The organism is Allocellulophaga tsushimaensis (assembly GCF_055383085.1).
Genome location: NZ_AP039451.1, coordinates 1,211,101 through 1,268,771, shown reverse-complemented (window position 1 = coordinate 1,268,771; position 57,671 = coordinate 1,211,101). Strand labels below are relative to the sequence as shown.

At 34.3% G+C, this 57,671-nt stretch carries 35 protein-coding genes and 1 tRNA gene (2 of these 36 only partly in view); 12 read left to right on the top strand and 24 right to left on the bottom strand.

Going from position 1 to position 57,671, the window contains the following annotated elements; genetic code table 11:
* The 4 genes from ACZ451_RS05550 to ACZ451_RS05535 all read left to right on the top strand — a co-directional run.
* Positions 1-22,932, top strand: partial view of a T9SS type B sorting domain-containing protein gene (locus ACZ451_RS05550; protein ID WP_464216105.1) — the 3' portion only. 6,525 nt of this gene lie to the left of the window's left edge; 22,932 of the gene's 29,457 nt are visible here — the last part of the coding sequence; its start codon lies off the left edge, out of view; the stop codon is at positions 22,930-22,932.
* 17 nt (positions 22,933-22,949) lie between these two features.
* Positions 22,950-23,906, top strand: coding sequence for a PorP/SprF family type IX secretion system membrane protein (locus tag ACZ451_RS05545; RefSeq protein WP_464216104.1), 957 nt, complete (start codon positions 22,950-22,952; stop codon positions 23,904-23,906).
* Positions 23,907-24,072: 166 nt separating this feature from the next.
* Entirely contained in the window at positions 24,073-24,429 is a 357-nt protein-coding gene (gene folB / locus ACZ451_RS05540; RefSeq protein WP_464216103.1) for a dihydroneopterin aldolase, read from the top strand.
* A 217-nt stretch (positions 24,430-24,646) separates the two neighbouring features.
* Positions 24,647-24,717 (top strand) — tRNA-Cys (locus ACZ451_RS05535).
* A gap of 42 nt (positions 24,718-24,759) precedes the next feature.
* Here the strand turns inward: ACZ451_RS05535 and ACZ451_RS05530 are convergent.
* The 3 genes from ACZ451_RS05530 to rnr form a co-directional block, all read right to left on the bottom strand.
* A complete protein-coding gene (locus tag ACZ451_RS05530) occupies positions 24,760-25,425 on the bottom strand; it encodes a LysE family translocator (protein ID WP_464216102.1) in 666 nt (221 codons plus the stop codon).
* A 134-nt stretch (positions 25,426-25,559) separates the two neighbouring features.
* Positions 25,560-26,240: a head GIN domain-containing protein gene (locus ACZ451_RS05525; protein WP_464216101.1), complete on the bottom strand. Its 681-nt coding sequence runs from the start codon at positions 26,238-26,240 to the stop codon at positions 25,560-25,562.
* A gap of 97 nt (positions 26,241-26,337) precedes the next feature.
* Positions 26,338-28,530, bottom strand: coding sequence for a ribonuclease R (rnr, locus tag ACZ451_RS05520; protein WP_464216100.1), 2,193 nt, complete (start codon positions 28,528-28,530; stop codon positions 26,338-26,340).
* Positions 28,531-29,244: 714 nt separating this feature from the next.
* On the opposite strand from rnr, the gene ACZ451_RS05515 reads away from it, so the two are divergent.
* Positions 29,245-29,676, top strand: coding sequence for an RpiB/LacA/LacB family sugar-phosphate isomerase (locus tag ACZ451_RS05515; RefSeq protein WP_464216099.1), 432 nt, complete (start codon positions 29,245-29,247; stop codon positions 29,674-29,676).
* Between the two features lie 64 nt (positions 29,677-29,740).
* Positions 29,741-30,184, top strand: a complete 444-nt coding sequence (locus tag ACZ451_RS05510) for a GNAT family N-acetyltransferase (protein WP_464216098.1) — start codon at positions 29,741-29,743, stop codon at positions 30,182-30,184.
* 33 nt (positions 30,185-30,217) lie between these two features.
* Here ACZ451_RS05510 and ACZ451_RS05505 read toward each other — a convergent pair whose 3' ends face one another.
* The 17 genes from ACZ451_RS05505 to ACZ451_RS05425 all read right to left on the bottom strand — a co-directional run bounded on the left by ACZ451_RS05505 (position 30,218) and on the right by ACZ451_RS05425 (position 44,073).
* Positions 30,218-31,009, bottom strand: a complete 792-nt coding sequence (locus tag ACZ451_RS05505; RefSeq protein WP_464216097.1) for a hypothetical protein — start codon at positions 31,007-31,009, stop codon at positions 30,218-30,220.
* 3 nt (positions 31,010-31,012) lie between these two features.
* A complete protein-coding gene (locus ACZ451_RS05500) occupies positions 31,013-32,041 on the bottom strand; it encodes a Rieske 2Fe-2S domain-containing protein (protein ID WP_464216096.1) in 1,029 nt (342 codons plus the stop codon).
* Complete coding sequence (locus ACZ451_RS05495; protein WP_464216095.1) at positions 32,032-32,442, bottom strand: hypothetical protein; 411 nt, start codon at positions 32,440-32,442, stop codon at positions 32,032-32,034. The genes ACZ451_RS05500 and ACZ451_RS05495 overlap by 10 nt, the downstream gene beginning before the upstream one ends.
* Before the next feature lies 1 nt (position 32,443).
* Complete coding sequence (locus ACZ451_RS05490) at positions 32,444-32,653, bottom strand: hypothetical protein (protein WP_464216094.1); 210 nt, start codon at positions 32,651-32,653, stop codon at positions 32,444-32,446.
* Position 32,654: 1 nt separating this feature from the next.
* A complete protein-coding gene (locus ACZ451_RS05485; protein ID WP_464216093.1) occupies positions 32,655-34,604 on the bottom strand; it encodes a thiamine pyrophosphate-binding protein in 1,950 nt (649 codons plus the stop codon).
* A gap of 51 nt (positions 34,605-34,655) precedes the next feature.
* Positions 34,656-35,402, bottom strand: a complete 747-nt coding sequence (locus ACZ451_RS05480) for a hypothetical protein (RefSeq protein WP_464216092.1) — start codon at positions 35,400-35,402, stop codon at positions 34,656-34,658.
* 3 nt (positions 35,403-35,405) lie between these two features.
* The gene (locus ACZ451_RS05475; protein ID WP_464216091.1) at positions 35,406-37,022 is read right to left on the bottom strand and encodes a glutamate synthase-related protein; all 1,617 of its coding nucleotides are present in this window, start codon (positions 37,020-37,022) and stop codon (positions 35,406-35,408) included.
* 272 nt (positions 37,023-37,294) lie between these two features.
* Positions 37,295-37,684, bottom strand: coding sequence for a hypothetical protein (locus tag ACZ451_RS05470; RefSeq protein WP_464216090.1), 390 nt, complete (start codon positions 37,682-37,684; stop codon positions 37,295-37,297).
* Between the two features lie 159 nt (positions 37,685-37,843).
* Entirely contained in the window at positions 37,844-38,767 is a 924-nt protein-coding gene (locus ACZ451_RS05465; RefSeq protein WP_464216089.1) for a TolB family protein, read from the bottom strand.
* Between the two features lie 12 nt (positions 38,768-38,779).
* Positions 38,780-39,169, bottom strand: a complete 390-nt coding sequence (locus ACZ451_RS05460; RefSeq protein WP_464216088.1) for a hypothetical protein — start codon at positions 39,167-39,169, stop codon at positions 38,780-38,782.
* Positions 39,170-39,413: 244 nt separating this feature from the next.
* Entirely contained in the window at positions 39,414-39,761 is a 348-nt protein-coding gene (locus ACZ451_RS05455) for a hypothetical protein (RefSeq protein WP_464216087.1), read from the bottom strand.
* A 335-nt stretch (positions 39,762-40,096) separates the two neighbouring features.
* Positions 40,097-40,891 carry a DUF1963 domain-containing protein gene (locus ACZ451_RS05450; protein ID WP_464216086.1) on the bottom strand — a complete coding sequence of 265 codons (795 nt, stop codon included), beginning with the start codon at positions 40,889-40,891 and terminating at the stop codon, positions 40,097-40,099.
* A gap of 56 nt (positions 40,892-40,947) precedes the next feature.
* Positions 40,948-41,436 (bottom strand): hypothetical protein, encoded by a 489-nt coding sequence (locus tag ACZ451_RS05445; protein ID WP_464216085.1) that lies wholly within the window; start codon positions 41,434-41,436, stop codon positions 40,948-40,950.
* Positions 41,437-41,528: 92 nt separating this feature from the next.
* Positions 41,529-42,188 (bottom strand): hypothetical protein, encoded by a 660-nt coding sequence (locus ACZ451_RS05440; protein WP_464216084.1) that lies wholly within the window; start codon positions 42,186-42,188, stop codon positions 41,529-41,531.
* A 21-nt stretch (positions 42,189-42,209) separates the two neighbouring features.
* Positions 42,210-42,689 carry a hypothetical protein gene (locus ACZ451_RS05435; RefSeq protein ID WP_464216083.1) on the bottom strand — a complete coding sequence of 160 codons (480 nt, stop codon included), beginning with the start codon at positions 42,687-42,689 and terminating at the stop codon, positions 42,210-42,212.
* Between the two features lie 154 nt (positions 42,690-42,843).
* Positions 42,844-43,395 carry a hypothetical protein gene (locus tag ACZ451_RS05430; RefSeq protein ID WP_464216082.1) on the bottom strand — a complete coding sequence of 184 codons (552 nt, stop codon included), beginning with the start codon at positions 43,393-43,395 and terminating at the stop codon, positions 42,844-42,846.
* Between the two features lie 207 nt (positions 43,396-43,602).
* Complete coding sequence (locus tag ACZ451_RS05425; RefSeq protein ID WP_464216081.1) at positions 43,603-44,073, bottom strand: hypothetical protein; 471 nt, start codon at positions 44,071-44,073, stop codon at positions 43,603-43,605.
* Between the two features lie 261 nt (positions 44,074-44,334).
* Here ACZ451_RS05425 and ACZ451_RS05420 point away from each other — a divergent pair, with 261 nt between their 5' ends.
* Positions 44,335-45,390 (top strand): IS110 family RNA-guided transposase, encoded by a 1,056-nt coding sequence (locus ACZ451_RS05420; protein WP_464214865.1) that lies wholly within the window; start codon positions 44,335-44,337, stop codon positions 45,388-45,390.
* A gap of 369 nt (positions 45,391-45,759) precedes the next feature.
* Here the strand turns inward: ACZ451_RS05420 and ACZ451_RS05415 are convergent, their stop codons facing one another.
* From ACZ451_RS05415 to ACZ451_RS05400, 4 genes are all read right to left on the bottom strand, one after another.
* Positions 45,760-46,671: a hypothetical protein gene (locus tag ACZ451_RS05415; protein WP_464216080.1), complete on the bottom strand. Its 912-nt coding sequence runs from the start codon at positions 46,669-46,671 to the stop codon at positions 45,760-45,762.
* A 239-nt stretch (positions 46,672-46,910) separates the two neighbouring features.
* Entirely contained in the window at positions 46,911-47,597 is a 687-nt protein-coding gene (locus tag ACZ451_RS05410) for a hypothetical protein (protein WP_464216079.1), read from the bottom strand.
* A 116-nt stretch (positions 47,598-47,713) separates the two neighbouring features.
* Positions 47,714-49,384: a glycoside hydrolase family 5 protein gene (locus tag ACZ451_RS05405; protein ID WP_464216078.1), complete on the bottom strand. Its 1,671-nt coding sequence runs from the start codon at positions 49,382-49,384 to the stop codon at positions 47,714-47,716.
* 166 nt (positions 49,385-49,550) lie between these two features.
* Positions 49,551-52,775 carry a ligand-binding sensor domain-containing protein gene (locus ACZ451_RS05400; protein ID WP_464216077.1) on the bottom strand — a complete coding sequence of 1,075 codons (3,225 nt, stop codon included), beginning with the start codon at positions 52,773-52,775 and terminating at the stop codon, positions 49,551-49,553.
* Positions 52,776-52,954: 179 nt separating this feature from the next.
* On the opposite strand from ACZ451_RS05400, the gene ACZ451_RS05395 reads away from it, so the two are divergent.
* From ACZ451_RS05395 to ACZ451_RS05375, 5 genes are all read left to right on the top strand, one after another.
* Complete coding sequence (locus ACZ451_RS05395) at positions 52,955-54,142, top strand: C40 family peptidase (RefSeq protein ID WP_464216076.1); 1,188 nt, start codon at positions 52,955-52,957, stop codon at positions 54,140-54,142.
* Between the two features lies 1 nt (position 54,143).
* A complete protein-coding gene (locus ACZ451_RS05390; RefSeq protein WP_464216075.1) occupies positions 54,144-54,755 on the top strand; it encodes a hypothetical protein in 612 nt (203 codons plus the stop codon).
* Positions 54,756-55,217: 462 nt separating this feature from the next.
* A complete protein-coding gene (locus tag ACZ451_RS05385) occupies positions 55,218-55,469 on the top strand; it encodes a hypothetical protein (RefSeq protein WP_464216074.1) in 252 nt (83 codons plus the stop codon).
* Positions 55,470-55,822: 353 nt separating this feature from the next.
* Positions 55,823-56,260 (top strand): helix-turn-helix domain-containing protein, encoded by a 438-nt coding sequence (locus ACZ451_RS05380; RefSeq protein WP_464216073.1) that lies wholly within the window; start codon positions 55,823-55,825, stop codon positions 56,258-56,260.
* 474 nt (positions 56,261-56,734) lie between these two features.
* On the top strand, positions 56,735-57,671 hold the 5' end (the start) of the coding sequence (locus tag ACZ451_RS05375) for a peptidase domain-containing ABC transporter (RefSeq protein ID WP_464216899.1). It continues 1,271 nt past the right edge of the window; 937 of the gene's 2,208 nt are visible here — the first part of the coding sequence; it begins with the start codon at positions 56,735-56,737; the stop codon falls past the right edge of the window.

The window sequence follows — 57,671 nt, the reverse complement described above, 5'->3', positions numbered from 1 at the left end:
ACTGGAGCGGCAGCTAGCAATCCTGTAACGGTTAATAGTTTAGCTGATGGAGCCAATACGATCATCGTTAGAGATATCGCAGATGATGCTTGTGAGATTACACTCAATCAAACCCTTACACAACCTACTCAAATTACGGTAACTGGGTCGGTAACGGCACCTGATACCTGTACTACAGATGCAACCATTTCTGCCGTAGCTAATGGAGGTACTCCAACATACACATACCAACTAATCAATAACACTACTTCTGCTATAGTTGCTGGATATGACTTTGCAACTAATGGTAGTAATACGGACTTCACTGGGATCCCTGCTGGAGACTATATCATTCAAGTAAGAGATAGTAACTATACGCCTGCTAATAATTGTGAGGCGAGCTCTACCGTAATTACCGTAGATCCGCCTACTACACTAACTTTCACGGCAACAGCTACGCCTTGTTACTCTGGTAACAATGATGCTTCGATAACCGTAAACGTTACTGGAGGTAATGGTGGTTTACTTTTTAGTATCAATGGAGCCCCTTTTGTTGCGCCAACACCTACAACTAGCAATACTTATACCTTTAACAACTTAAGTGCTGGTACGTTTACCATTGATGTACAAGATCAATTCGGATGTACTGCTACACAACAATCTATTACCATTAATCCTGAATTAAGCCTCTCTGCTACAGCTGAGCCTATAAGCGCTTGTAACCCTTCTACTGATGTAACAATTTCTGCTACTGGTGGTGATACAAACTATGTATACGCTATCGTTAATGATGGGGTAACTCCTGTAGATGCTGACTTTGGAGCTGCTAATGTAATTGCTATCGCTACTGCTGGTGACTATGACGTATACGTTCGTGATAATAATGGAAATGCTGGGTTCTGTTTTGAAATCTTTGACTTAAACATATCTCAAGATGCGCCTATCGTAATTGCAGAGGTCATTACGGATGTAAACTGCTTTGGTCAAAATAACGGGGCGATTACTCTAAACGTTACGGGTGGGGAAGCGCCTTACCAATACAGTATTGATAACGGTACTACTTACCAAACTACTAATAGCTTCCCTAACTTAAGTGCGGGAACTTATCCTATTAGTGTTTTAGATAATAACAACTGTCAACAAACAACTAGCCTTACGATTAATCAACCGGATCTAATTGTAGCGGAAGCAGCTGTAACAACTCCATATACATGTACTACTGATGCAATCATTACCGTAGGTGGTGTAACACCTACTGTTGGTGGATCAGGAGACTATCAATATAGCTTAAATGGTGGTCCATGGACGGCCTCTACAACGGGAGGAACTACTTTCACTGGCCTTAATGATGGTACTTTTACCGTAAGCGTAAGAGATGCTAATGCTATTGATTGTATTATTAGCCTTACTCCGATTACTATTGATCCACTACCTATTGAACCTACGCTAAACTTTAGTGTAGCTTATAACTGTGATGGCTCTGGAAACGTAACGGTAACTCCGCTTGATCCTACATATACTTATAGCATTGATGGAACTAATTTTGTCGCTACCAATACCTTTAATGATGTCCCTGTTGGAAATCATACCATTACCGTAAATTATGGTAGCAACTGTACAACTACTATTCCTGTGGTGGTTGATCCTGGTAATCAATTAACAACAGTTATCACTGGATTCTCTAATCCTACCTGTTTTGGTGTCGCTGATGGAACTATAACTTTTACAGTTAACAACCCTAGTAACGCAAATAACGAATTTAGATACTCTACCGATGCAGGTGCTACTTTTATCTCTGTAACTGGAGCGGCAGCTAGCAATCCTGTAACGGTTAATAGTTTAGCTGATGGAGCCAATACGATCATCGTTAGAGATATCGCAGATGATGCTTGTGAGATTACACTCAATCAAACCCTTACACAACCTACTCAAATTACGGTAACTGGGTCGGTAACGGCACCTGATACCTGTACTACAGATGCAACCATTTCTGCCGTAGCTAATGGAGGTACTCCAACATACACATACCAACTAATCAATAACACTACTTCTGCTATAGTTGCTGGATATGACTTTGCAACTAATGGTAGTAATACGGACTTCACTGGGATCCCTGCTGGAGACTATATCATTCAAGTAAGAGATAGTAACTATACGCCTGCTAATAATTGTGAGGCGAGCTCTACCGTAATTACCGTAGATCCGCCTACTACACTAACTTTCACGGCAACAGCTACGCCTTGTTACTCTGGTAACAATGATGCTTCGATAACCGTAAACGTTACTGGAGGTAATGGTGGTTTACTTTTTAGTATCAATGGAGCCCCTTTTGTTGCGCCAACACCTACAACTAGCAATACTTATACCTTTAACAACTTAAGTGCTGGTACGTTTACCATTGATGTACAAGATCAATTCGGATGTACTGCTACACAACAATCTATTACCATTAATCCTGAATTAAGCCTCTCTGCTACAGCTGAGCCTATAAGCGCTTGTAACCCTTCTACTGATGTAACAATTTCTGCTACTGGTGGTGATACAAACTATGTATACGCTATCGTTAATGATGGGGTAACTCCTGTAGATGCTGACTTTGGAGCTGCTAATGTAATTGCTATCGCTACTGCTGGTGACTATGACGTATACGTTCGTGATAATAATGGAAATGCTGGGTTCTGTTTTGAAATCTTTGACTTAAACATATCTCAAGATGCGCCTATCGTAATTGCAGAGGTCATTACGGATGTAAACTGCTTTGGTCAAAATAACGGGGCGATTACTCTAAACGTTACGGGTGGGGAAGCGCCTTACCAATACAGTATTGATAACGGTACTACTTACCAAACTACTAATAGCTTCCCTAACTTAAGTGCGGGAACTTATCCTATTAGTGTTTTAGATAATAACAACTGTCAACAAACAACTAGCCTTACGATTAATCAACCGGATCTAATTGTAGCGGAAGCAGCTGTAACAACTCCATATACATGTACTACTGATGCAATCATTACCGTAGGTGGTGTAACACCTACTGTTGGTGGATCAGGAGACTATCAATATAGCTTAAATGGTGGTCCATGGACGGCCTCTACAACGGGAGGAACTACTTTCACTGGCCTTAATGATGGTACTTTTACCGTAAGCGTAAGAGATGCTAATGCTATTGATTGTATTATTAGCCTTACTCCGATTACTATTGATCCACTACCTATTGAACCTACGCTAAACTTTAGTGTAGCTTATAACTGTGATGGCTCTGGAAACGTAACGGTAACTCCGCTTGATCCTACATATACTTATAGCATTGATGGAACTAATTTTGTCGCTACCAATACCTTTAATGATGTCCCTGTTGGAAATCATACCATTACCGTAAATTATGGTAGCAACTGTACAACTACTATTCCTGTGGTGGTTGATCCTGGTAATCAATTAACAACAGTTATCACTGGATTCTCTAATCCTACCTGTTTTGGTGTCGCTGATGGAACTATAACTTTTACAGTTAACAACCCTAGTAACGCAAATAACGAATTTAGATACTCTACCGATGCAGGTGCTACTTTTATCTCTGTAACTGGAGCGGCAGCTAGCAATCCTGTAACGGTTAATAGTTTAGCTGATGGAGCCAATACGATCATCGTTAGAGATATCGCAGATGATGCTTGTGAGATTACACTCAATCAAACCCTTACACAACCTACTCAAATTACGGTAACTGGGTCGGTAACGGCACCTGATACCTGTACTACAGATGCAACCATTTCTGCCGTAGCTAATGGAGGTACTCCAACATACACATACCAACTAATCAATAACACTACTTCTGCTATAGTTGCTGGATATGACTTTGCAACTAATGGTAGTAATACGGACTTCACTGGGATCCCTGCTGGAGACTATATCATTCAAGTAAGAGATAGTAACTATACGCCTGCTAATAATTGTGAGGCGAGCTCTACCGTAATTACCGTAGATCCGCCTACTACACTAACTTTCACGGCAACAGCTACGCCTTGTTACTCTGGTAACAATGATGCTTCGATAACCGTAAACGTTACTGGAGGTAATGGTGGTTTACTTTTTAGTATCAATGGAGCCCCTTTTGTTGCGCCAACACCTACAACTAGCAATACTTATACCTTTAACAACTTAAGTGCTGGTACGTTTACCATTGATGTACAAGATCAATTCGGATGTACTGCTACACAACAATCTATTACCATTAATCCTGAATTAAGCCTCTCTGCTACAGCTGAGCCTATAAGCGCTTGTAACCCTTCTACTGATGTAACAATTTCTGCTACTGGTGGTGATACAAACTATGTATACGCTATCGTTAATGATGGGGTAACTCCTGTAGATGCTGACTTTGGAGCTGCTAATGTAATTGCTATCGCTACTGCTGGTGACTATGACGTATACGTTCGTGATAATAATGGAAATGCTGGGTTCTGTTTTGAAATCTTTGACTTAAACATATCTCAAGATGCGCCTATCGTAATTGCAGAGGTCATTACGGATGTAAACTGCTTTGGTCAAAATAACGGGGCGATTACTCTAAACGTTACGGGTGGGGAAGCGCCTTACCAATACAGTATTGATAACGGTACTACTTACCAAACTACTAATAGCTTCCCTAACTTAAGTGCGGGAACTTATCCTATTAGTGTTTTAGATAATAACAACTGTCAACAAACAACTAGCCTTACGATTAATCAACCGGATCTAATTGTAGCGGAAGCAGCTGTAACAACTCCATATACATGTACTACTGATGCAATCATTACCGTAGGTGGTGTAACACCTACTGTTGGTGGATCAGGAGACTATCAATATAGCTTAAATGGTGGTCCATGGACGGCCTCTACAACGGGAGGAACTACTTTCACTGGCCTTAATGATGGTACTTTTACCGTAAGCGTAAGAGATGCTAATGCTATTGATTGTATTATTAGCCTTACTCCGATTACTATTGATCCACTACCTATTGAACCTACGCTAAACTTTAGTGTAGCTTATAACTGTGATGGCTCTGGAAACGTAACGGTAACTCCGCTTGATCCTACATATACTTATAGCATTGATGGAACTAATTTTGTCGCTACCAATACCTTTAATGATGTCCCTGTTGGAAATCATACCATTACCGTAAATTATGGTAGCAACTGTACAACTACTATTCCTGTGGTGGTTGATCCTGGTAATCAATTAACAACAGTTATCACTGGATTCTCTAATCCTACCTGTTTTGGTGTCGCTGATGGAACTATAACTTTTACAGTTAACAACCCTAGTAACGCAAATAACGAATTTAGATACTCTACCGATGCAGGTGCTACTTTTATCTCTGTAACTGGAGCGGCAGCTAGCAATCCTGTAACGGTTAATAGTTTAGCTGATGGAGCCAATACGATCATCGTTAGAGATATCGCAGATGATGCTTGTGAGATTACACTCAATCAAACCCTTACACAACCTACTCAAATTACGGTAACTGGGTCGGTAACGGCACCTGATACCTGTACTACAGATGCAACCATTTCTGCCGTAGCTAATGGAGGTACTCCAACATACACATACCAACTAATCAATAACACTACTTCTGCTATAGTTGCTGGATATGACTTTGCAACTAATGGTAGTAATACGGACTTCACTGGGATCCCTGCTGGAGACTATATCATTCAAGTAAGAGATAGTAACTATACGCCTGCTAATAATTGTGAGGCGAGCTCTACCGTAATTACCGTAGATCCGCCTACTACACTAACTTTCACGGCAACAGCTACGCCTTGTTACTCTGGTAACAATGATGCTTCGATAACCGTAAACGTTACTGGAGGTAATGGTGGTTTACTTTTTAGTATCAATGGAGCCCCTTTTGTTGCGCCAACACCTACAACTAGCAATACTTATACCTTTAACAACTTAAGTGCTGGTACGTTTACCATTGATGTACAAGATCAATTCGGATGTACTGCTACACAACAATCTATTACCATTAATCCTGAATTAAGCCTCTCTGCTACAGCTGAGCCTATAAGCGCTTGTAACCCTTCTACTGATGTAACAATTTCTGCTACTGGTGGTGATACAAACTATGTATACGCTATCGTTAATGATGGGGTAACTCCTGTAGATGCTGACTTTGGAGCTGCTAATGTAATTGCTATCGCTACTGCTGGTGACTATGACGTATACGTTCGTGATAATAATGGAAATGCTGGGTTCTGTTTTGAAATCTTTGACTTAAACATATCTCAAGATGCGCCTATCGTAATTGCAGAGGTCATTACGGATGTAAACTGCTTTGGTCAAAATAACGGGGCGATTACTCTAAACGTTACGGGTGGGGAAGCGCCTTACCAATACAGTATTGATAACGGTACTACTTACCAAACTACTAATAGCTTCCCTAACTTAAGTGCGGGAACTTATCCTATTAGTGTTTTAGATAATAACAACTGTCAACAAACAACTAGCCTTACGATTAATCAACCGGATCTAATTGTAGCGGAAGCAGCTGTAACAACTCCATATACATGTACTACTGATGCAATCATTACCGTAGGTGGTGTAACACCTACTGTTGGTGGATCAGGAGACTATCAATATAGCTTAAATGGTGGTCCATGGACGGCCTCTACAACGGGAGGAACTACTTTCACTGGCCTTAATGATGGTACTTTTACCGTAAGCGTAAGAGATGCTAATGCTATTGATTGTATTATTAGCCTTACTCCGATTACTATTGATCCACTACCTATTGAACCTACGCTAAACTTTAGTGTAGCTTATAACTGTGATGGCTCTGGAAACGTAACGGTAACTCCGCTTGATCCTACATATACTTATAGCATTGATGGAACTAATTTTGTCGCTACCAATACCTTTAATGATGTCCCTGTTGGAAATCATACCATTACCGTAAATTATGGTAGCAACTGTACAACTACTATTCCTGTGGTGGTTGATCCTGGTAATCAATTAACAACAGTTATCACTGGATTCTCTAATCCTACCTGTTTTGGTGTCGCTGATGGAACTATAACTTTTACAGTTAACAACCCTAGTAACGCAAATAACGAATTTAGATACTCTACCGATGCAGGTGCTACTTTTATCTCTGTAACTGGAGCGGCAGCTAGCAATCCTGTAACGGTTAATAGTTTAGCTGATGGAGCCAATACGATCATCGTTAGAGATATCGCAGATGATGCTTGTGAGATTACACTCAATCAAACCCTTACACAACCTACTCAAATTACGGTAACTGGGTCGGTAACGGCACCTGATACCTGTACTACAGATGCAACCATTTCTGCCGTAGCTAATGGAGGTACTCCAACATACACATACCAACTAATCAATAACACTACTTCTGCTATAGTTGCTGGATATGACTTTGCAACTAATGGTAGTAATACGGACTTCACTGGGATCCCTGCTGGAGACTATATCATTCAAGTAAGAGATAGTAACTATACGCCTGCTAATAATTGTGAGGCGAGCTCTACCGTAATTACCGTAGATCCGCCTACTACACTAACTTTCACGGCAACAGCTACGCCTTGTTACTCTGGTAACAATGATGCTTCGATAACCGTAAACGTTACTGGAGGTAATGGTGGTTTACTTTTTAGTATCAATGGAGCCCCTTTTGTTGCGCCAACACCTACAACTAGCAATACTTATACCTTTAACAACTTAAGTGCTGGTACATTCACTATCGATGTACAAGATCAATTTGGATGTACTGCTACACAACAATCTATTACCATTAATGATCAATTGTTAGCTACTGCTCGCTTAATTTCAGATTTAACATGTTTAGCAGATGCTAGCATAGAAGTTAATGCAACTGGTGGCTCTGGTTCTTATATTTACGAATTTAGTACTTCGGCTACTGGTCCATTCAGTGCCACAGGGTTTACAGGAAACATATTTACAACAAATACTGCTGGTACATACTATTTTAGAACTACAGATACAACTATGCCGACTGCTTGTTCTAACGTTACAGGTCCTATTACTATAACACCTGCTGTGAACCCAGTTATAACTAGTATAGTTGCAACTAATTTAACTTGTAATGGTGATAATTCTGGAGCACTTGATATAGTTATAGATACTACTGTTGGTCTTGCTCCATATACTATTAATGTATTGAATACTACTACTGGTTTTGATTATGGTACGCAAACGACTGGTTTAGCTGCTGGAAACTATACCGTAAGAGTAACAGATGCAAAAGGGTGTTTTATAGAAGATACTACACCAGTTATTACACAACCTGATGTAATAAACTATACTGTAAATAGTGTTCCTATTATGTGTACTGCTTCTGGAATTGATCAAGGATCAATTACAATTTCTGGTATAACAGGAGGAACAGCAGAATACACCTATACCTTATCTGCAAATAATGGTATTGCTCCACAAATACATAACACAACACCAACTACAAGAAACCATACTTTTGATATTTTATCTTTCGGTATATATAGAGTTGATGTAACAGATAGTAGAGGTTGTGCTGCATTTTCTACCGAAATTATTTCGTCACCACCAGACGATTTAGATATTGATGTAAGTGCGCTTACTTCAGATTGTACTACTGGTGGTAGTGCTACTGTTCAAGTAACAACTACCATTTTAGGAACGGATTATGAGTTTGGTCTTTTTGATCTTCCTGGGTTACCTTATTCTAGTAATTTTATGCCTCCAACAGTACCTGGTGGAGACGAAATTACATTCACTGGTTTAACACCAGGTCTTACCTATACTTTTGTAGTTCGTGATAATACAACTGGCTGTTATTATTTTGAAACGGCTACTGCACCAGTAACTACAAACTCTGCAATGATGCTAAGTTCTATTGTAGAAGAAAATGTAACTTGTACAGGTAACGCAGATGGTAATGTAACTTTTACTTTTGATGGATATGACGCTACTGCTACCCAAGTAGAATATGATATTTTAAATGCTCTTACCAATACTTCTACTGGTATTACAGCAATTGTAACTATAGGAGGTGCTTCATCTATAACTGTTAGCAATGCAGGTCCATTAGCTCCAGGTGACTATGTAATTTTGTTACGAGAAGTTGATGGCTCAAATACTGGTTGTGCTATTTCTAGTGCTAATTTTACGATACGTGAATCTGTTCAATTATTAGATGTTGATGTAAGTATTACAAGAAATGATAATTGTCAGACAGATGCAGGTATTATAACTGCAAATGGAAGATTTGGTACTGCTCCATATGAGTATATATTTTTACTTAATGGTGCTACAGCTCCTACTGTAGCAAGTTTAAGTTGGTCAAGCACAAATACATTTAGTGCTGAAGGAGGAACTTATGATGTTTATATTAAAGATGCAAATAACTGTATTCAAAGTGAAATAGCAGTAATTTTACCAACCGATCCAGATCCACAAATATCTGTATCTATAGTAGATTTATGTGTTGCAGAAGGAGATTATGAGGTATTAGTAACTTTAGATCAGGCAAGCAGTACACCTTATGCTATTAGTGTTAATGGTGCTGCATTCCAAAATATTACATTTAATGGAAGCAATCAATATACTATTACTGGCTTAAGTTCTAGTGCATCTCCACAAACTGTAACCCTAAGAGATTTAAATGGTTGTGGTGAAACAGAAAACTTTACCATTAATCCAAAAATACAGGGATCAGCAACAATTACTGAATTATTGGGCTGTGTAACTAATAATGCTGAAATAACAGTAACTGCTACAAGTGGTTCTGGTAATTATGAATATGAGATAACAGGACCTAACGCTGGAGCTAGTCAGGCTAGAACTGCACTTCCGTCTCCTGCAAACTCTGTTGCATTCATGAACGCTGATACTGCTGGAGCTTACACCGTTTCTATTTATGACGTTACTACTGGTTGTCCTCCTATTATTTTTAACTTAACTGTAGACCCTCCTGTAATCCCTCTACCAAGTATTGATGGATTTACTAACGTAACTTGTTTTGGTGATAATGATGGAACAATTAGTGTTAGTGTAACTGATAACGGTGTAGGACCATATACCTTCCAAATTACAGATCAGGATGGTACGCCGGTAGCTATCAACCCAACTACTAGTACTAATACTACTGCTGTGTTTGATAACCTTGCCAATACAACTTCTGCTAACGGATACACCATTACCGTAACCGCTGCGAACAGTTGTTTTGCTACCATTACACAAACTATTAGCCAACCTGCTGCTATCGATATACCTGTAGCCGCTATTGCTACAGCACAATACGATTGTACGACTGGAAATACTAGAAACAATGCAACCATTACTATTGATCCGACTCAAGTAACGGGTGGATCTGGTAACTATGTAAGATTTGTATTCTTTAGAAACGGGGTATCGGTTCAAGATGGTACGAATCCTGTTTACACTGATACGGACCTTACCGCTGGAAACTATACCATATTTGTTTATGATGATCAAGGGTGTGTAAACGCTACTGCGGCTACTACTACTGTTAATGCCTTTGATGCATTAACTAGTGCTACTGCTGTCATCTCTGCCGAGATTACTTGTACTCCTGGTAATGATGGAGAAATTACTATTAATACGACCTCTACTACTGGAAATACTGCCCTATTAGAATACAGTATTAATAATGGAGTGTCTTACCAAGCCTCTAATGTGTTTGCAGGACTTTCTGCAGGTACGCATAACTTCCTTGTAAGACATACCGTTACCAGATGTATTGTAAGTGCTTCGCAAACTATTGCCGATCCGAATACTTTTGTCGTGAGTATTGTAAATACTACGGATATTGTGTGTTTCGGTACTGCTACTGGTACTGTGGAATTTGATGTAACTAATACAAATGCTGCTTATACCAATGGATATGACTGGGAGATCTTTAATGATAATAATACACCAACTAACTTTGCGGATGATACCTCTGTCGCTACTGGTAATGAGTTAGACTATACCTTTAATACTTTACCAGCTGGTTCTTACTATGTAAGCATCACGCAAGATAATGTGCCAACTTGTAACAACAGAAGACCTTTCACTATTGGTGGACCTAGTGCAGCTATTGCTGCTGGTACTACTGCCGTAACTCCTATTACTTGTGTGCCTGGTATGGATGGTGCTATAGAAATTATTGGACTTACTGGTGGTGCTGGTGGGTTTAGATACTACATTGATACTCTAGCTAACCCTACTCCTAATGATCCTGCTTCTTATACAAGCAATATCAGAGAAACGGGACTAGACGTAGGTACATACTTTATCAGTGTGATTGATGCGAACGGGTGTGTATTTAATTTACCTAATGTTACCCTTAGTTTACCTACTCCTATTGCGGCTAGCATTAGAACTAATGTAGAGAACTGTGATAACTTTGAAGGACAAATTGAGGTATTTAATGTAACTGGAGGGCAAACTACGCCTACTCCTGTAATATATAACTATCAATTACAACGTTCTGATATTATTGCTACTCCGGTATTTACGGATCTTAGAGCTATACAAACTTCACCTATTTTTGATAACTTAGGGGAAGGTCTATATCAAATCATTGTATCGGATCAGTGGGGTTGTACTTTTACAACAACGACTCAAGCGCTATTTAACGAAATTGTGCCTACCGCTACTGTCGTGAAAACTATTGATTGTAATACAACAAACCCTGGTGGGGAAATAACTATTACGCAAACGGGTGGTGATACTACTGCTCCTTTTAACTATAGCGTAACTTTCCCTGTTAGTGGAACGGTAGTCAACAATACTACTGGGGTATTTAATACCCTTACCGAAATAGGTGAGTATGTATTTACTATAACTCAAGGGGCTTGTAGCCAAACCACTAGAGAATCACTGGATGCGCCTGTAATCCCTCTACCAAGTATTGATGGATTTACTAACGTAGCTTGTTTTGGTGATAATGATGGAACAATTAGTGTTAGTGTAACTGATAACGGTGTAGGACCATATACCTTCCAAATTACAGATCAGGATGGTACGCCGGTAGCTATCAACCCAACCACTAGTACTAATACTACTGCTGTGTTTGATAACCTTGCCAATACAACTTCTGCTAACGGATACACCATTACCGTAACCGCTGCGAACAGTTGTTTTGCTACCATTACACAAACTATTAGTCAGCCTGCTGCTATCGATATACCTGTAGCCGCTATTGCTACAGCACAATACGATTGTACGACTGGAAATACTAGAAACAATGCAACCATTACTATTGATCCGACTCAAGTAACGGGTGGATCTGGTAACTATGTAAGATTTGTATTCTTTAGAAATGGGGTATCGGTTCAAGATGGTACGAATCCTGTTTACACTGATACGGACCTTACTGCTGGAAACTATACCATATTTGTTTATGATGATCAAGGGTGTGTAAACGCTACTGCGGCTACTACTACTATTAATGCCTTTGATGCATTAACTAGTGCTACTGCTGTCATCTCTGCTGAGATTACTTGTAACCCAGGTAATGATGGAGAAATTACTATTAATACGACCTCTACTACTGGAAATACGGCCCTATTAGAATATAGTATTAATAATGGAGTGTCTTACCAAGCCTCTAATGTGTTTGCAGGACTTTCTGCAGGTACGCATAACTTCCTTGTAAGACATACCGTTACCAGATGTATTGTAAGTGCTTCGCAAACTATTGCCGATCCGAATACTTTTGTCGTGAGTATTGTAAATACTACGGATATTGTGTGTTTCGGTACTGCTACTGGTACTGTGGAATTTGATGTAACTAATACAAATGCTGCTTATACCAATGGATATGACTGGGAGATCTTTAATGATAATAATACCCCAACTAACTTTGCGGATGATACCTCTGTCGCTACTGGTAATGAGTTAGACTATACCTTTAATACTTTACCAGCTGGTTCTTACTATGTAAGCATCACGCAAGATAATGTGCCAACTTGTAACAACAGAAGACCTTTCACTATTGGTGGACCTAGTGCAGCTATTGCTGCTGGTACTACTGCCGTAACTCCTATTACTTGTGTGCCTGGTATGGATGGTGCTATAGAAATTATTGGACTTACTGGTGGTGCTGGTGGGTTTAGATACTACATTGATACTCTAGCTAACCCTACTCCTAATGATCCTGCTTCTTATACAAGCAATATCAGAGAAACGGGACTAGACGTAGGTACATACTTTATCAGTGTGATTGATGCGAACGGGTGTGTATTTAATTTACCTAATGTTACCCTTAGTTTACCTACTCCTATTGCGGCTAGCATTAGAACTAATGTAGAGAACTGTGATAACTTTGAAGGACAAATTGAGGTATTTAATGTAACTGGAGGGCAAACTACGCCTACTCCTGTAATATATAACTATCAATTACAACGTTCTGATATTATTGCTACTCCGGTATTTACAGATCTTAGAGCTATACAAACTTCACCTATTTTTGATAACTTAGGGGAAGGCCTATATCAAATCATTGTATCGGATCAGTGGGGTTGTACTTTTACAACTACGACTCAAGCGCTATTTAACGAAATTGTGCCTACCGCTACTGTCGTGAAAACTATTGATTGTAATACAACAAACCCTGGTGGGGAAATAACTATTACGCAAACGGGTGGTGATACTACTGCTCCTTTTAACTATAGCGTAACTTTCCCTGTTAGTGGAACGGTAGTCAACAATACTACTGGGGTATTTAATACCCTTACCGAAATAGGTGAGTATGTATTTACCATAACTCAAGGGGCTTGTAGCCAAACCACTAGAGAATCACTGGATGCGCCTGTAATCCCTGTACCAAGTATTGATGGATTTACTAACGTAACTTGTTTTGGTGATAATGATGGAACAATTAGTGTTAGTGTAACTGATAACGGTGTAGGACCATATACCTTCCAAATTACAGATCAGGATGGTACGCCGGTAGCTATCAACCCAACTACTAGTACTAATACTACTGCTGTGTTTGATAACCTTGCCAATACAACTTCTGCTAACGGATACACCATTACCGTAACCGCTGCGAACAGTTGTTTTGCTACCATTACACAAACTATTAGCCAACCTGCTGCTATCGATATACCTGTAGCCGCTATTGCTACAGCACAATACGATTGTACGACTGGAAATACTAGAAACAATGCAACCATTACTATTGATCCGACTCAAGTAACGGGTGGATCTGGTAACTATGTAAGATTTGTATTCTTTAGAAACGGGGTATCGGTTCAAGATGGTACGAATCCTGTTTACACTGATACGGACCTTACCGCTGGAAACTATACCATATTTGTTTATGATGATCAAGGGTGTGTAAACGCTACTGCGGCTACTACTACTGTTAATGCCTTTGATGCATTAACTAGTGCTACTGCTGTCATCTCTGCCGAGATTACTTGTACTCCTGGTAATGATGGAGAAATTACTATTAATACGACCTCTACTACTGGAAATACTGCCCTATTAGAATACAGTATTAATAATGGAGTGTCTTACCAAGCCTCTAATGTGTTTGCAGGACTTTCTGCAGGTACGCATAACTTCCTTGTAAGACATACCGTTACCAGATGTATTGTAAGTGCTTCGCAAACTATTGCCGATCCGAATACTTTTGTCGTGAGTATTGTAAATACTACGGATATTGTGTGTTTCGGTACTGCTACTGGTACTGTGGAATTTGATGTAACTAATACAAATGCTGCTTATACCAATGGATATGACTGGGAGATCTTTAATGATAATAATACCCCAACTAACTTTGCGGATGATACCTCTGTCGCTACTGGTAATGAGTTAGACTATACCTTTAATACTTTACCAGCTGGTTCTTACTATGTAAGCATCACGCAAGATAATGTGCCAACTTGTAACAACAGAAGACCTTTCACTATTGGTGGACCTAGTGCAGCTATTGCTGCTGGTACTACTGCCGTAACTCCTATTACTTGTGTGCCTGGTATGGATGGTGCTATAGAAATTATTGGACTTACTGGTGGTGCTGGTGGGTTTAGATACTACATTGATACTCTAGCTAACCCTACTCCTAATGATCCTGCTTCTTATACAAGCAATATCAGAGAAACGGGACTAGACGTAGGTACATACTTTATCAGTGTGATTGATGCGAACGGGTGTGTATTTAATTTACCTAATGTTACCCTTAGTTTACCTACTCCTATTGCGGCTAGCATTAGAACTAATGTAGAGAACTGTGATAACTTTGAAGGACAAATTGAAGTATTTAATGTAACTGGAGGGCAAACTACGCCTACTCCTGTAATATATAACTATCAATTACAACGTTCTGATATTATTGCTACTCCGGTATTTACGGATCTTAGAGCTATACAAACTTCACCTATTTTTGATAACTTAGGGGAAGGTCTATATCAAATCATTGTATCGGATCAGTGGGGTTGTACTTTTACAACAACGACTCAAGCGCTATTTAACGAAATTGTGCCTACCGCTACTGTCGTGAAAACTATTGATTGTAATACAACAAACCCTGGTGGGGAAATAACTATTACGCAAACGGGTGGTGATACTACTGCTCCTTTTAACTATAGCGTAACTTTCCCTGTTAGTGGAACGGTAGTCAACAATACTACTGGGGTATTTAATACCCTTACCGAAATAGGTGAGTATGTATTTACTATAACTCAAGGGGCTTGTAGCCAAACCACTAGAGAATCACTGGATGCGCCTGTAATCCCTCTACCAAGTATTGATGGATTTACTAACGTAGCTTGTTTTGGTGATAATGATGGAACAATTAGTGTTAGTGTAACTGATAACGGTGTAGGACCATATACCTTCCAAATTACAGATCAGGATGGTACGCCGGTAGCTATCAACCCAACCACTAGTACTAATACTACTGCTGTGTTTGATAACCTTGCCAATACAACTTCTGCTAACGGATACACCATTACCGTAACCGCTGCGAACAGTTGTTTTGCTACCATTACACAAACTATTAGTCAGCCTGCTGCTATCGATATACCTGTAGCCGCTATTGCTACAGCACAATACGATTGTACGACTGGAAATACTAGAAACAATGCAACCATTACTATTGATCCGACTCAAGTAACGGGTGGATCTGGTAACTATGTAAGATTTGTATTCTTTAGAAATGGGGTATCGGTTCAAGATGGTACGAATCCTGTTTACACTGATACGGACCTTACTGCTGGAAACTATACCATATTTGTTTATGATGATCAAGGGTGTGTAAACGCTACTGCGGCTACTACTACTATTAATGCCTTTGATGCATTAACTAGTGCTACTGCTGTCATCTCTGCCGAGATTACTTGTACTCCTGGTAATGATGGAGAAATTACTATTAATACGACCTCTACTACTGGAAATACTGCCCTATTAGAATACAGTATTAATAATGGAGTGTCTTACCAAGCCTCTAATGTGTTTGCAGGACTTTCTGCAGGTACGCATAACTTCCTTGTAAGACATACCGTTACCGGATGTATTGTAAGTGCTTCGCAAACTATTGCCGATCCGAATACTTTTGTCGTGAGTATTGTAAATACTACGGATATTGTGTGTTTCGGTACTGCTACTGGTACTGTGGAATTTGATGTAACTAATACAAATGCTGCTTATACCAATGGATATGACTGGGAGATCTTTAATGATAATAATACCCCAACTAACTTTGCGGATGATACCTCTGTCGCTACTGGTAATGAGTTAGACTATACCTTTAATACTTTACCAGCTGGTTCTTACTATGTAAGCATCACGCAAGATAATGTGCCAACTTGTAACAACAGAAGACCTTTCACTATTGGTGGACCTAGTGCAGCTATTGCTGCTGGTACTACTGCCGTAACTCCTATTACTTGTGTGCCTGGTATGGATGGTGCTATAGAAATTATTGGACTTACTGGTGGTGCTGGTGGGTTTAGATACTACATTGATACTCTAGCTAACCCTACTCCTAATGATCCTGCTTCTTATACAAGCAATATCAGAGAAACGGGACTAGACGTAGGTACATACTTTATCAGTGTGATTGATGCGAACGGGTGTGTATTTAATTTACCTAATGTTACCCTTAGTTTACCTACTCCTATTGCGGCTAGCATTAGAACTAATGTAGAGAACTGTGATAACTTTGAAGGACAAATTGAGGTATTTAATGTAACTGGAGGGCAAACTACGCCTACTCCTGTAATATATAACTATCAATTACAACGTTCTGATATTATTGCTACTCCGGTATTTACAGATCTTAGAGCTATACAAACTTCACCTATTTTTGATAACTTAGGGGAAGGCCTATATCAAATCATTGTATCGGATCAGTGGGGTTGTACTTTTACAACTACGACTCAAGCGCTATTTAACGAAATTGTGCCTACCGCTACTGTCGTGAAAACTATTGATTGTAATACAACAAACCCTGGTGGGGAAATAACTATTACGCAAACGGGTGGTGATACTACTGCTCCTTTTAACTATAGCGTAACTTTCCCTGTTAGTGGAACGGTAGTCAACAATACTACTGGGGTATTTAATACCCTTACCGAAATAGGTGAGTATGTATTTACCATAACTCAAGGGGCTTGTAGCCAAACCACTAGAGAATCACTGGATGCGCCTGTAATCCCTGTACCAAGTATTGATGGATTTACTAACGTAGCTTGTTTTGGTGATAATGATGGAACAATTAGTGTTAGTGTAACTGATAACGGTGTAGGACCATATACCTTCCAAATTACAGATCAGGATGGTACGCCGGTAGCTATCAACCCAACCACTAGTACTAATACTACTGCTGTGTTTGATAACCTTGCCAATACAACTTCTGCTAACGGATACACCATTACCGTAACCGCTGCGAACAGTTGTTTTGCTACCATTACACAAACTATTAGTCAGCCTGCTGCTATCGATATACCTGTAGCCGCTATTGCTACAGCACAATACGATTGTACGACTGGAAATACTAGAAACAATGCAACCATTACTATTGATCCGACTCAAGTAACGGGTGGATCTGGTAACTATGTAAGATTTGTATTCTTTAGAAATGGGGTATCGGTTCAAGATGGTACGAATCCTGTTTACACTGATACGGACCTTACTGCTGGAAACTATACCATATTTGTTTATGATGATCAAGGGTGTGTAAACGCTACTGCGGCTACTACTACTATTAATGCCTTTGATGCATTAACTAGTGCTACTGCTGTCATCTCTGCCGAGATTACTTGTACTCCTGGTAATGATGGAGAAATTACTATTAATACGACCTCTACTACTGGAAATACTGCCCTATTAGAATACAGTATTAATAATGGAGTGTCTTACCAAGCCTCTAATGTGTTTGCAGGACTTTCTGCAGGTACGCATAACTTCCTTGTAAGACATACCGTTACCGGATGTATTGTAAGTGCTTCGCAAACTATTGCCGATCCGAATACTTTTGTCGTGAGTATTGTAAATACTACGGATATTGTGTGTTTCGGTACTGCTACTGGTACTGTGGAATTTGATGTAACTAATACAAATGCTGCTTATACCAATGGATATGACTGGGAGATCTTTAATGATAATAATACCCCAACTAACTTTGCGGATGATACCTCTGTCGCTACTGGTAATGAGTTAGACTATACCTTTAATACTTTACCAGCTGGTTCTTACTATGTAAGCATCACGCAAGATAATGTGCCAACTTGTAACAACAGAAGACCTTTCACTATTGGTGGACCTAGTGCAGCTATTGCTGCTGGTACTACTGCCGTAACTCCTATTACTTGTGTGCCTGGTATGGATGGTGCTATAGAAATTATTGGACTTACTGGTGGTGCTGGTGGGTTTAGATACTACATTGATACTCTAGCTAACCCTACTCCTAATGATCCTGCTTCTTATACAAGCAATATCAGAGAAACGGGACTAGACGTAGGTACATACTTTATCAGTGTGATTGATGCGAACGGGTGTGTATTTAATTTACCTAATGTTACCCTTAGTTTACCTACTCCTATTGCGGCTAGCATTAGAACTAATGTAGAGAACTGTGATAACTTTGAAGGACAAATTGAAGTATTTAATGTAACTGGAGGGCAAACTACGCCTACTCCTGTAATATATAACTATCAATTACAACGTTCTGATATTATTGCTACTCCGGTATTTACAGATCTTAGAGCTATACAAACTTCACCTATTTTTGATAACTTAGGGGAAGGCCTATATCAAATCATTGTATCGGATCAGTGGGGTTGTACTTTTACAACTACGACTCAAGCGCTATTTAACGAAATTGTGCCTACCGCTACTGTCGTGAAAACTATTGATTGTAATACAACAAACCCTGGTGGGGAAATAACTATTACGCAAACGGGTGGTGATACTACTGCTCCTTTTAACTATAGCGTAACTTTCCCTGTTAGTGGAACGGTAGTCAACAATACTACTGGGGTATTTAATACCCTTACCGAAATAGGTGAGTATGTATTTACCATAACTCAAGGGGCTTGTAGCCAAACCACTAGAGAATCACTGGATGCGCCTGTAATCCCTGTACCAAGTATTGATGGATTTACTAACGTAACTTGTTTTGGTGATAATGATGGAACAATTAGTGTTAGTGTAACTGATAACGGTGTAGGACCATATACCTTCCAAATTACAGATCAGGATGGTACGCCGGTAGCTATCAACCCAACTACTAGTACTAATACTACTGCTGTGTTTGATAACCTTGCAAATACAACGTCTGCTAACGGATACACCATTACCGTAACCGCTGCGAACAGTTGTTTTGCTACCATTACACAAACTATTAGCCAACCTGCTGCTATTGTAAACGTTGGTACACCAACTCCTGTAGCCTTTGGTTGTACTAGCGGAAATACCACAGTATTCCCTACAATAGCTATTACAAATGTAACGGGTGGATCTGGTAACTATGTAAGATATGTATTTGTTAGAGATGGTAACCCTGTTCAAGACGGCGCTAACAATACGTATACAGAAACAGACCTTACAGGTGGTAACTATACCATAACTGTGTATGATGATATGGGTTGTAATAATTTTACAACTACTACTATTGCCCCATTTGTAGGTATTAGTGATCCAATAGTTACGGTTAATAATGCCATTACTTGTCTTTCTAATGAAGATATTAGTGTAGGCGTTACAGTAACACCAGCATCAGCTACTCCTAATTTAGAATATACAATTGCAGGAGCTAATATTGCATTTACTAGTATAACAAATGGCACAGGAAACTTTAATGGGTTAGTTGTTGGAAATTATATTATTACGGTAACTAATTTAGATACAAACTGTTCCGTAACAACAACACATGAAGTTTCTGATCCAAATACTATTGAAATAGTAGCTACAAAACTTTCTGATGAACTTTGTTTAAATGATACTACAGTAGATGGTAGTTTCAGTATCGCTATCAACAATTATACAGGTACTTATGACTATCAAGTATTTGATGGTAACGACATGCCATTAGTGGGCGCTGGTTTCAGTGGAAGTAGTGATACAAACACATCATTAACAATTTCTAATCTTGCTGGTGGTAGTTATTATATTAGAATAATAGAAACAGATCCTACTAGTACACTATGTACTGATACTTCTAATGTAGTAGTTATTAATGCGCCTAATACGCCTATCACCGCTGTTGTTAGAGAAGAGCAAAATGTTAGTTGTACTAATGATATGGGAGCAATTTTTGTAGACCCATCTGGAGGTAATTCACCATATAATATTACTATTACAGATGGTGCTAGCCAAACTTTTACACAAAATAATGTGGAAGCATTTATTTTCAACAGTTTATCTGCTGGTACATTTACTATAACAATAACAGATGCCAATAATTGTGAGTATACAGATACTCAGGTATTAATAGCTCCTGTACCACTTGCAGCAACGATATCTGCTGATATAACATTAGTATGTTATGGTGATGACGATGGTGTGGTTACAGCAACAATCACTAGTGGTGGTTTAGGTACTTTAATGTATCAATTAAATGTTCATGATGCTTCTGGTCTTACTAATGATATTGTACAAACTTCTGTAGCACAAACCTCTGATACATTCTCTGGTTTATTCTCTGGAAGGTATAGCATTACAGTAACAGATCCTTTAACAGGATGTGAAACAACTACACCAATAGCTCGTATTTCTGATCCTATTGAAGTATTTGGATCATTAACTGTAGAACAGACACTTAGCTGTCAAAATGATTTAGAGCTATTATTAACTGCTAATGGTGGTACAGCTCCATATTCATTTAGTACTACAGAAAATGGAACATATACTCCATTTAATAATGGTAATACACATTTATTCAACAATTTACCTTCTGGTAATGCTGGAGCTGGAACATACAGATTCTTTGTTAGAGATAGCTTTGACTGTACCTCTATTTTATCAAATGAAATAAATGTTGATCCAGTAGCACCTTTAATTATAAATCTTGATACTTCTGCTGCGACCGTAAATTGTAATGGTGATAACTCAGCAATATTAATTGCAAGAGCAGAAGGAGGCTTAGGAAATTATCAATATGAATTATTAAATGATCCACTAAGCATTACTGCTCTACAAAGTAACACAGACGGTATCTTTAGAGATTTAATTGCTGGTGATTATTATGTAAGAGTAACTAGTGGAGATTGTATTGAAGCGACTTCAGTAATTACAATTACTGAGCCTACTCCTATACAGTTATTAGAGTCAGCTATGTTTCCTCAAATTATATGTGCTGGAAGCAATACGGGTGGTATTAATGTAGAATTGACAGGTGGTGTACCACCATATCAGTATGCAATTTCTCCAAACTTAGCTCAATTCTCTGATGTGAGTGATTTTACAAATCTTGCGCCTGGTACCTATACCATAATTGCACAAGATAGTAATGGATGTTTTGATACTAGAGATTATGAAATTAGAGCGGCAGATCCAATTGTGCCAATAGGTACAACGGTAGGAGAAACTTGTCTTGGTAGTAATGATGGTACTATAGATTTAAGCATTACAGGTGGTATTGCACCTTACAGTACAAGATTAGAAAATACATCGTATGAATTAAATAGAGTATCTTATGATAATCTTGCTCCTGGTACCTATACTGTATACGTTATTGATGATTTAGGTTGTGAGGTTGACATTGAAGTTGACATTGCTCCTGGAGTAAATATCAATGCGACGGTACAAGCAGTTTATGAATGTTCAGGAAACAGTGTTCCTTCAAATTCTATTTCGATAACGCTAGAAGACCCTAGTGTAGCCAACCAAGTAATCTATCAGTTAGATGATGAAAATTCTACTGCTAGGTTAGATCCAAACTTTGAAAATATGACCCCTGGTGATCATGACTTAATTATATCATTAAATGGTTGCGTAAATAGAGTTCCATTTAGAATAGAAGAATTTGAACCATTAACAATAGCATTAGATAATAATGAAGTAAACCTAGTTAATGCAACTGTTACTGGTGGTGATGGAAATTATACATACTATTTTGATAGTGTAGATAATGGTGATGATAATAATAGATTTATTACAGCTGATGGTACGTATACCGTAACTGTAGTAGATGGAAACGGTTGTGAAGCTGTTGCAAATATTACGGTTGAATTTATAGATATTGAAATCCCTAACTTCTTTACCCCAAATGGAGATATGGATAACGATTTATGGCAACCTAATAACGCAGAAGGCTTCCCTAATATACTAACTATCATTTTTGATCGTTATGGTAGAGAAGTATATCGTATTACACCAAATAGTGGTGGATGGGATGGATTCTACCAGAAAACCGAGATGCCCACCGGTGATTACTGGTACGTGATTAAATTACAAGGAGAAGAAGATCAGCGAGAGTTTGTTGGACATTTTACCTTGTACAGATAATAATATAAAACCTACTTATGAAAAAAATAGTAATAACCTCGCTATTCTTTGTCCTTACTTTTTGGGTAAAAGGACAAGAGCTAAACTCACCTCAGCTCTCACAATATTTAGCCGATAATCCATTTGTATTATCACCTACTTATGCGGGTATTGGAGATCATGTAAAAATAAGGATGAATGGATTAGCTCAGTGGGTAGGTATAAAAGATGCACCTCGTACACAATCGCTTGCTGTAGACGCAAGAGTAGGTAATAAGTCTGGTATAGGTCTATTTTTATACAATGATAAAAATGGGTTTACCAAACAACAAGGAGCTAGACTTTCTTTTGCACACCACTTAACTTTAGATAGATATGATGATGAGTTTTTATCTTTTGGAATATCCTATAACTTTAATCAGTTTAAAATAGATACCGATGAATTTGATATATTAAACTTTCCAGATAATGGACAGATTACGAATATACAAACAGCAAATCATAATTTTGATATTGGTTTAATGTACCGTATAAAGAAATTTTATATTAGTGCAAATGCTTCTAATTTATTGGGTAAAGATCCTCAAAATTTAAACTTTGATGTCTCAGAACCTAACGAATTACGTAATTACTATGTTTATACTGGATATAGAATTAAGAAAAATAAACGTAGTAGTTTTGAATTAGAACCGTCCTTGCTGTTTAAACTATTTGAAAGTGATGGAAGATCTGAAACAGATTTAAACATTAAATTAAGATGGTATCAATATGAAGATTACTATTATACAGGTATTAACTATAGATTCTTAAACGATCAGGTTGGAAAACCATTATACATCGCTCCATTTTTTGGACTAAAAAAGAATAATTTTTACTTTGGATATTCATACCAAATAATACTTAACGAAATTTTAGGCTACAGTACAGGTACTCATGTAGTAACTGTAGGAGTAGATTTATTTCAAGGTGTTAGTAATTGTAGATGTACCTACTAAATACAATTCTTAAATAAAATTACCCCTTCCTCATATAAGAGTAGAAGGGGTTTTTCTTTTAGGAAAAGAAAAGCTTAATTTTAAAATAATACGTCACCTTCTACTCTTAGAATTAATATAGGGTTTAGGATTGGATTTAATTAATTCAATATATTAAATTCGCAGAATGGGAAAAGTAAAAGTTTCTAATATTAGAGTATACGCATATCATGGATGTCTTAAAGAAGAAAGTATTATTGGTAGCGATTATAGCGTAGATGTAGAAGTTACTGCTGATCTTAAAAAAGCTGCTAATTCTGATAATTTAAATGATACTGTAGATTATGTGCTTATCAACCATATTGTTAAAAAAGAAATGGCCATCCGTTCAGAATTATTAGAACATGTAGCCAAACGCATCATAAATCGTATTTTTTTAAATTGTGAAATAGTTACTGAAGCTGAAGTAATAGTTTCCAAGTTAAACCCGCCTATTGGAGGGGATGTAGAAAAAGTTTCAATAATTATACAATTAAAACGGTAATTAACATATTTCTATTTTAAATAATACAATCTACATATAACATAAAAGGAGATTATATTCAAAATGGATAAACAGAATCTCACAAAGATTTATAAAGCAATTCTAATCTGCTCATTGACATTAAGAAAAGCATTGAAAAAATAATTATTTTTTCTCTTTTATAATAGGTTTACATTTTACAAACTTAAAAAAAGTAGTACATTTGTTGCCTTATATTGGCATCGTGGCCGAGTGGCTAGGCAGAGCTCTGCAAAAGCTTGTACAGCGGTTCGAATCCGCTCGATGCCTCTAAAAAAACCTTTATCTTTAATTGATAAAGGTTTTTCTTTTTTATTCTCTAATTAAATCAATTCCATCTTGGATATTTAATTGATCTTTTGGTAAAAAACCTTTTATAATTAATACAATACCACAGATGACAAGAATAATTCCTAATAGTTTTTTTACCAGATAAATACGTTTTTGAGTAAGTTTAGAACGCAATTGTTTTGCAGCAATCATTTTAAAAATATCTGTAATAAAATAGGCTCCAATCATAGTCACAAAAAATACGATAATACGATTAGCGTTATTTTCTAAACTTGGCCCTACCACTATAATTATTCCAAGCCAAAATACTAAAACACCGATATTAATAAAATTAAGCAAAAAGCCTTTTATAAAAAGACTTATATAATCTCCTTTTGTTGCTTTTACAGTAGTAATTTCTGTCTTCATTTCTTTTTTAATAAATGTAATTATACCATACACTAATAAAATTACGCCTCCAAAAACATAAAGGCCAGGCTGATTACTTAAATTTTCTAAGAGTTGAAAACTACTAAAATAGGCTATTGTAATAAAAATAATATCTGCAATAATAACACCTAGATCTAAAGCCAAAGCTGCTCTAAAACCTTTAGTAGCACTGGTTTCTAAAAGCACAAAAAAAACAGGCCCAATCATAAAACTTAATAAAAAGCCTAATGGTATCGCTGCCTGTACATCTTCTAACATAAATCTTAAAAATTAATATGGTCTAAACTTATAAAATTTTTAATGATATACTAAAGTTCATTTCTAAAATCTAAGATTTAATTATTTAGAGCTAGTTTATAATATATTATAGTTACTTATAAAATTATTTATAATTACATCCTTGTCACTTTTCCTCCAAAAACAGTTTTTTCATCCATTTTTGCTGGATCTCCATAGACTAAAACTTCACCACCTGCTTTTACACTAGCTTTTACATAATCTATAGCATATATTTCTGCTTTAGAACCTGCATTTACATTTACAGTAGTAAAACTAGTTTTAAAATTTTTTCCTTGGTAAATTCCTCCAGTATTAATAATAATATCTTGGTTATCAGAAAAGCCTTTTGTTTTTATAACACCTCCTGTTACTGTTTTTATTAATAATTGCTCTACTTGAGCATTTATCTCTAGTTCTCCACCTTCTTGTGCTTTTAATTCTAATATATTTTGTTCAATTACATTTTCATTGGATATATGTGCATCCTCATTTACATCAATTACTACTAAATCTTCGGTATAATATAATGTTATAAATGTTCTATAACCACTGAAGATTTTATTAATCTTCATTCTTAATTTTAGCACGCCTTTATTATTAACAATAGCTACGCTTTTTGTATTTACTCCAGTAATTATTGCTCTATTAACATCAGACTTAATCAATTTTATAGAAAGCCCATCAAAACCTTTTATAGTTGTAAAAGGTTGTAATTCTTTAATCACTTTTTCTTCTTGCGACTGTACATTCACAGAAATAAAAAGCACTAAAATAAATACATATAATTGTTTCATTTTTTAGTTTTTAGGTTAAGCGTTCTATAAATAAATTTTTACTTATAAAATCTCAATTCTATTCACTAGTAAATAAATTATTTGATATAATATAAAGTTAGTTCTCTACTTTATTTATTAGTGAAAAATCTAAATGTCTTTTAACTAAGTCGGTATTTTTTACCATCACTACAACTTCATCTCCTAATCTGTATACATTTTTGGTTTTTTCACCTATAATAGCATACTCTTTTTCATCAAAATTATAATAATCTCCTCTAATATCGCTAATTCTTACCATACCTTCGCATTTATTTTCTATAATTTCTACATAAATGCCCCATTCTGTAACTCCAGAAATTACACCAACAAATTCTTTGTCTTGATGGTCTTGCATAAATTTAATCTGCATATACTTAATAGAATCTCTTTCTGCATTAGCTGCAAGCCCTTCCATATTGGAAGAGTGCTTACATTTTTCTTCATATGCTTCTGCATTTGCAGTTTTTCCGCCATCTAAATAATGCTGTAATAAACGGTGTACCATAACATCTGGATACCTACGTATTGGCGACGTAAAATGACTATAATATTCAAATGCTAATCCGTAATGCCCAATATTATCGGTAGTATAAACTGCTTTACTCATACTTCGTATCGCAAGGGTATCTACCATATTTTGTTCTCCCTTACCCTTTACATCTTCTAATAACTTGTTTAAAGAAGCACTAATTGTATTTTTATCTCTAAAGTCTAGCTTATGCCCAAAACGAGAAACAATGCCATGTAAGGCTATTAATTTTTCTTCATTAGGCTCATCATGTATTCGATATACAAATGTTTTTTCTGGTTTTTGTTTCCCTATAAATTCTGCTACTTTTTTATTTGCTAATAACATAAATTCTTCTATTAGTTTATTAGCATCTTTAGATTCCTTAAAATAGACACTTTCTGGTTCTGCTTTGTCGTTTAAATGAAAACGAACCTCTACTTTATCAAAAGAAATAGCACCATCATTCATTCTTCTAGAACGCATAATTTTTGCTAATTCATCTAATTTTAAAGTCGCATTTACCACATCATTACTAACACTATATTCTCCTTCTCTAATCGATATTTCCTTTGGTATAGTAGCTGATCCTGTCTCTATAATATGTTGTGCCTCTTCGTAAGCAAAGCGTTCATTAGAATTGATAACCGTTCTTCCAAACCACTGGTTTTTTATATTCGCATTTTTATCTATTTCAAAAATGGCAGAAAAAGTATACTTTTCTTCATGCGGTCTTAAAGAGCATGCATTATTAGATAAAATCTCTGGTAACATAGGAACCACTCTATCCACTAAATAAACAGATGTTGCTCTTTGATACGCTTCATCATCCATTACAGTATCTGGTGTTAAATAATGAGATACATCAGCAATATGCACTCCTATTTCATAATTTCCATTTTCTAAAACTTCAAAAGACAAAGCATCATCAAAATCTTTAGCATCTTTAGGATCTATGGTAAAGGTTAGCGTATCTCGCATATCTCTACGCTTTGCTATTTCTTCTGGTTTTATAGTAGTATCTAATAGGTTTGCATACTGTTCTACTTCTACAGGAAACTCATATGGCAAACCATATTCTGCTAAAATTGAGTGTATTTCTGTATTATGTTCTCCTGGTTTTCCTAATATTTGAGTAATTTTTCCTATTGGGGAAGATTCACCATCTGGCCAACCTGTAAATTCAACAATTACTTTATCTCCATCTTCTGCTTTACCAATGTCATTTTTAGAAACAAAAATATCTTTATACATTCTAAAATCTGATGGTCTTATAAAAGCAAAACCTTTTTGCATATCTACAATACCTACAAAAGCTGTTTTATTACGTGTTACAACTTTTGTAATTTCTCCTTCTAACTTTTTACCTTTTCTTCTGGGATAAATATATACCTCTACAGTATCTTTATGAAACGCTTTTTTTAATTTATTAAATGGTATAAAAACATCATCATCTATACCTTCTACAATAATATAAGCATTACCTCTACCTGTTAAATCTACAGTACCAGTATGGTAGGTTTTTGTAGTTTTAATTGCTTTATATTTTCCTGGACTTTCTTCTACAATTCTTCTTTTTTCTTTTAATTGTACTAATTTTTTAATTAAGGTGTTTCTATCGTTAGCATTTTCAACACCTATTTTAGCTGCTATTTGCTTGTAATTAAAACTTTTTTTGGGCTCTTTTTCTAAAACTGTAAAGATACCTTTGGTCATTTCATTTTTTCTATTGTTATCTGACCGTCTTTTTTTCTTCGACATTAATTCTTTTTATTTTGTGGGAAATTACAAATTATAATCCATTACAAATAAGTTGTCTTATAAACTCATAAAATCTTAATCTTGTTTTAACTCGATAATCGAGATTTAAATACTTTGAGGTTCACCTCATCATTCTAATTTATTTTTCAATTAAAAACCATATTGGTTTTCTTTAAAGTTGTTTACTTATAAACAAGTATATTATTTATATATTTTTCTTTTTCTATTAATTTAAAAAAATGGTGATTATTATAGTATGTTAATAATAGCAATAACTAAAAGCAGAAATACTTGTTTTGAACATAATATTGTTTTTGTTTACAATTTATACAACAAGTTTTTAGTTCAATATCAGGATATTAAATAGCTTATTAACGTATCTTAATAAGTATTATAAACATGAATTGTTTAATAACTAAATACAAATTTAGTGTTAATTTCTAAGAATACCTGTTTAATATCTTTATCGTATTCTTTTAGAAATTTTTCAGTTTTGTATCATTTCGTTTTGTAAAGCAATTTTTGGAGAGAAAAACAAAATTTATTTAATACTTTTTTTGAGTAGTTTATTAACAATTTATATAAAATACTAATATGCTAAGTAACAGTATTTTTGCTTAAATTCTAATTAATTGTTGTTAACAAGCCAAAATGTGTTGTGAAACTACAGGTATTTGTACATTTGTAGTGTTAACTAAAGTAAAAACCATAATTATGAAAATTGCAATAGGAAATGACCATGCTGGTACAGATTATAAATTAGCTATTGTAGGTTTATTAAAATCTTTACAGATAGAAGTAATTAACCATGGTACAGATGGTAGTGATAGCGTAGATTATCCAGATTTTGTACATCCTGTTGCTAAAGATGTTGAAGATAATACGGTAGCTTTTGGAATTATTATATGTGGTAGTGGAAATGGTGCTTCTATTACCGCTAATAAACATCAAAAAGTACGTTCTGCTTTATGTTGGACAAAAGAAATTGTTGCCTTAGCAAGGCAACATAATGATGCTAATATATTAAGTTTACCTGCACGTTTTATTTCTTTACCACAAGCTTTAGAAATGGTAAAAACATTTTTAAATACCAATTTTGAAGGTGGTAGACATGAGCGAAGAGTAGAAAAAATACCTTGCTCATAATTATTTAATAATAGAAATTTAAATAGTAAACAAATTATTTTTCGTGTTGGAAAACAATCTTAAAATGTTAGAAATTAAGGTAAAAACATTTCAAGAATTAACTACGGATGAGCTATATGCTATTTTACAATTAAGAAGTGAAGTTTTTGTAGTAGAGCAAGACTGTGTATATCAAGATATTGATGATAAAGACCAAAAAGCAGTACATGTAATAGGTTGTAAAGAGGATAAAGTTGTTGCTTATACCAGACTTTTTAAAGCGGGAGATTATTTTGATTTTGCGAGCATTGGTAGAGTAGTAGTAGTAGAAAAAGAACGGAAGCATAAATATGGTTATCTAATTATGGAACGTTCTATAAAAGTTATTGAAGAACAGTTTAAAGAAACTAAAATTCATATATCTGCACAAAAGTACTTGCTAAACTTTTACAATTCATTAGGTTTTAAACAAGTTGGTGAGGACTATTTAGAAGATGGTATTCCGCATATTGGGATGGAGAGGGGTTAATTATTTGTGGTAAATACTCTAGTTATTTTTTATTTAATAAATAGATGATTTTTTATCTAACGCTACAATATCAGACACCTTAATTTTCATAAGGTACCAATCATCTATTTTTTCTACTACTCCTGTAATTTTAGAAGGTTTTCCTATATATGGGATAACATCCGAGTTTATTGGTTCACCTTTCATATTGGTTAAAAGAAAATATGGAGACATATTATTATGATCTGTGGTTGCTAATACAGGTGGTATTCCTCCAGAAATACATAGTACAGCACAACTTCTATGTATTTTTCCTTTTCCAGGCTTCATAACTCCAAAATAGCATTTAGGATCTATGATTTCACCTTCTAAAGTCATGGTACTAATTTGTTTTTTAGTTGGTAATTGGCTTTTTGTATTATTGGCTAAAGTTATTTTTTCATCATCATCAATTTGAATTAGTGTTTTACCATTATAGTAAATTAAATTTCCTTCAATAGTAATTGCCTTACCGTTTAAATCTTTTTCTTTTTTTCGAAGCTTTTCCAAATAAGGATTAGCACTAAATTTTCCAAAACCCAAAAGGAGGATATTTTTAAAGGTATGATCCGCAACTTCTACACGAAGCATAGGATAAGGATATTCATGATAGGTTCCAGTAATTTTAGCGGTATCTGCTAGGTCAAAAACACTATTTTTAAAAGGTTTTTGAGAAAAACTGAAGCATAGTGCTCCAATTACAATTAAAAGGATTGCCGTTATCGTAAATCGCTTTAAAGTAAGCTTGGTTTTAGGTCCTAGACTACCCTCAATATAAGATACAAAAAATTCATTGTTTTTTTTCATCATTTAGATTTTACAGGGATTAACTTCAGTACCTTCTTCAAATGCTTTTGGATTAATGTAGACCATTTCACCTTTTAACTTTAATTCATAAGTCTTTACTTTTTCTGTGAATGGAGGTGGTGATTGTCCGTTATTTGGTAAATATTGATAACCATGCCAAGGACAGGTAATACAACCGTCAATTATTTTACCTTCACCTAAAGGTCCACCTTGATGTTTACACACATTATGAACGGCAGACAATTTTCCATCGTATTTAAAAATAGCAACTCTCTCTTTGTCAACAGTAAATATTTTAGCTTTATTTTCTTCAATTTCCGAAATAGTACAGACTTCTAACCACCCTTCTTTTTCAACAGCTTTAGTATTGTCAACTTTTTGTTCCTTAAAAGCAGTAATTAGATGTAAACTTACTACAAGTATAAAACCAGTGATTAAAAGACCAATAGTAAAAAGTGATGTTTCTTGCTGAAAAGCACCTAAAAAAACATGTGCAATGATTAAAGCATATGCTAAGTAAACCATCATATGAAGACGCTTCCATATTTTAGCGGATAGGTTTCCTAGAAAAAAATCATGACTTGTAGAGGCCATTACAAATAAGATGAGCAAAGCAAGGAAACCTAAAACTTGGAAAGGAAAATTAGTAAGAGAACCATAATCCATATTTGAGGTAAAAAGCGAGTATATGGGATTTATATTCCCTAAGGCATGAAATTGGAATATAGAAAAACCACCATGAATAAAAGCAGCAATAAACATACTTACCCCTAAATGCCTTCGGTTATAGAGTATGGGTAAAAAATTGGTGTTTAACCTAGCTAAAGGTCCAATAATTAAAATAATATGAAGCATAATAATTGCCAAAGACCCAAATGCTCTAATAATTAATGTTTCAATAGTCGTTTCAGCATTAAAAACAAGTGTTATTACAGCAAATAGTATGATATAAAACAACATGCTACATGCAATAATTTTATCGTATTTTTTTTTGTACTTATTCCAAAGTACCAATTGATAATCTAATCCCATTTAAATGAAAATTTAGTGATCTCCTCTTTTTTTAATTCATCAAAAACAATAATTCCTTTAGGTTGGCTGTTTATGTTGAATTTATAAATACCAGTGGTTGTTAACTGCCCAATAAGATCAGATTTTTCTCCGTCAGCATTCATTTGGTATACTACTGAAGAAGGGTTTTTTAAAGATGCTTTTAAAATAAGCTCTATATGCTTTTCAAATAAAGAGGCTTTAATTAGATCGTTTTCAAAAACGTTTAATACTTTTTCTTTGGAAGGTATTTCGTTAGAAACATCATCATTTATTGGAGATAAAACAACCAAATCTTTAATAGCAAAAGCCATGATTAGGGGAACAGTAATTGCAATTACTAACCAAATGTATGTATGTGCTTTTCGTTGTCCAGAAGTCATACTAAGCCGTTTTAGAGTTGAATAATTTACCAATTAAAAAAGGCCATGTTGCAACTATGCCTGGAAATAATAAGAAACGTACTTTCTTTTTTGTGCCTGCCATCAAAGGGTCTATTTTAGGCGCTTTTAGTAAAAAGAAAATCCCGAAGAGAAGCCCTATTAAAAAATAAGTGCCTAGTATTCCTAAAAATAAGTTGATTGTGATTTCCATATTAAATAAGGTTAACATCGGTTATTATTTCTAAAACACCAGCTTTTGGTTGTTTGTATAATTCTTGCATTGCAGCTTCTAAATCTTCGTGTTTATCAACACGCTTTCCCCAAGCACCACATGATTGTGCAAACTCAGCAAAATTAGGATTAGATAAAGATGTTTTCCAAACATCAAATTCGCCAGCACGTTGTTCTTTAGATATTTTACCTAATTCATGATTGTTTAAAACAATCAATTTTACGGGCATATTGTATTTAACAAGTGTAGTGATTTCTGCTAAATATTGGCATAAACCGCCATCGCCTGCAACAGCAATTACTGGTCTAGAATCTCCAACTGCTGCCCAAGCGCCAATAGCTGCAGGTAAAGCAAAGCCAATAGAACCTAAATAACCAGACATTAAAAAATCTTGGTTTTTTGGTTCAAAATAACGACCAAAAGAATAGGCATTATTACCTACATCAACACACATAACCGCATTTTCTGGCGTTAGTTTATTCATTGTTTCAAAAACAGCGATAGAGCTTATACCATTAGCGGACCTTTCTAATAAACGCTTTGTTTTTTCAGCTTTCCAGATGTCCCAGCGAGCAGCAATTTCTTTACGTTGATCTGTAGTATGTATATGTCCTTTTAATTCTGCATTAAAAATGGCTAATGTTCGGGAAATTTCACCCCAAACAGCTACTTCAACTTTATGAAATTTACTTAATGCTAAAGGATCAAAGTCTATTTGAATAATTGGTTTCTTTGGCGTAATTCCGGTATGATTAGAAAACGATGCGCCAAAAACAATTAATAAATCGGCTTCATTCATAAACCATGAAGCAATGGGTGTTCCGCTTCGTCCTAAAACGCCACCACCAAGCGGATGATTGTCTGGAATAAGCCCTTTACCTTTAAACGTAGTAACTACAGCTGCGTTTAAGCTTTCAGCAAATTTCACTACTGCTTTTTTATGTTCTCTTGCGCCATGACCCATAATAATAACGGGTCGTTTTGCTTTTTTTAGTAATGATATGGCTTCGTTTACAACCTCTATTGGAGGTGCAATTTCTAAAGATGTCATTCGTTTTTCAGGAGTTTGCACTTTGGCATTAGGCTTTGCCAGTTGTTCTTGCACTTCATCTGGAAATGTTAAGTGAGACACATCTCGTTTTAAAATAGCGTGTTTTATGGCTAATGACATTAACTCTGCATGTTGACTATCACTTTGAACACGTTGGTTAAATTCGGCAACAGTATTAAAACCTTGTACTAAATCTACTTCTTGGAAATTTCCGGTACCAACAACTTGTGTTTTTACCTGACCTGTTAGTGCTAGAATAGGAGCACGGTCTACTTTTGCATCCCAAAGCCCTGTATACATATTGGTGGCTCCTGGACCAGCAATAGAAAAACAAGCAGCAGGTGTACCCGTTAATTTTCCGTATGCAGAAGCAGCAAATGAAGCAGCACCTTCATGGCGAATGCCATAAAAATTAAGATTTCCTTTTCCTTCTTGGCGCCGCATAGCATCTGCAAAACCAAGATTTGAGTGGCCAACCATTCCGAAGACTTTAGTTACTCCCCAATTTACCATGGTTTCTACCATAATATCAGAAACCGTAGTTTTATGGGCAGGCTCTTCTTCTAAACCAACATAAATAGCATCACCTTCTTCTTTTACAGGAAATGTATCAATACCATCATCATGACCTCCGGGAGAATTTCCCGTACACGGATCATAATCCCAACCGTGCCAAGGGCAACGTAACATACCATTCTCAATAGAACCTTCACCTAATGGGCCTCCTTGATGTGGACATCTATTATCCAATGCGGAGAACTTTCCGTTATAATGTGTTAAACAAATGCCTTTATGGTCTGCTGTAACCGTTTTAACGCGACCTTCAGGGAGTTCTTTTTTGTTTAATAATACTTTATGCCAGATTATTTTTTTGTCCATTATTTTTGCTTTAAATTAAAAAAGTAGCAGGTGCGATCATACCAACAAATATTATAGTTCTTGATTTAAATAAGTATTTATAGCTGCTTGGCAGAAATTAATTGCCGATTGTTCATTAAGCTTACTTATAGGCATTGCAAAACCTTGCCAACCATTATTGTAATATGCTTCTTTATTAATGTTATTTGACAATTGTAGAGCTATACTAGCATTGTCCTTATAACCACTGATATAAAAATAGAAATCGTTGATTAAATCATCTGGTATTGCCATACCTATACCAATGGAGAGCTTGTTACTTAAAGTTACAAAAGCACCCGTATCAAAATGATGAGTCCAGATTCTAATGGCACTATCAAATCCGTTAGATTTTAAAATACTAGCAATAACATATTGCGCTAAACCTCTTTGTTTAATTAATGTATTAAGTTCTTTTTTACTTGTTAATGTATAACGACTATCATCTGTAACCTCATCGTACGGAAGTTTATAGTGAAGTTTATATTTATACGGGTTTTTTATACCACTATTAATACTAGTTTCAGAGATCCAATCTTTAATTTCTTTATGGGTTGATTCACTTAAAAGAAGGGATTCTTTACTCCCGTTTTGATGCTTCCATTCTAAAGAGAAGCTTTCATAATTTAAACCTAGTTGGTCTCCGTTAGGAAATTTATGTGTTTCAAGACTATGGTTGGTCCAACCTAAATTAGTATGGCTGTCGTCATTCTTTTTAGGAATAAAACTTATGGCTGCCGTTGCAAGGTATTGCGCAGCTATATGCATTGTTGTTTTCATACGCTAAAGTGTAACTCCTGCATAATTAATTCCTGTTAGTTGGTGCATATCACGATCAAAAGTTGATAAATCGTTTGGATTAAATTTTGAAATATCATCATATCCACAAGCACGTGCTACTACTCTGATGAGGTCGTTTGTGGCATTAAAATAATTGTATAATTGCTTGGCAGAGGATTCTATTATTAATCTGCTTCGTAAAGATTCTTTTTGAGTGGCAATCCCAACTGGGCAATTATTGCTTCCACAAGCCCGCATTCCTAAACAACCAATTGCCTGTAAAGCAGCGTTAGAAACAGCAATAGCATCTGCACCAAGCATCATCGCCTTTGCAAAATCTTCTGCTACCCTAAGTCCTCCAGTAATAATTAAACTGATACCTGTTGCACCAACTTTATCCATATATTTTCTGGCTCTTGCTAGTGCAGGAATAGTAGGCACATTTATATGATCGCGTAAAATGGTTGGTGCAGATCCTGTTCCGCCACCTCTACCATCCAGAATTATATAGTCTGCACCACAATCTAAAGCAAATTGAATGTCTGCTTCAATATGACTAGCAGCTATTTTAAAACCGATAGGAATTCCGCCGGTACGATCCCGTACTTTTTCTGAGAAATCTATAAAATCTTGAACCGTATGAAAATTAGGGTTTGCCGCTGGAGAAATCGCCGTTTCACCTTCTTTTAAACCACGAACTTCTGCAATTTCTTTACTTACCTTGTTTCCGGGTAAATGACCTCCAGTTCCTGTTTTGGCACCTTGACCAGCTTTAAAATGAAAAGCCTGGACCTTATCTAATTTATCCCAAGAAAAACCAAATTGTGCAGAAGCCAGCTCGTAAAAGTATTTTGAATTATTAGATTGTTCATCAGGTAGCATCCCGCCTTCACCAGAACAAATTCCTGTACCTGCTAGTTGGGCTCCTTTACTCAATGCTATTTTTGCTTCACGAGATAAAGCACCAAAACTCATATCACTTACAAAAAGAGGAATATCTAATGCTAATGGTTTTTTTGCATTAGGACCAATAACCACCTTAGTAGTAACATTTTCATGATCTAGTAAAGGCCTTGTTGCTAATTGCGCTGGTAAAAATTGAATATCATTCCATTTTGGCAATGTATTTCTATCGACTCCCATAGACGCAGAAAAACCATGATGCCCTATATTTTTAAGTCCATTTTGTGCGAGCTCTTTTATATAACCCGTATAAGGTTCTGCATCCTCAGGGTGTGTATCGGCATAGGCACCTAAATACTCATCACGATTAAAAGGCTGTGGATGGGCATTTTCAAAAGCTGCAATTTCATTTTCATCCACTAAAAGTGAATCGCCTTCTATATATTCTTGAAATTTATGAAGAACCTCTTTATTATTGTATTCAGAAACCCCAGTATCTACACGATAATCCCAACCATGAACGCCACAAATTAGGTTATGTCCATCTACATAACCATCTGCCATTAAAGCGCCCCTATGCAAACACCGTCCGTAGAGCACCGAAATTCCTTTTGAGTGTTTTGTAATGACTAAATCGGTGTTTTTAACTAATGCATGTATAGGTTGATTTTCTTGTAAATTGGAGACTTTTGCAATTTCAATTTTCTTAATTGTCATACTACGTAGTGGTTTATTTTACGTAAGTTACAATCTTTTTAGATGAACCAAAAATGGTAGCCATGACTAACTGTTTCTAAATTAGAACCTTATTTTAAAAATCACGTAAATAAAGGAACCTTTTTTCAATTGTAATTGATGGTGTTTGTTCAAGGTCATAAAAAGATACAAATGTGAAGTAAACCAGCTAAGATCTTCGGATGATTTTGGACACTGTGGATAGTTACTTTTTTGTTAGGATAAATTTCACATTAAGAAAATCAATAATTAATTTATAGTTTAAACTTAGAATTGAAAAGTGATCTAATTTTTCTTTTTTTTTTAATTCGAATTACAGTATTTCCATTTTCTTGTTCAACAGACCATTCTCTATTATTAAGAATGTCAAAAAGGAAATTTAATTCTTGGGTGTTTTTATCCTTTGAAGTAAAAACTTGAATACAATTTGAATCTAAGAGTTTTACCGAAGTTCCAAGATAAATTTTTTTCAACTCGTTTTCATATTTCTTAGGATTAATTTCAATAGAACAATTTGTAGTTATTCCTTGTTTATAACCTACATGTTCCACTTTCCATTCACCATAAAAAAGTGAATCATTTGAATTTTGACCTAAAGCATGATTAAAAACCCCAGTTAAAAGAACTATTATAACGATCCGCATATATCATTGACGAATCATTTGAATTATTGTAACAATAATAGATTATTAAGAACAATTAGCTATAATGTATAGTATAAGAAGAGTAGTCATCCTTTATGCATGGAAATGATTTTACTCGATAATCGAGATTTAAATGCGCCAAGACTTGCCCGAGGTAGTTTATTGAGTCTTAGCTGTTTTTTTTAATTCTTCAATAATTTTTGAACTTACCCAGTAAATATCTTGATTACTGGTATAGAAGAAATACTTACCATCTTTTGATACAAAAGGACAAAGTTCATGGTTTTTAGTATTTATTTTATCTCCCATATTAATCGCCTTTGTCCATGTTTCATCTGTATTCTTGAAACTAATGTAGAGATCACCTCTACCCAAGCCTTCAGATCGTCTTGAACAAAAAATAATATACGTTTCTTTTGGGTCTACAAAAACATCAGCTTCATAATTAGGCGTATTAATTGAATCACTAAGCGCTATCGCTTTCTGAAACTCTCCATCAATATATTTAGAAGAATATATGTCAAAGCTGTTCTGTTTTTCCTCTTGGGCTCTTTTATTTGATGAAAAATACATGGTTCCTGTTGCTGTAAATGACATATAATATTCATTTCTATTTGAATTAATGTTAGAGCCCGCATTGATAGGTTCTGACCATTTCTTACCCACTTTTTCTACATACCAGATATCATGGTCTTGTTTGGCTTCTGTACCATCTAATGTTCTTTGAGAGATAAAATATAACCTCTTTTCATCTGGAGAAAGGAATGGATCATTAAACCCATATTTTTCATGCGATAAGATCGTTTTAGGTTCGCTCCACTTGTTTTCTATGAGTTCTGAATATCTTATTTCCGTTCTTCCGCCGATATCTACTCCATAGAAAAAAGCAGTAGCATCCTTATTAAAAACAGAACCAAATTCCGATTCTGTATTTTTAGAAATAAGACCGGGAGCAAATATTTCTGGATTTAAAGAGGGCGGTTTTTGTTCTAAGTATTTATAACGGTCGTCTACTTTCTGAGAACAGACTATAAGTGGAGTGAATAAACACCAGAAAAGAGACTTGATTACGATATGTTTCATTTAGTATTTGGTTTAAAAACCCCAACCATCAATTAAATATTCAACTTCGGTTAGTTTATATTTTTCTTTTCCATTTATAGATTCAAACCATAGTTCAAATCTTGCTGGGTAAAATTTTTTAAAAGTTCCTTCATAAATTACAGTTTTTGAAGAGAACAAATGATAAGCTTTATCTATTTTTTTTATGGTTTTTTCGGTCCGTTTAGGTAATTCCTCTTCCATTAGTTCTATTTCTCTTTCTGATTCAAAACCTCTTATATAGATTTTCCCTTTTTGTTCTGATTTATGCCAATAATAGAAAGTATAGCCTCCATATCCGGTTCCACTAATAATTAGTTTTTCAGTTCCAGATTTTAAGGAATCTATTTGGGCTTTTGAAAATTCCTCTACAGGCTTTTTCATATGAGATAGGTTTTTTGGAATTTCAAAGCTGCCAAAATTATTATCATACTGAATCTGATTCAAAGTAACCCCAACTAATACTAGTATGCCAATGACTCCAATTATTACGACAATCCAAAAGGCTCGTACAATTTTTAAACATATTTTTATGAATGTTGAGGATGTCATTTATATATTATACTTCAAATATTGTAATGATAATGTGGTCTTTTATATGTGGAACAATACTAAGCCTTGTCTTATTTTATATTTTCCCAGTAAAAATTAAATAATAAAAAACAATTAATCCGATCCATAATAATAGTTCTTTCAAGGCTTTTTTTGAAAGTATATTTAGTAGAGGTATTGTTGTTTTATCATAGTCTTTTTTGGGTTGTATCAAAACATCATAGTCTTTCAAATAAAATTTTTCGGTTACTTCTAATGATTTAGTATCTAAATAATCTTCTTGCTTTCTAGTTTTAACTTTATAATACGCTACAAAAAGGCAAATTATAGCGAATAAAACAAAAGGTACATCACTGATATGTAAAAACCGAGGATCAACCTCAATATATGGCACTGTTGTATCAAAAATTTTTAGTAGTATCATCTTTTTTATTTTAATGAGTAACGCTGTTTACTTGATTATCAGGATTTAAATACTCTGAGACTTGCCAGAGATAGTTTGTTGAGTCTTAGCTGTTTTTTTAATACAATTTCTTTAACCTTTTTAATGAAGGTTTTTAAAAATAACAAATTGCATATAAATATTTTTTTAATATTTCAGAACCTTCTCTTTATATATCAGAGTATTCTTGACTAATTTCTTTGATATATTCAAATTTTCTATTCTCGAAAGTTGATATTTAATTAAAGTTTATTTTCTCAAATAGGTGCTAATGTTTTGTTTAAAATACGTTTTAATATATTTTGTTAGCAAATGTTTTAATATTCTGTTGTAAATATTAAATCTGTTGAATCTTTACTTTGAAATACTTTTCCTACTTTCCCAGCTTGGAATCCTATTGAACTTCTATTAGAACTTAAAAATCCTTGAATCTGAAAAAGCAATTTCATTGTCTGACCTGATTTATCGGGATATGAAGATGTTTGATCCCAATAAGGATATCCAAATAATTTATCTTCATTACTACATTGTTTGTTTTCAAATTCCTCTAGTCGTTTAATATTATCGTATAGAAAACCCAAAACTTCTTTCCCAATTTTAGATTCAATATATTCTACCATATCTTCAAAATCAATTGGACTTGGGTAATCATCGAAAGCTTCCCATCCGATTATTTCCATTTCTGTTGATATCTTTTCTACAATAAGTTCAGAAAAGTTACTTTTAGCATCAAATATTTGATCGAAACTAACGGATACTTTGACTGGTGGATTAATGATTTTTACTTTTCTAAGTAAAGAACTGTTAATCTTATGATCACCAAGCTCGCAAGGAGTTCCAGCTAAACTTGCATTGACACATTGAAAATACTGAATTAAATAGTCTTTTTGTTTAAAAACTGGAATATCTGATAAGTTCAGTTGGAAAATTAGTGGCATTAACTTACCGCATACATTACAATCAGGCCAATCATTTACATTTTGAAGATAAGGATACCCCCTGTATTTTGAATTGATAGAGAATTTGGGTTCACAATTTTCTTGATTGATAATTGGTTTATAGGCAGTCTGCTTAAATGAATCTAATAATTCTCCTATTTGACTATTTTGCATATTCATCTCACAATATTTGCTATATATAGTGTTGGCATTAGTTTTTTTAATTATTACTAATCAGCTATACCAGCTTTTACTTTTACTAGATTTTCACCTTCAGTAAATTCAAGGAATAAACATTCATCTTTCGGTGATTTTCCGTTATATTCTATCGTATTTTCATCAGTTATATTTCTCCAAGCCCATTCACCACAATTAACTTTTCCAACTTCTATTTTGAATCCTCTTTTTTTAAGTTTAGATAAAACAATTGGAATCAGTTTATCAATTTGTAATTTACTGTCATATTCAACAGTCATATCTTTTATGTCGTTTGGGTTATCCGTAGAGGAATAATATATAACAGAATCCTTAGACTTAATTTTAGGTATTTCTAAGATACTTGTTTTATCATATATATTTTTCCACTCTAAAGATTCTTTTTTAAGGTCAAAAATTTCATTCTTATATATAGTAGACTTTAAATGAGAGCAACCTGTAGTCATAGAATAGATAAATACTATGGTAATAAATTTTTTTACATAAATTTTTATCTGATTCATTTTTTTAATTATTGCCAACGTTAAATGTATGGTGTTGTAGCTATCCCGCAGGGCAGCTATGCACTATACATAGTGTTGTAAAATCGTTTTTTTTATTCAATTTCGTTTCTAATTTCATTTCCCCAGTAATAGGCAAAATTATCAGCATAGTTTTCTGCTCTTTGCTTTTTATAGTTTGGACTCCAATATCTCTGATAAATACTATCCATTTGATGTCCGATTTCGTGAAGAAGTAAGCTTTCTAAATAATATCTCTTAATTTTTTCTTCAGTCCATTTTAAAGTCCAATTTCCTTTTGAGTGAATCAATTCAGGCTCGTAGTCAGAATACCATTTTAGTGTTTTGTTAGATGGTTTTTTATTTCCAAATTCCATTTTTAAGTCAGTCGGAAATGGGTAAAGTACAATTAAATTCACTCCACTACCACAAATGAAACAACCTTGAAAACTTCCTTCTTTTTCATATTCTTTATTGGTCATTTTTCTCAACCATATATGAGTCAGATTCTCCGTGTGTTCAGATGGTAATTTCTCTAAAAACTCTTTAATTTCATCAACTGTTACTGGGAAATATAAATCTCTTGATGAATTATCCACTATAAAAATTGGTGTTTCTTCATTTTCAGTTGGTGCTGAAAAATTATGTTGTCGATTGAAAATATTATCTGCAAGTTTCGGTCTTTTTCTTCCGCCTTTTACATCCCCGAATTTTCGACTTTTTTTCCAAGCTGTTTCTTTTCTATTTTGTCTCATTTCGGTTTTTGTAAAACGTTTTTATTTATTCATTTGTTTTTCAAACTCACTCAATATATAATCAGCATCATTTTCGGATAGCTCATTAATTTCAATATTACTCTTCACTTCATTTTTCGACATCATAGTTCTCATAGGAATAATTTTAAACACATCCTTTCTTTCTTCTACTTTTTTATACTGCTTTTCATTCAAAACGTTCTCAAATGTTCCTTTCATTTTTAACCAAAGATTAATTTCTTTATCAATATTGAGGTCACGTTTAAAATTTGTAATTGTTTCCTCTAAACTTATTGGATGTACTTCCTCAAAAGTCTGGTGAATCGATTTAATTTTTGTCAGTTGGTCTTTAGTTAAGTCTTCGTGTTGAATCGGTCCAGGTATTAATTCGTTTGGGTCAATAGTAATCGTTTCACTTTCTTGTTTTTTGGTCTTATTAGTACAGGAAAATATTAATAAAGCAATTCCGATTACAGCAATTATTGTTAATGTTATTTTCATTCAGTTTAAATGTTTTACAACGTCTAGTATAAGCGTCAGTTACGGGTTAAATTAGCGATTATTTTCGGTTTGACACAGGCTTTAGCAATTCCGAGTGGATTCGGACGTAGTCGAATCCGCCGTAATTGCGTTTATACATTGTTGCCCACAGTATTTATTTTCCGTTCAAAAAATTCTTTACTTCTGAAAAATTGGTTAAATCATAAATTGTTCGGGTATACCACTGAACTAAAATCATATCATATTTTTTGCCTAGCTCATAAAGTCCGTTCAACAAGCTTGACTTATGCGCATCTTTCCAATTTGTACAGTCAAACCAAATGTACTTAGCGATTTTATTTTCGGGTGTTATTATTATTCCTTTCCTTAATTCGCCAAATCCAATTGAATTTTCTATTTCGGAGGAGTATTCCACTCCTCCATAATAAGGCAAAACAGACTTAAACTGAGGAATGTTAAGAGATGATAATAAATTAATAACCTCAGACATATCGATATTGAGTGCTAATGTAGGATATGGCTTTTGTCCGATTGGGCGTTTTCCGAAATAGGAATTATATTCCTTTAATGACCAAGCTTCATAGTCTTCAAGCTCGTCCAAAGCAATAAATTCGTTTTTTACAAAGTCAATATTATTTTTGGACATTATCTCAGTTTCCATAAAATCAGGCTCAAGAATTGTAATTGTTTTTTGTGGTTCACTCATATTGTGGGCAACGGTTGAGCTATGAACAGTATGGGAGCAAACTAGCGTTTGCTTTCCGCCACACACATAGCGAAATCTTTTTGTTTTGATTTATTTTTTCTTGTCCAGAGCAAAATCCCAAAGATTTTGCGGACTTCATAAAAATACGCTAACCTTTCGGTTAAGCCCTAAGCCCGTATTGTTCATAGGTTTTGTTGTAAAACGTTTTTATTGCGCTTTCTTGTCTAGAACTAATACTTGATATTTCGTCCAAATATTGTCGCCTTCTCCATCAAAAATTCGTTTCTGGCACCAACCAAATGGGAATAAAGTTCCTCCGTTCCAATAAAAAGGAAATGAATTTTCGCCAAAACTTTCATGATTTCGTTCAAACCAACCTTTTCCGTGGTTACGTTCAATTACCTCCATTATATAGAAACCGAACTGAATAGCAATTCCGTTTAGTCCCTCGTCATTTTTAGTCTGTTTGTATTCTGCGTGAATTTCAGATAATACTTTCTCTACATTTTTTATCGACTTATCCGTGTAATCTAGTTTGACCTCAAATATTTCTCCAATTTCGATTGCATAATCAATCATTTCGGATTGTAGCTTTTTCAGTTCAGGAGTAGTTGTTTGGCTTTGCATTAGGTTGGTGAAAATAATTAAAAATGCTGTTAAAATTAGTTTGTTTGACATCATTGAAAATTTGGTAAAATGTTTTACAACGTCTCGGCTATGGTTAGTACGGGAATTAAAAGTAGTGAACTTTCGATTAAGCACTTAGCCAAAACTTTTTATTTTGTTTTATCTTTTTGTTTATAAAGCCAAATCAAAAGATTTGGTGGACTTGATTTAAAGCTCCGAACTTTGGGTTAAGTACCAAAACCCGTATTAATTATAGCATCGATGAAAAAGCAGTAAGTCGAGTATCTTTAAAGTGAACTAAAAATTAAAGATATGGAAACTCAAATTACTGCATGCCCTAAGTTATATATTGGCATTGACATACACAAGAGAAGTTGGAAGGTTCATTGTGCTACGGATTTATTTTCGGGTAAATCATTTAGTATGTCTCCTGATCCGGAACAATTGTATAGATATGTTTTAAAACATTTTTCTGCTCATCAAGTAAGTGTAGCTTATGAGGCTGGTTGTTGTGGTTATTATGCCCACCGTTGTTTTGAGAGTTATAGTTGGCGCAGCTTGGTAGTCAATCCTGCTGATATTTATAGAAAAGGTAAGGAGAAACATACCAAGACAGATAATATAGACGCACAGTTGATAGCTAGAGAGCTTAAAGATGGTCGTTTAGAAAGTATCATAATACGAGATATCAAGCGAGAAGAACTTCGTAGTTTGTTTAGAAGGCGAAATGATTTGGTTAAAGATTTTAGAAGGATTAAGAGTTACATCAAGATGCAGTTATTGTATTTTGGCATTAAAGAACCAGAGGAATTTGATAATGACCATTGGAGTCATAAGTATCGTAATTGGTTAGATGCTATAGTTTTTAAACATCCAACGGCAAAAGCTACTTTGGAGAGTCGCATGCGTTCCTTCCGATTTATAGATCAAGAGTTACGAGGTGTATCAACACAATTGAGAAGATACTGCAAGACGCATTATAAGAAGGACTATATGTTACTGAGAAGCATCCCTGGTATTGGCGGGATAGTTGCTTGTGGTATTTTGTGTGAATTAGGCGATTTACGCAGATTCAATAGTGTAAAGCATTTAGCAGGTTATGTGGGTTTAGCCCCAGGGGTTCATCAAAGTGGTGCTAACTATAAGATCATGGGTATTACACCACGTGCACATCGACTGATACGAAGTTATTTTGTTGAAGCCTCGTGGCAAGCGATACGTACAGATCCTGTGATGCAGGCATATTACCGTAAGCATATGGGTAAGAACGTAAAGAGTATTATTATCAAAGTAGCAAGAAAGTTACTAAGTAGAACATTAGCAGTTATAAAAACAGAGACTCCTTATACGATAGGAGTGATATCCTGATAAAAAGTAACCATAACAAAGCTCATAGATAAAGCTCGTATCACAAAACAACGTGGGTGATCTAAGGTATTAGAATCACATTTTTATAGCAAGTGACCGAGTTTATTATAACTTAATAATCATACAGATGCTGGTGACGTTTCGTAAAAAAGAATCGATCACAAATAGGATGCGGAGCAAGTTATATTAAAAGAAAAAAAGGTGGTTTAAAGCAAAAAAGAAAATATTATTTATCTTTAGAGAACTGGACTAAGGCTTTTCATAGGAGCCATTGTTGTATGCCGTTTTATTAAAACACTATTTATTAATTAGTTTTTGATTAAAGCGCAATAGTCTATTTTTTTCAAAATTTCATGAATTATACGTAAGTCAATCAAACATAATTGAATCCTTTTGTACGATAGTTTGCCAATTTTCACCATCAAAAAGGGCGATGTCGGAAGTTCCAACGGACCAAAGACCACTTGGCCCTGTAAAAAGAATCATTGATGTACGCATGTTAGTATTTAACTGCTTAAATATGGACAGTTTATTGTCTTTCCATTTTAATATGCCCGATAAAGTTGAAAAATATATAGCGTCTCCATATTTTCTGACTGACCAAATATCTTTAGTCAATAATTTATTTTCAATAATTGTCCATTTGTTTTTACGTCCTTTTAGAATGACTCCATCATTTCCACCAATGAATACTTCATTATTATGAACATCTCCGTCATTTAGTATCAGTTTGGTCGGAGATTTTATTTGATTCCAACTACCTTCCGAGTTTGAAAATATAAGTCCTGACCAACCAAATCCATATAATTCTTTCTCATTAAATCCCGTTAAGTTTTCAAAACTTTTAAGAGAATGATTTGATTTGGTCAAATCATGACTTAATTCTTTCCAATTATTTTTACCTTCTTGGAATAAATAGTAGTTAGTTCCTCCTGCATAAACCTTACCATCAATATTTTTTAAAAATCGAAAAACTGTTATTGGGTATTCTTTATTAATTCCTTCAATAAGGTTTGCATTTGAATTCTTGCCAGGAGAAGCATTTACAAATCTACCCCAAGGTGAAATTAATGCAATTCCATTTTTTTCTGAATTGTATGAAATACCTGCACTTATCCAACGAGTATGTGCCTGTTTATTCCACTTTCCATCTGGAGTTCTGCGTAAAAGAATTGTGTGCGGAGAGGTATCTAAATCTAGATTATTATCTTCTGCAGCTATTAAAATTGTTTTATCGGGTAGTTCAATACCTGAAATAAAATTGTAATGATTAGTTTTCATAATGATTGGTATGGCATACAACGGTCTTGTGTATGAAACGTAGCGTGCAAAAAGACACTAACTTTTCGTCCCGATAGCTATCGGGATAACACAGAGCCAAATTTTTATATTTTGTTTTTAATTTTTTCTCTTTTAAAAGCCAAATTAAAAATTTGGCGGACTTTATAAATATACACAAACCTTTCGACTAAGTACTTTTTAGCTATGTTTTATACACCGTGTTGGCATTTTGTTTTTTTTTAGTAATACTTAATTTTATACAAGAGCTTATCATTAGAAAAAGTTAATAAACCTTCATTAGGAAATCTGTGTCCAACTTTATTACATTTAACTTCAATAATATTGTCATTTATATAGTTGAATTCAGTAGTCAATTCACCCTTAGTACAAGTAGTTTGAATCCTTTTATAGAATTTAATTATTTGATTTTCTTTATTGTAATCAAACTTATATTCTAATTCGTTATTTTCATACCCTTTTGTGTCTTTTTCTGAAAAGGAGCTTTGATGAAAAAAACCTTTTTTAAAATATCTAATTAAATAACCATCTGAGTTATAAGTGTAATTATTTGAATCACCATTGTAGGGTGGTGGCGTATCAAGAAATCCGCCTGTAATTACTATGAGATCGCTATCATTTATGTCAATTGAGTTATCATTATTGTATGTATAGTAATATTTGTATCCGTATCGGGAATATGATTTTTCTACACATTTTCCGTCTTCATTCAAAATGATATTGCCTAAAAGTATGTCTTTGCCTTTTGCTTTACAATAAATAGAAATTTCTTTAGCATTTTTTAGATTCAGTAATTTAACAATATCTTCAATTGACTCATTCGAATCTTCTTTATATAAATATGATTCCGTTTGGGAATAGCAATCAATACTTAAAAGAAATGTATATAGAATGATTAGTCTTAACATTATTTTGTTTGGTATTTTTAATGAATGCCAACAATTGGATAGCATCATTGATGCTATCCAATTGTGTGCGCACTAAGATAATAAATAAACTTTAGCTATTTTTAGACACCAAAACCTTAATTCAAAAGCCTAGTAAACAAATCAATGAGTGCTGTATTGGCATTTGAGGGCACAGGCAATTCATTATTTCCTAAATACAAACCAAAAGCAGACTCATGATAAGTATGGTAGGTAAAATGAATGTTATTTTCTTGAGCAATAGATACCATATCGGTCACAAAATCTAAACCACCTTTTCCGTCTTGAAAACAAGGGAACCCAGCACCAAATTCGCCCATATATAATGTTACATTTTTAGTAGCAGCCCAGTCAATATAACTACGAAGTTCACTTTCTAAATAGGCTTTATTGCGGACTAAAACAGGTTCGTCTGAAGTATAAAAATCTAAACGTAAAGAGCAGGTACTATTGGTAGCAGCATCAATACCTTTCATCCAGCCGCTAACTTCATAAGAATAGCCTTGTTTGGGTATAAAGGTTTTAATGCCATTAGACAGGTTGCAATTGCCAGATGCATTTTCAATAAAAAGACTTTTGCTATCGGTATTCCCTTCAGAATTGCTTAAACCAGAGTTTCCTGATCCGTTTTCATTCCAATAGAACCATCCGTTGAGATCGTTTAGGTCTAAGCTAATAACTTCTCTGGTAAAATTACCATTTGGGTCATATTCTTTCACTACCATATCATCAAAAAATACTTTACCATCACCAATATTAGTACCCGCTACAATAGGTGTAGCCACTTTAATATTAGGATCGCTTATGGTATAGCGATTTCCCTCATAAAATGTCCAATCAGAAGTTCCACTGCCTAGAGTAGGGTTATTTGTAGTGGCATACCATTCAGCCGCGCTACTTACTTCTACTTGTTGTTCATCAGGATACTGTCCACCATCACCTAATTTTGCAAATTCTAGTAACTGGTGTGTATAAAAGAAAGGCGCATAACCATGAAACTCATATACTAAATTTGTGCCGTTAACTTCTGGAAAATTAAGATTATCAGATTCCGGGCTGTTTTTTACATATATAGCTTGCTCTATAAAAAGCAAATGTTTTTTATTTACAGTTCTTATCTCATTAATAAGTCTTTGTGCAAGAGTGGTCCATTGGTTTATAGATTGCGTAGGTACAGGCTCATTTACAGGGCCAAAACCTGCAATTTGCACTTCGCCTTTATAGCGCTCGGCAATAGCTTTCCAAAGCGCAGCTAATCTATTTTGGTTTTCTACGTCTTCCCATAGCGCATCTCCTTCTCCTTGAGATTGGTAACCTCCTTGTGGTGCATGCATATTTAAAATAAGATACACATCATTCTTTTTGGCCCATTCAATGTTTTTATCTATCCAATCCCAACCCGTTTGTTTGTAGGTGTAGGGGTTGGCATCATCTTCTAGAGTAGTATAGTTGAGGTAAAAACGTACGACATTCATGCCCATTGCTTTTACTCTTTCATAATCTATTTCGGCATGATGCTCTTCGCGTGGCAAGTCACTATTTTTCCAGATAAAATTCCCAAAGGCAACTCCTTTTAAATAGACAGGGTTTTGGTCTGCATCTACTATTTGTGTGCCTTGTAATTGTAGTACTAAATCTTCGTTAACTTCTGCTACCGGTTCTGGAGTAGGTTCACTTACAGGTTCTGGTTCAACTCTAATAACATTTACAGCATCTTTACCACAAGAAATGCATAAAAACAACAAAAAGGTATAAAAAAGAGGTTTCATAGCGGTTTTTTACTAAATATACGGAAAACAGATGATTTTTGGTTGTTACGATTTTAGCTTTTAGCAATCAAAAACCTAGTAATTAGGGTTTAAAAAAGTGTTAGAAGGCTTGAATTTTAAAAACAGAGAGATTTAAAAAGTGGCTAATATATACTTCTTGATTAGATTATGAGCTTGTATTTTTTTCTTTTGGCAAACTAATAATAAAGCTAGTTCCTTGGCCTAGGGTACTTTCTATTTTAATGGACCCTTCTAGCTTTTCTACTAATGTTTTAACAATTGCTAAACCTAATCCATGAGAACTTTCTCCATCGGTAGGTTGTGCAGAGAGTTTTTGAAACATTCCAAATGCTATTTTCTGATCCGCTTTAGACATGCCAGGGCCATAATCTTTAAAAGAAATAACTACATCATTATTGCTAGTGTTTACAGATAACTCTATTTTACTCCCTTTTTCTGAAAACTTAATAGCATTCGTCATCAGATTATCAAAAATACGGGTGACCAATTTTTTATCTGCATGGATTTTAACGGATTCTTCGTCAAAATACGTTATCAGTTTTTGATCTTTTTGATCTAACCGAGTCATGTAGCTTTTCTCCCATTCTTCAATAAACTCAGAAAGCTTAAAGTTCTTAGATTCAATTCTCTTTTTTTCATGATTTACATTACTCATAAAAAGTAAATCTGTGATGAGGCTAATCCCATTTTTAACGGATTCATTAATGTACCCAATATATGTTTTTTGTTCCTCATCTAAATTTCCATTATCTTCTATTAATTGACTAAGACCAGAAATATTACCAAGAGGGCTTTGTAAATCATGAGCTATAATACCGATAATTCCATCCTTTTCCTTATGCAATTTCTCTAGTTCGCTATTTTTTTCTACCAATTCTTTGGTTTGTTTAGCTACTTCCTTTTGTAGTAGGGCTTCTGCTCTTTTTAAGCCTGTAACTCGTAGATAATAGATTGTAAAAATGGATCCAATTATTAATAAAATGGCAAGGACTCTGAACCAAAGAGTTCCCCACCAAGGCGGTTTAATATTAATAATTAATGATGTTTCTTGCTCATTCCAGACTCCTTCATTATTAGAACCTTTTATTTTTAATACGTATTTTTTTGGATCTAAATTTGTAAAAGTTAGGTCATGTTTAGTACCATATTTAATCCATTCTTTATTAAACCCTTCTAAATAATATTGGTATTTATTTATTTGAGAATTTGAGAATTCTAAAGCGGAGAATTCAAAGGTTAAATTATTCTGGTCATAGCTTAAATCTATGGCATCTAATTCAGAAATATTTTTGTCAAAAGATATCGATTGATTATTAATTTTTATATCGGTAAAAACTACATTAGGAATGTATGTATTGCTTTTTATATCATTTGGGTAAAACATTGTAAATCCAGTAGTGCCACCTACTAATAAAGTCCCATCTAAGCCTAGCGAATGACCTCCCATGTCTAGAATGTTATTTTTGGGAATGGTAATATTCTTGAACTGCATATTAAGAGGATTAACTCTAGAGACGCCATTAGGTGTTGTTAGCCAAATATGATGATCAATACCTGGTAGAATGCCATAGATAACCTCACTTGGTAGGCCTTCATTTATTCCATATTTTTCGAATTTTTCAGATTTAGGATTAAATATAGATAAGCCACTCCTAGTACCAATCCATAATTTATGCTTACTATCAAGGAATAAAGAACGAATTTTATTTCCAATAATACAGTTGTCACAACCATCTTTATAATCCCATAGTTTAAATTTATGAGTTTTGGTATTAAGAAGAATCAACCCTCTATTACTCCCTACCCATATTTCTGATTCAGAAGCTTTTAATACACAGTTTACATATAAATTAAGTAAAGTCTCATTATTATTTTTTGGGTTTACGGTTTTAAATTCGCTTGTAACAGTATTGTAGGCTAGAAAACCAGTTCCTATCGTACCAAGCCAGAGTATGCCATCTTCTGGCTCATAGATACTCTCAATATGTCTCAGTTTAGTTGCTAGCGGACTATTTGCAAAACCCTTTGCTAGTATAAATTGATCTTGTTTTTGGTTATATTGATAGAGTCCACCGCCTTGAGTACCTACCCATAAATCATTGCTTTTTGAGCGATAGATTTCACGGATTTTAGGTTTTTTTATATCTGCTTTGTAATTAAAGTCCTTTATGTAGTTCTTGTATAAATTAGATGTTGGATTGAATCGACTTAGGCCATTACTAGTTCCTATCCATATGGTACTGTCTGGATCTTGTAACATTGCCCTTACATCGTTATTTACTAACGAATTGCTATTGTTTATATCATTTTCCCAGTGTTTAAAGATTAAATTTTTTATATTCAATTTACTCAAGCCCATTCCTCTAGTCGCTATCCAAATGTTTTTTGATTTATCAACAAGAACATCTTGTACTAAATTATTAGCAATCTTATAATTGGAGTTTCCATCAGAGGTATAAACAGCTATTTTGTTTGTCCCTAATTTATAGTGGATTAAACCATTACCATTTGTACATAACCAGATACCTCCATTATGATCATTATAAAGACTCCAGATATATACATCTTTTATAAAATTTCTATCATTGATATCATCTAGTGCAATTTTTTCATACGCCTTAGTCTTTGTATTTAGCAGTGCTACTCCATTGTCTGTACCAACCCAAAGCGTACCATCTACAAAAACGAGATCACTTATAAATTCTGAAGGAAGTTTATCTTCACCAGAATATTTTAAATGAGGCGTAGTAAAGGTACCATTAGAAGGAGTGAAGTAGTAAAGCCCATAAAACTCATCTCCTATCCAAAGATTACCCTTATGGTCTTCAACAATACCTTTTATAGAATATTTACATTTTTCACATGTGTTAGGTTGTATCCAATGTTGAAAATTCTGTTGGGAACGATCAAACAAATTCAACCCATTTTTTGTGCCTACCCATATTCTTGACTTACTGTCTTCGTATATTCGGTTTACTACATTATTACTTAACGAGCTTTTATCATTTTTTTGATGTTTAAAACGAGTTATAACACCCGTAGTGGTATTGTAACGATTTAATCCGCCGCCATTTGTTGCAATCCATATATTTCCTTCAGAATCTTCTAATAAATCATTAATTAAATTATCCGAAATGGTGTTGGGATTGTTTACATCATACTTAAATATTTTATAATGATACCCATCATATCGGTTCAACCCATTATTGGTGCCAATCCAAATGAATCCTTTGGAGTCTTGAATAATACAATTTGGGTAATTGGATGAAAGTTTAGCTTCATTTTTTTCTAAAAACTGAGCATTAAGGCTAATTAAGGTAAGAAAATACAATACCGTGGCAAAAAATATTTTATTTCTGAGATATTGCATTTATCAAAAAAATTTAACAGTAAAAATAGTAAAATATTACTAAAATAAACCTTGAAATTCTTTTTCATTAAATGATCGTATTTTTAAAACAAAGAGAGAAATATAAACACGATAAATGGAGTAATTTTAATTGTAAATAATTTTATTACTTTAGTTTAGCACAAACATTTAAATTTATAATGAAGCAAAACATACATTTTTTCTTATTTTTTCTATTGATTTTAAGCTTCTCTGCCTGTGAAACTATTCCGAAAGAAGAAAAGCTTTTAGAAGAAGAAGTAGCAGCGATAAAAACAGAATTTGCTCCAGATAAACGTGTAGCCCTATTTAATATTGAGGTCACAAAAAAAGACCATAGTTATGTGCTAAAAGGAGAAAGTAATTTACCCGATGCTGTTGCCAAATTTAAAAGTCTATTAGAAAAAGACAATTTAACATATACAGATCGTATTACGGTATTACCAAAGACAGCTTTTGCAGATAGTACCTTGGCATTAGTAAATATATCTGTAGCAAATTTAAGAAGCAAGCAAGGCCATTCTTCCGAATTGGCTACACAAGCCACCTTAGGAACGCCTTTAAAAGTATTTAAAAGAGAGGGCGATTGGTATCTGGTACAAACACCAGATAAATACATTTCTTGGGTAGACCATGGTGGCATTAGCATTCAAAATAAAGAAATATATAAAAATTGGAAAGCAGCTAAAAAAGTTATCTATCTCAATACATTTGGGTATTCTTACGAAAGTACTGATGTAAATGCAGCTATAGTTTCTGATTTAGTTTCTGGAAGTATTTTAGAATTGATAGCAGAAGAAAACGATTTTTATCAAGTAAAATATCCTGATGGGCGTTTGGCATTTATAAAAAAAGGAGAAGCTAAAATTTACAATGCTTGGTTAAAGCAGTTAAGCCCTAATGATAACACTTTAGTAGCAACTGCTAAAAAAATGATGGGCTTGCCTTATTTATGGGGCGGAACATCTACTAAAGGGGTAGACTGTAGTGGCTTTACCAAAACCATTTATTTTCTTAATGGTTTAGTGATCCCAAGAGATGCATCCCAACAAGTGCATACCGGACTTTTGGTGGATGATCAAAAAGACTTTGAAAAATTAGAAGTAGGAGACTTGTTATTTTTTGGAACACCAGCTACAGAGACAAAAAAAGAAAGGGTAGTGCATGTTGGCATGTGGATTGGTAATAATGAATTTATACACTCTTCTGGTAAAGTACATATCAGTAGTATGGATAAAAATGCCGAGAATTACGATGCCTTTAATTTAAACCGATACTTACGCACCAAACGGCTTTTAAAACAACAAGAACCGGCTTTGGTTAATTTAGCTGAGGTTCCTATTTTTTAAAATGAAATTATTTTTAATAGCAATACTCGTATTTGGATGCATTAGTTGTAAAGGACAAGCTAAAGATGCTATAGAGGACAACAATCTTGAAACGAAAATTGAAACAATTCAATCAACAGAACAACAATCTTCAATTAAAAATTTAGCAGAACTAAAACTAGAAAGCGATAGCAATAAAAGCTATGAATCTGTAAAAAAGGCTATTGAAGAAACTAGAGCAGAAATCAATTTCAATACTGTAAATACAGACTCCCTTAGTAAACTATTTAAAAAGGCATTACTGCATCAGGTAATCCCATTTTGGGAAGGCACTCCTTGGTCTTTTGAAGGACATACCGCAACACCAAAAAAAGGAAAGATAGCCTGTGGTTATTTTGTGTCTACAACTCTTAAAGATGTAGGCGTACATTTAAATAGATATGCATTAGCACAACAAAGCCCTATTAATGAAGCAAAAAGTATCGCTGTTAATTCTCAATTGATAGCAATATCAGGAAATTCTAGCGATCAAAATATAAATACAATTCATCAAAAACTACCAGAAGGTATTCATTTTATTGGTTTTGATCAAAACCATGTAGGGTATATTTTAAAAGAAAAAGGAAAATTGTAGTTAATACACTCCAATTATATTGAGGCAAAAGGAGTAGAAATAGAAGAAATTGAAAAATCTGATGTTTTTTTGTCCTACACTAAATTTTATATAGTAGAAATAAGTACTAATTCCAGTTTTTTAAAAAGTTGGATTACTGGAAATGAGCTTGTTGTATTTAAAGAATAATTCTTTCCTATTTTTAGATTCAATAAACAAGTTAAATTATAAATATTTTCAAAAGGTTAATTTTTTTTGTTCTCTTACCAAACATGTTTGTATCTGCAGAAATTATTACTGAAACCAGGCGCTTAGAAAGAGTTTTTAATTAGTTTAAAGAGCTCTCAGGCAAGTAAAAAATTCTTTAAAATGGCTTAATAAAATAGTATAATAGAGGGCCAATTTTCTGTACACTAATTTTTAGTATTTACTGGTTTTGTTATTTGTGTTAAGCTTTGTTTTTCAAAGAGTTAACCTCTTTTTTTGACCTTTTATAAAGCGCCAGATACTTTACTTGTTTTGGCTCATAATGATGTAGATATTTGGTTAAATAAATTAAAAAATATAATTATGGAAATTTTTAAATTAAAAGACACAATGGTAGTTAATCAAAAAAGTATTAACGAGCTAGGATTTACAAAATTAGATGACAATGCCTCTTCTGAGTTAAAGGGAGGAAGATGTCCTACTCAGGCTAAGAGATGTAGTGCGTACAGACGAAGACGAAGACCATGAAGATAGCTTTAGAAACTCTAATAAAAAGTAAACAATAGGATACTTTTTATACAATCCATTAATTTTAAAGAAACCCTTGCAGCGTAACTGTAGGGGTTTTTTAATGAAGAGATTTAAATAGAAAAAGGAGATGAGTTAAACACCTATTTTTAGATGTATTTATAGTTAAGCACTTATTTTATACTTGTTATTTGTACATACTTATTAAGTATCAATGACTTAGGTAAATTTTGCCTTTAATTTATAAAAACGCAACAACTTAAACAAAAAAATAACACCATTATTTTGACAATTTATTCATGATTAATTATCATTGCCTGAACTTTTACCTAAAAAAAAAAAAATTACAAAGTATGGAGATTAAAAAGCCCCAAGCCCCTCCCAAACCCACAAATCGTTTAAAAGCTACAAATACAGCTCATTCAAATATCTTAGACGATAACATAACCAATAAAATATTAACTGCTCTTGATCATTTTGAATTAGATAAAGAGTATCTCAATCAAAATATTACATTATATTCTGTAGCTAAAAATTTTAAAACGAATACCACTTACCTCTCTAATGTTGTTAATAATTATAAAGGAAAACGTTTTAGAGTATATTTAAGAAGATTAAGAATTAATGAAGTGTTATTGCAGTTAAAAGAAGATAAGACTTTACAACGCTACACAATCCTAGCTATAGCAAATGAGTTTGGATTCAAACGTCAGGAAACCTTTTCAAGAGCCTTTAAATCTATCACAGGTACGTACCCATCTACATATATAAAAGAAAATCTATTACATTAAAGATTGTATCTAAAAAATTAAAGTGCTTTAAACTTTTAGTAGGATAAAAAGATAGGGCTATAGAATTTGAGTGTGGTAACAAAAATATCCATAGCCCATATATAAAGATACTGTAGAAAAGGAGGTAGTTCCAAACACACTGCTCCTCTGAAGAGGTTTTTTCCAACGGTCCTTATCTGTAAAATCATCAATACCATTCTGTATAGGATGTAGAGTAGATTCCAATGAGGCCACCCGTATCTGTACTGTTCTAGGACAAAGTGATGAGCTGGGAGTCCGCGTACCCTCATGACTGTAAACACAGTTTTGAATGTAGCTTCAGAGATTTTTGGACAGGGTTTTTAAAAGGCACAGTAGACCACTTAATTTTTTCAGTGGATTTGGAAGAAAAGCAATACACCTGCCATTTGTGATGGTTAAAAAGTTTGATGTTTCAAAAGCAAATAATAGTAAAAACAAAAAATTAATTTAACGATAATGAAATTTCCTTTTTACAGACAGCCTGATGCGATGGATTGCGGAGCAACTTGTTTAAGAATAATTGCAAAGTATTATAAAAGAAATATTTCTTTATCTAAGCTTCGTAATTTATCTGAAACCACCAGAGAAGGTTCTTCGTTGAAAAAAATTTCTGAAGCAGCAGAAAGAATAGGCTTTAGAACACTAGGTATAAAAACAGATTTTCAAAAATTTCAAAAAGAAGCACCTTTACCATGTATTGTACATTGGAATCAAAAGCACTTTATTGTAGTTTATAAAATAAAAAAAGACGCTGTTTTTGTCTCTGATCCTGCACATGGTTTATTAGAATTTAACAAACAAGATTTTATAAAAAGCTGGATCGGAAACAAAGCAACTCAATCTACAGAAGAAGGTATTGTACTATTACTAGAAGAAACACCTAAACTTAGAAAAGTAGAAGATGATGACAATTCAGAAACAAAGCAAGGTTTTTCTTTTCTTTTTCAATACTTGTTTAGTTACAAAAGGTTTTTAATTCAATTAATAATAGGTTTATTAGCTGTTAGTTTACTACAATTAATTTTTCCTTTTTTAACTCAAAGTATTGTTGATATTGGTATCCAAAACCAAGACATTAACTTTATCTATTTAATTTTAGTAGCTCAGCTCTTTTTATTTATTGGAAGAACTACAATTGAATTAATACGAGGATGGATTTTACTTCATTTAAGTACTCGTATTAATATTTCTTTGATCTCTGATTTTTTTGTCAAATTGATGAACTTACCTATTTCATTTTTCGATGTTAAGATGACAGGAGATATTATGCAACGAATTGATGACCATCAACGAATTGAAAATTTGCTAACGAACTCTTCGCTAAATGTGTTATTCTCTATGTTTAATTTAGTGATATTCGGAGGTGTTTTATTTTGGTATAACGTAACAA

What these genes read in the sequence shown, in the direction of transcription:
- ACZ451_RS05545 (WP_464216104.1), top strand. Translation starts at nt 22,950, where the DNA reads ATGAAAAAAATAGTAATAACCTCGCTATTCTTTGTCCTTACTTTTTGG.
- folB (WP_464216103.1), top strand. Translation starts at nt 24,073, where the DNA reads ATGGGAAAAGTAAAAGTTTCTAATATTAGAGTATACGCATATCATGGA.
- ACZ451_RS05530 (WP_464216102.1), bottom strand. Translation starts at nt 25,425, where the DNA reads ATGTTAGAAGATGTACAGGCAGCGATACCATTAGGCTTTTTATTAAGT.
- ACZ451_RS05525 (WP_464216101.1), bottom strand. Translation starts at nt 26,240, where the DNA reads ATGAAACAATTATATGTATTTATTTTAGTGCTTTTTATTTCTGTGAAT.
- rnr (WP_464216100.1), bottom strand. Translation starts at nt 28,530, where the DNA reads ATGTCGAAGAAAAAAAGACGGTCAGATAACAATAGAAAAAATGAAATG.
- ACZ451_RS05515 (WP_464216099.1), top strand. Translation starts at nt 29,245, where the DNA reads ATGAAAATTGCAATAGGAAATGACCATGCTGGTACAGATTATAAATTA.
- ACZ451_RS05510 (WP_464216098.1), top strand. Translation starts at nt 29,741, where the DNA reads ATGTTAGAAATTAAGGTAAAAACATTTCAAGAATTAACTACGGATGAG.
- ACZ451_RS05505 (WP_464216097.1), bottom strand. Translation starts at nt 31,009, where the DNA reads ATGAAAAAAAACAATGAATTTTTTGTATCTTATATTGAGGGTAGTCTA.
- ACZ451_RS05500 (WP_464216096.1), bottom strand. Translation starts at nt 32,041, where the DNA reads ATGGGATTAGATTATCAATTGGTACTTTGGAATAAGTACAAAAAAAAA.
- ACZ451_RS05495 (WP_464216095.1), bottom strand. Translation starts at nt 32,442, where the DNA reads ATGACTTCTGGACAACGAAAAGCACATACATACATTTGGTTAGTAATT.
- ACZ451_RS05490 (WP_464216094.1), bottom strand. Translation starts at nt 32,653, where the DNA reads ATGGAAATCACAATCAACTTATTTTTAGGAATACTAGGCACTTATTTT.
- ACZ451_RS05485 (WP_464216093.1), bottom strand. Translation starts at nt 34,604, where the DNA reads ATGGACAAAAAAATAATCTGGCATAAAGTATTATTAAACAAAAAAGAA.
- ACZ451_RS05480 (WP_464216092.1), bottom strand. Translation starts at nt 35,402, where the DNA reads ATGAAAACAACAATGCATATAGCTGCGCAATACCTTGCAACGGCAGCC.
- ACZ451_RS05475 (WP_464216091.1), bottom strand. Translation starts at nt 37,022, where the DNA reads ATGACAATTAAGAAAATTGAAATTGCAAAAGTCTCCAATTTACAAGAA.
- ACZ451_RS05470 (WP_464216090.1), bottom strand. Translation starts at nt 37,684, where the DNA reads ATGCGGATCGTTATAATAGTTCTTTTAACTGGGGTTTTTAATCATGCT.
- ACZ451_RS05465 (WP_464216089.1), bottom strand. Translation starts at nt 38,767, where the DNA reads ATGAAACATATCGTAATCAAGTCTCTTTTCTGGTGTTTATTCACTCCA.
- ACZ451_RS05460 (WP_464216088.1), bottom strand. Translation starts at nt 39,169, where the DNA reads ATGAAAAAGCCTGTAGAGGAATTTTCAAAAGCCCAAATAGATTCCTTA.
- ACZ451_RS05455 (WP_464216087.1), bottom strand. Translation starts at nt 39,761, where the DNA reads ATGATACTACTAAAAATTTTTGATACAACAGTGCCATATATTGAGGTT.
- ACZ451_RS05450 (WP_464216086.1), bottom strand. Translation starts at nt 40,891, where the DNA reads ATGCAAAATAGTCAAATAGGAGAATTATTAGATTCATTTAAGCAGACT.
- ACZ451_RS05445 (WP_464216085.1), bottom strand. Translation starts at nt 41,436, where the DNA reads ATGAATCAGATAAAAATTTATGTAAAAAAATTTATTACCATAGTATTT.
- ACZ451_RS05440 (WP_464216084.1), bottom strand. Translation starts at nt 42,188, where the DNA reads ATGAGACAAAATAGAAAAGAAACAGCTTGGAAAAAAAGTCGAAAATTC.
- ACZ451_RS05435 (WP_464216083.1), bottom strand. Translation starts at nt 42,689, where the DNA reads ATGAAAATAACATTAACAATAATTGCTGTAATCGGAATTGCTTTATTA.
- ACZ451_RS05430 (WP_464216082.1), bottom strand. Translation starts at nt 43,395, where the DNA reads ATGAGTGAACCACAAAAAACAATTACAATTCTTGAGCCTGATTTTATG.
- ACZ451_RS05425 (WP_464216081.1), bottom strand. Translation starts at nt 44,073, where the DNA reads ATGTCAAACAAACTAATTTTAACAGCATTTTTAATTATTTTCACCAAC.
- ACZ451_RS05420 (WP_464214865.1), top strand. Translation starts at nt 44,335, where the DNA reads ATGGAAACTCAAATTACTGCATGCCCTAAGTTATATATTGGCATTGAC.
- ACZ451_RS05415 (WP_464216080.1), bottom strand. Translation starts at nt 46,671, where the DNA reads ATGAAAACTAATCATTACAATTTTATTTCAGGTATTGAACTACCCGAT.
- ACZ451_RS05410 (WP_464216079.1), bottom strand. Translation starts at nt 47,597, where the DNA reads ATGTTAAGACTAATCATTCTATATACATTTCTTTTAAGTATTGATTGC.
- ACZ451_RS05405 (WP_464216078.1), bottom strand. Translation starts at nt 49,384, where the DNA reads ATGAAACCTCTTTTTTATACCTTTTTGTTGTTTTTATGCATTTCTTGT.
- ACZ451_RS05400 (WP_464216077.1), bottom strand. Translation starts at nt 52,775, where the DNA reads ATGCAATATCTCAGAAATAAAATATTTTTTGCCACGGTATTGTATTTT.
- ACZ451_RS05395 (WP_464216076.1), top strand. Translation starts at nt 52,955, where the DNA reads ATGAAGCAAAACATACATTTTTTCTTATTTTTTCTATTGATTTTAAGC.
- ACZ451_RS05390 (WP_464216075.1), top strand. Translation starts at nt 54,144, where the DNA reads ATGAAATTATTTTTAATAGCAATACTCGTATTTGGATGCATTAGTTGT.
- ACZ451_RS05380 (WP_464216073.1), top strand. Translation starts at nt 55,823, where the DNA reads ATGGAGATTAAAAAGCCCCAAGCCCCTCCCAAACCCACAAATCGTTTA.